General features: G+C 57.9%; 48 protein-coding genes, 2 tRNA genes and 1 riboswitch (2 of these 51 cut by a window edge). Of the genes, 20 read left to right on the plus strand and 30 right to left on the minus strand.

The features are described from left to right. The 8 genes from gspL to gspE all read right to left on the minus strand — a co-directional run. Nucleotides 1-815, minus strand: partial view of a type II secretion system protein GspL gene (gene gspL, locus KEHDKFFH_RS02835; protein WP_104320525.1) — the 5' portion only. Its footprint begins 490 nt before the window's first position; only the first 815 of its 1305 coding nucleotides appear in the window; its start codon is at nt 813-815; its stop codon lies off the left edge, out of view. Between the two features lie 2 nt (nt 816-817). Continuing rightward, the gene (gene gspK, locus KEHDKFFH_RS02840) at nt 818-1822 is read right to left on the minus strand and encodes a type II secretion system minor pseudopilin GspK (protein WP_104320526.1); all 1005 of its coding nucleotides are present in this window, start codon (nt 1820-1822) and stop codon (nt 818-820) included. A gap of 6 nt (nt 1823-1828) precedes the next feature. Beyond that, complete coding sequence (gspJ, locus tag KEHDKFFH_RS02845) at nt 1829-2608, minus strand: type II secretion system minor pseudopilin GspJ (RefSeq protein ID WP_104320527.1); 780 nt, start codon at nt 2606-2608, stop codon at nt 1829-1831. Beyond that, on the minus strand, nt 2605-2979 hold the full coding sequence (gene gspI / locus KEHDKFFH_RS02850; protein ID WP_104320528.1) for a type II secretion system minor pseudopilin GspI: 375 nt from the start codon (nt 2977-2979) through the stop codon (nt 2605-2607). The genes gspJ and gspI overlap by 4 nt, the downstream gene beginning before the upstream one ends. After that, on the minus strand, nt 2976-3506 hold the full coding sequence (gspH, locus tag KEHDKFFH_RS02855) for a type II secretion system minor pseudopilin GspH (RefSeq protein WP_104320529.1): 531 nt from the start codon (nt 3504-3506) through the stop codon (nt 2976-2978). Before gspH ends, gspI begins: the two co-directional genes overlap by 4 nt. A 6-nt stretch (nt 3507-3512) precedes the next feature. Beyond that, a complete protein-coding gene (gspG, locus tag KEHDKFFH_RS02860; protein ID WP_104320530.1) occupies nt 3513-3965 on the minus strand; it encodes a type II secretion system major pseudopilin GspG in 453 nt (150 codons plus the stop codon). 68 nt (nt 3966-4033) lie between these two features. Next, a complete protein-coding gene (gspF, locus tag KEHDKFFH_RS02865) occupies nt 4034-5245 on the minus strand; it encodes a type II secretion system inner membrane protein GspF (RefSeq protein WP_104320531.1) in 1212 nt (403 codons plus the stop codon). 3 nt (nt 5246-5248) lie between these two features. Continuing rightward, the gene (gene gspE, locus KEHDKFFH_RS02870) at nt 5249-6757 is read right to left on the minus strand and encodes a type II secretion system ATPase GspE (protein ID WP_104320532.1); all 1509 of its coding nucleotides are present in this window, start codon (nt 6755-6757) and stop codon (nt 5249-5251) included. 166 nt (nt 6758-6923) lie between these two features. On the opposite strand from gspE, the gene KEHDKFFH_RS02875 reads away from it, so the two are divergent. The 5 genes from KEHDKFFH_RS02875 to KEHDKFFH_RS02895 all read left to right on the plus strand — a co-directional run bounded on the left by KEHDKFFH_RS02875 (nt 6924) and on the right by KEHDKFFH_RS02895 (nt 13145). Continuing rightward, on the plus strand, nt 6924-7574 hold the full coding sequence (locus KEHDKFFH_RS02875; RefSeq protein ID WP_104320533.1) for a type II secretion system protein N: 651 nt from the start codon (nt 6924-6926) through the stop codon (nt 7572-7574). Nucleotides 7575-7582: 8 nt separating this feature from the next. Then, nucleotides 7583-8245: a transglutaminase-like cysteine peptidase gene (locus KEHDKFFH_RS02880; RefSeq protein ID WP_104320534.1), complete on the plus strand. Its 663-nt coding sequence runs from the start codon at nt 7583-7585 to the stop codon at nt 8243-8245. Nucleotides 8246-8366: 121 nt separating this feature from the next. After that, a complete protein-coding gene (locus tag KEHDKFFH_RS02885) occupies nt 8367-9971 on the plus strand; it encodes an FAD-binding oxidoreductase (protein WP_104320535.1) in 1605 nt (534 codons plus the stop codon). A 26-nt stretch (nt 9972-9997) separates the two neighbouring features. Next, a complete protein-coding gene (locus KEHDKFFH_RS02890; protein WP_104320536.1) occupies nt 9998-11596 on the plus strand; it encodes a glycerol-3-phosphate dehydrogenase/oxidase in 1599 nt (532 codons plus the stop codon). Then, nucleotides 11586-13145, plus strand: coding sequence for an FGGY-family carbohydrate kinase (locus KEHDKFFH_RS02895; protein WP_104320537.1), 1560 nt, complete (start codon nt 11586-11588; stop codon nt 13143-13145). Before KEHDKFFH_RS02890 ends, KEHDKFFH_RS02895 begins: the two co-directional genes overlap by 11 nt. Here KEHDKFFH_RS02895 and KEHDKFFH_RS02900 read toward each other — a convergent pair. After that, nucleotides 13126-14346 carry a D-amino acid dehydrogenase gene (locus KEHDKFFH_RS02900; RefSeq protein ID WP_104320538.1) on the minus strand — a complete coding sequence of 407 codons (1221 nt, stop codon included), beginning with the start codon at nt 14344-14346 and terminating at the stop codon, nt 13126-13128. The two genes, KEHDKFFH_RS02895 and KEHDKFFH_RS02900, sit on opposite strands and share 20 nt — an antisense overlap. Nucleotides 14347-14509: 163 nt before the next feature. Continuing rightward, a riboswitch (glycine riboswitch) is annotated at nt 14510-14602 on the minus strand. Between the two features lie 270 nt (nt 14603-14872). Here KEHDKFFH_RS02900 and KEHDKFFH_RS02905 point away from each other — a divergent pair. The 3 genes from KEHDKFFH_RS02905 to KEHDKFFH_RS02915 all read left to right on the plus strand — a co-directional run bounded on the left by KEHDKFFH_RS02905 (nt 14873) and on the right by KEHDKFFH_RS02915 (nt 20381). Beyond that, nucleotides 14873-16993, plus strand: a complete 2121-nt coding sequence (locus KEHDKFFH_RS02905; protein WP_146084189.1) for a hypothetical protein — start codon at nt 14873-14875, stop codon at nt 16991-16993. A gap of 90 nt (nt 16994-17083) precedes the next feature. Further along, nucleotides 17084-18541: a DUF3336 domain-containing protein gene (locus KEHDKFFH_RS02910; RefSeq protein ID WP_104320540.1), complete on the plus strand. Its 1458-nt coding sequence runs from the start codon at nt 17084-17086 to the stop codon at nt 18539-18541. Between the two features lie 133 nt (nt 18542-18674). Continuing rightward, complete coding sequence (locus tag KEHDKFFH_RS02915; protein WP_104320541.1) at nt 18675-20381, plus strand: putative bifunctional diguanylate cyclase/phosphodiesterase; 1707 nt, start codon at nt 18675-18677, stop codon at nt 20379-20381. 11 nt (nt 20382-20392) lie between these two features. On the opposite strand, the gene KEHDKFFH_RS02920 is transcribed toward KEHDKFFH_RS02915, so the two are convergent. The 4 genes from KEHDKFFH_RS02920 to KEHDKFFH_RS02935 are packed head-to-tail and all read right to left on the minus strand — an operon-like array spanning nt 20393 to nt 26164. Then, the gene (locus tag KEHDKFFH_RS02920) at nt 20393-21019 is read right to left on the minus strand and encodes a condensin complex protein MksE (protein WP_241956415.1); all 627 of its coding nucleotides are present in this window, start codon (nt 21017-21019) and stop codon (nt 20393-20395) included. Next, nucleotides 21012-22457, minus strand: a complete 1446-nt coding sequence (locus tag KEHDKFFH_RS02925; RefSeq protein WP_104320542.1) for a hypothetical protein — start codon at nt 22455-22457, stop codon at nt 21012-21014. Before KEHDKFFH_RS02925 ends, KEHDKFFH_RS02920 begins: the two co-directional genes overlap by 8 nt. Further along, nucleotides 22450-25389, minus strand: coding sequence for a coiled-coil domain-containing protein (locus tag KEHDKFFH_RS02930; protein ID WP_104320543.1), 2940 nt, complete (start codon nt 25387-25389; stop codon nt 22450-22452). Before KEHDKFFH_RS02930 ends, KEHDKFFH_RS02925 begins: the two co-directional genes overlap by 8 nt. Beyond that, nucleotides 25382-26164 carry a hypothetical protein gene (locus KEHDKFFH_RS02935; protein ID WP_104320544.1) on the minus strand — a complete coding sequence of 261 codons (783 nt, stop codon included), beginning with the start codon at nt 26162-26164 and terminating at the stop codon, nt 25382-25384. The genes KEHDKFFH_RS02930 and KEHDKFFH_RS02935 overlap by 8 nt, the downstream gene beginning before the upstream one ends. 254 nt (nt 26165-26418) lie before the next feature. On the opposite strand from KEHDKFFH_RS02935, the gene mntA reads away from it, so the two are divergent. The 4 genes from mntA to KEHDKFFH_RS02955 all read left to right on the plus strand — a co-directional run bounded on the left by mntA (nt 26419) and on the right by KEHDKFFH_RS02955 (nt 28584). Then, nucleotides 26419-26832: a type VII toxin-antitoxin system MntA family adenylyltransferase antitoxin gene (mntA, locus tag KEHDKFFH_RS02940; RefSeq protein WP_104320545.1), complete on the plus strand. Its 414-nt coding sequence runs from the start codon at nt 26419-26421 to the stop codon at nt 26830-26832. Then, nucleotides 26814-27230 (plus strand): type VII toxin-antitoxin system HepT family RNase toxin, encoded by a 417-nt coding sequence (gene hepT / locus KEHDKFFH_RS02945; RefSeq protein ID WP_104320821.1) that lies wholly within the window; start codon nt 26814-26816, stop codon nt 27228-27230. The genes mntA and hepT overlap by 19 nt, the downstream gene beginning before the upstream one ends. Nucleotides 27231-27376: 146 nt before the next feature. Then, nucleotides 27377-28195, plus strand: coding sequence for an SDR family NAD(P)-dependent oxidoreductase (locus tag KEHDKFFH_RS02950; protein WP_104320546.1), 819 nt, complete (start codon nt 27377-27379; stop codon nt 28193-28195). 131 nt (nt 28196-28326) lie between these two features. Beyond that, nucleotides 28327-28584, plus strand: coding sequence for an HP1242/YdcH family protein (locus KEHDKFFH_RS02955; protein WP_104320547.1), 258 nt, complete (start codon nt 28327-28329; stop codon nt 28582-28584). 81 nt (nt 28585-28665) lie between these two features. On the opposite strand, the gene KEHDKFFH_RS02960 is transcribed toward KEHDKFFH_RS02955, so the two are convergent. From KEHDKFFH_RS02960 to KEHDKFFH_RS03010, 11 genes are all read right to left on the minus strand, one after another. Then, entirely contained in the window at nt 28666-29763 is a 1098-nt protein-coding gene (locus tag KEHDKFFH_RS02960) for a flavin monoamine oxidase family protein (protein ID WP_104320548.1), read from the minus strand. 46 nt (nt 29764-29809) lie between these two features. Further along, nucleotides 29810-31522 carry a class I SAM-dependent methyltransferase gene (locus tag KEHDKFFH_RS02965; RefSeq protein ID WP_241956416.1) on the minus strand — a complete coding sequence of 571 codons (1713 nt, stop codon included), beginning with the start codon at nt 31520-31522 and terminating at the stop codon, nt 29810-29812. Further along, nucleotides 31489-34617, minus strand: coding sequence for a DEAD/DEAH box helicase (locus KEHDKFFH_RS02970; RefSeq protein ID WP_104320549.1), 3129 nt, complete (start codon nt 34615-34617; stop codon nt 31489-31491). Before KEHDKFFH_RS02970 ends, KEHDKFFH_RS02965 begins: the two co-directional genes overlap by 34 nt. A 312-nt stretch (nt 34618-34929) precedes the next feature. Beyond that, nucleotides 34930-37578 (minus strand): AAA family ATPase, encoded by a 2649-nt coding sequence (locus KEHDKFFH_RS02975; protein WP_104320550.1) that lies wholly within the window; start codon nt 37576-37578, stop codon nt 34930-34932. Then, nucleotides 37575-38696, minus strand: coding sequence for a metallophosphoesterase family protein (locus tag KEHDKFFH_RS02980; RefSeq protein ID WP_104320551.1), 1122 nt, complete (start codon nt 38694-38696; stop codon nt 37575-37577). The genes KEHDKFFH_RS02975 and KEHDKFFH_RS02980 overlap by 4 nt, the downstream gene beginning before the upstream one ends. Nucleotides 38697-38872: 176 nt before the next feature. Next, entirely contained in the window at nt 38873-39583 is a 711-nt protein-coding gene (locus KEHDKFFH_RS02985; protein ID WP_104320552.1) for a hypothetical protein, read from the minus strand. Next, nucleotides 39580-40140, minus strand: coding sequence for a hypothetical protein (locus KEHDKFFH_RS02990; protein WP_104320553.1), 561 nt, complete (start codon nt 40138-40140; stop codon nt 39580-39582). Before KEHDKFFH_RS02990 ends, KEHDKFFH_RS02985 begins: the two co-directional genes overlap by 4 nt. A gap of 83 nt (nt 40141-40223) precedes the next feature. Continuing rightward, nucleotides 40224-43136 carry a formate dehydrogenase subunit alpha gene (gene fdhF / locus KEHDKFFH_RS02995; protein ID WP_241956417.1) on the minus strand — a complete coding sequence of 971 codons (2913 nt, stop codon included), beginning with the start codon at nt 43134-43136 and terminating at the stop codon, nt 40224-40226. 11 nt (nt 43137-43147) lie between these two features. Next, nucleotides 43148-44863 (minus strand): NADH-ubiquinone oxidoreductase-F iron-sulfur binding region domain-containing protein, encoded by a 1716-nt coding sequence (locus KEHDKFFH_RS03000; protein ID WP_104320554.1) that lies wholly within the window; start codon nt 44861-44863, stop codon nt 43148-43150. A 169-nt stretch (nt 44864-45032) separates the two neighbouring features. Continuing rightward, nucleotides 45033-45106, minus strand: a tRNA-Cys gene (locus KEHDKFFH_RS03005). A 60-nt stretch (nt 45107-45166) separates the two neighbouring features. Further along, nucleotides 45167-45242, minus strand: a tRNA-Gly gene (locus KEHDKFFH_RS03010). 225 nt (nt 45243-45467) lie between these two features. Here KEHDKFFH_RS03010 and KEHDKFFH_RS03015 point away from each other — a divergent pair. The 4 genes from KEHDKFFH_RS03015 to KEHDKFFH_RS03030 are packed head-to-tail and all read left to right on the plus strand — an operon-like array spanning nt 45468 to nt 49061. After that, nucleotides 45468-46634 (plus strand): MlaE family ABC transporter permease, encoded by a 1167-nt coding sequence (locus KEHDKFFH_RS03015; RefSeq protein WP_104320555.1) that lies wholly within the window; start codon nt 45468-45470, stop codon nt 46632-46634. Nucleotides 46635-46636: 2 nt separating this feature from the next. Beyond that, a complete protein-coding gene (locus KEHDKFFH_RS03020; protein ID WP_422385681.1) occupies nt 46637-47470 on the plus strand; it encodes an ABC transporter ATP-binding protein in 834 nt (277 codons plus the stop codon). Nucleotides 47471-47472: 2 nt separating this feature from the next. Further along, on the plus strand, nt 47473-48411 hold the full coding sequence (locus KEHDKFFH_RS03025; protein ID WP_104320557.1) for an MlaD family protein: 939 nt from the start codon (nt 47473-47475) through the stop codon (nt 48409-48411). Next, the gene (locus tag KEHDKFFH_RS03030) at nt 48408-49061 is read left to right on the plus strand and encodes an ABC-type transport auxiliary lipoprotein family protein (RefSeq protein WP_104320558.1); all 654 of its coding nucleotides are present in this window, start codon (nt 48408-48410) and stop codon (nt 49059-49061) included. Before KEHDKFFH_RS03025 ends, KEHDKFFH_RS03030 begins: the two co-directional genes overlap by 4 nt. Here the strand turns inward: KEHDKFFH_RS03030 and pgsA are convergent. The 5 genes from pgsA to KEHDKFFH_RS03055 form a co-directional block, all read right to left on the minus strand. After that, a complete protein-coding gene (gene pgsA / locus KEHDKFFH_RS03035) occupies nt 48994-49572 on the minus strand; it encodes a CDP-diacylglycerol--glycerol-3-phosphate 3-phosphatidyltransferase (RefSeq protein ID WP_104320559.1) in 579 nt (192 codons plus the stop codon). The two genes, KEHDKFFH_RS03030 and pgsA, sit on opposite strands and share 68 nt — an antisense overlap. Before the next feature lie 7 nt (nt 49573-49579). Then, nucleotides 49580-51442: an excinuclease ABC subunit UvrC gene (uvrC, locus tag KEHDKFFH_RS03040; protein WP_104320560.1), complete on the minus strand. Its 1863-nt coding sequence runs from the start codon at nt 51440-51442 to the stop codon at nt 49580-49582. Next, a complete protein-coding gene (gene uvrY, locus KEHDKFFH_RS03045) occupies nt 51426-52088 on the minus strand; it encodes a UvrY/SirA/GacA family response regulator transcription factor (protein ID WP_104320561.1) in 663 nt (220 codons plus the stop codon). Before uvrY ends, uvrC begins: the two co-directional genes overlap by 17 nt. 100 nt (nt 52089-52188) lie before the next feature. Continuing rightward, nucleotides 52189-52440, minus strand: coding sequence for a hypothetical protein (locus KEHDKFFH_RS03050; protein ID WP_104320562.1), 252 nt, complete (start codon nt 52438-52440; stop codon nt 52189-52191). Between the two features lie 84 nt (nt 52441-52524). Further along, complete coding sequence (locus tag KEHDKFFH_RS03055; protein WP_104320563.1) at nt 52525-54144, minus strand: methyl-accepting chemotaxis protein; 1620 nt, start codon at nt 54142-54144, stop codon at nt 52525-52527. 168 nt (nt 54145-54312) lie between these two features. On the opposite strand from KEHDKFFH_RS03055, the gene KEHDKFFH_RS03060 reads away from it, so the two are divergent. Together KEHDKFFH_RS03060 and KEHDKFFH_RS03065 are read left to right on the plus strand one after the other, a co-directional pair. Then, nucleotides 54313-55017: an AzlC family ABC transporter permease gene (locus tag KEHDKFFH_RS03060; protein ID WP_104320564.1), complete on the plus strand. Its 705-nt coding sequence runs from the start codon at nt 54313-54315 to the stop codon at nt 55015-55017. Beyond that, entirely contained in the window at nt 55010-55339 is a 330-nt protein-coding gene (locus KEHDKFFH_RS03065; RefSeq protein WP_104320565.1) for a branched-chain amino acid transporter permease, read from the plus strand. The genes KEHDKFFH_RS03060 and KEHDKFFH_RS03065 overlap by 8 nt, the downstream gene beginning before the upstream one ends. A gap of 12 nt (nt 55340-55351) precedes the next feature. Here KEHDKFFH_RS03065 and KEHDKFFH_RS03070 read toward each other — a convergent pair whose 3' ends face one another. Continuing rightward, nucleotides 55352-55756, minus strand: a complete 405-nt coding sequence (locus KEHDKFFH_RS03070) for a DUF1330 domain-containing protein (protein ID WP_069185051.1) — start codon at nt 55754-55756, stop codon at nt 55352-55354. A 161-nt stretch (nt 55757-55917) separates the two neighbouring features. Here KEHDKFFH_RS03070 and KEHDKFFH_RS03075 point away from each other — a divergent pair, with 161 nt between their 5' ends. Together KEHDKFFH_RS03075 and KEHDKFFH_RS03080 are read left to right on the plus strand one after the other, a co-directional pair. Continuing rightward, complete coding sequence (locus KEHDKFFH_RS03075; RefSeq protein ID WP_064228131.1) at nt 55918-56379, plus strand: (2Fe-2S)-binding protein; 462 nt, start codon at nt 55918-55920, stop codon at nt 56377-56379. After that, a protein-coding gene (locus tag KEHDKFFH_RS03080; RefSeq protein WP_104320566.1) for a xanthine dehydrogenase family protein molybdopterin-binding subunit crosses the window boundary here: on the plus strand, nt 56376-57671 show its 5' portion. 1038 nt of this gene lie beyond the right edge of the window; only the first 1296 of its 2334 coding nucleotides appear in the window; the start codon lies at nt 56376-56378; its stop codon lies beyond the right edge, outside the window. The genes KEHDKFFH_RS03075 and KEHDKFFH_RS03080 overlap by 4 nt, the downstream gene beginning before the upstream one ends.

A 57671-nucleotide genomic window follows, 5' to 3' on the forward strand; every position in this document is an offset into this window, starting at 1 on the left:
GACTTGCCAGATTTCGAAGAAAACATGCCCTGGCACAGGTTCACTGGCTCGCAGAGGTGGTGGTGATGGGCGTAGGCGAGCAATTCCAGCGGCATCAGTTCCAGCATCTCCTTGCGAACGGCAAGGCGGCCAGAAGCACTGAGCTCGGTGATCGCTGATTGTTGAATATCAAACTCATCGGCGGTGCCGTAAACCGTGACCGGTATTTCAGCCACAACTTCTTCGGCAGACGGTGCCGCGAGGGTGTGGGCAAACATACCGAGGTTTGCGGACTGCATACTCAGCCACTCGCCCCGCTCGCTTACCATCATTGCCGTCTCGCCATCCAGGCAGACAGACCAACCGCCTTCGGTACGAGGCAGCAAGGAGGCATCCGGGTAAATCGCATCCAGGCGCACATGCTCCCAGCCGCTGAACAGCTGTACCCATTGGCCCATGCGCTCCCTGTCTATGGCAGCCACCCGGTACCCGTGGTCGGTGTGGGACCCCAGGGCCAGGTGAACAGCATCAATGTCCTGGGCGATCTGCTCCTCAACGGCGTAGGGCAAGGCCTGGTTAATGAACCTGCTTTGCTTTGCGGGAATGTCAGCCAGGCAGTAAATCGCCTCCTCACCAGGAATAAGGCCGATTAACAGAACGTTGTCCAGGGCATTCTGCCCCAGGGTGTGCTCGATGGTATCGCGGCTGTCACCGGTGCCACGGGCCTGGGCATCGCCACTGGCGTCGTGCAGCACCCAGTTGAACATCTGGGCACCGGGATCCTGGTCAGCGTCCGCAAACGGCGGTATCGGGCGGACGTAAAGGCGATAAGACATGATTATCCTTCTGAAATGGTAAAAGGCTCTTTGGTAATTCGGTTTTTCTGCCCGGTATCCCTGTTAACCGTCTGGACTTCGCCTTCCGGAGTCCGGAACACGGTACTGACCATATTCACGACACGGTTATCGTAGGTAATCCGCGAAGCAACTTCAAAAAACCGTGTCTGCAACCCCAGGCCAACCGATTTGAGCCCCAGACCGGCGAACTCCGGCAAAGCCAGAAAGTCCTGAAGGTTCTCGAACCGTTCCTCTTCCCGCTTCTCAAGAATAGACGCAGCCTGGGCGTCCGTCAGCTCTTCATGCAGCGAGCGGATCACCATGGCAGTGGCGGTGTTCACATTGATCCCCGCCCCATTGACTGGCAGCGCCGCCACGTGGGGCCGCAGGGCCCGATAAATCTCTTCGGTCATACCCTCGATCAGGCGCAGCTCGGTCACCGTGGCAAAAGGCTGGTTGGCAGCCCGGTAAGCCTGCTCGGCCATTAGATATTGGCCATCCTCGGCACCATAGGCGGTGACTGTCTGGTCGTTGGGGTCGATCCAGTCCACCAGCGAGTCCACGGAAACGGCAGTAATCCCCAGTGCAGCAAACAACTGAACGAAACGATTTCTGACGATGGGGTCCACCTGACCATTGGCACCCACCAGATCATTGAGGTTCAGTCGGCCACCCAGGTCGTCAATCTGAACCTCAGCCACGCCGTTATCATCCAGCGGCAGAACAGCGGCGTTGGCGGCCCAGAACTCGTCGAGGCTGTCGACCATCAGGTTCTCGTCCTTGTCCTCGTCAAAATCCCTGCGCAGGATCTGGCGGGCAAAGGCTTCGGCACCGAGGGCAATACTCTGGCCCTGTTGTTGGGCCAGATAGTGACCTGCCTTGAACACCCGAAGGCTCTGTTGCTGGGTCATGCCTGAAGCAAGCATGACCACCAGGGCCATGGCCAACAGCACCATGATCAAGGCGACGCCGCGCTGACGGTGAGGTAACGCCGGGATCTGCCCCATAGCGGCCTAGCCCCCCTGCCCGGTTGCGCCGGTGTTTTCACCGGGTTGCTCTGTGGTGGTCTCCTCTTCGGCAGGTTCCTCTTCCGCCTCACTGGCAGCCTGGTTGGCCTGATTCAGGGCACCCTGGGCAACCGCCGGATCAAAATCCGGCAGGGCAAAAGTCCGTACCAGCGTTCCGAAACGTTCATGCTCCAGAGTCACTTCCATTCCCAGCGGCAATGGAATATCCGGGCGGCTACCGGGGGTCAATCCGGCCATCACTTCATCAGTTGGCCACTGGGGCTGCCAGCTCCGGTTGGAATCCAGAAACCGCACCTCCAGACGTTTTACACCTTCCAGAAGCAGCACGTCGCGGCTGTCATCTTCCTGGCCCTGGTCCACCATGGGCCAGTACCGGCGCCGCAATTCGCTGCCGGTGTATTCCCAGCCAACGCGCTGCAGGCCACTGCGACGGATGCCAAGGGGATTGCGCCAGCCCTGGCGGGTCAGCAACAGAGAGAAATCATCCTCTCGGCTGGACAGTGCGGGCTGGAAATCGCCGTAAATATCCCTGGCCGGTCGGTTGACCACCTGCATGATATCCCGCTCCAGCAAGAGCATGGCCCGCTGTAGCCCGTCGAACTGTTCAGCCAGTTCGTTTACCCGATCGCGGGAATTCACCACCCCATTGATAACCTGCCACACACCCAGCCCGATAACGGCGGTAATGGTGACCGCGATCAACACCTCCAGCAGGGTGAAACCATTTTGCTGCGGCTGGCAGCGCTGGCTAGGCACGGCGATCATTCTGCACCCACAAAGGCTGACAGGGTATGTATCGGAACCGGCTGCGCGCCTTCCTCGCGGTAACGGGCAACCGTGACCTCCACGCGGCGCATTTTCGCCTCGGCGGTGGCGAGAATGGCTGTGGTCACGCGCCAGCGATACGGCCCGAAATCGGTGTCCTTGGAGTTCTCGGAGATACGCGGGGTGTTTTCCTGGAGGCGGATTTCATTGATTCGATTATCCGCGAGCCAGCTGGCCAGGGTTTTATCCCGTACCCGTTCGTAGCTGGAAATGTACTGGCTGCCAACCTCCGCTGCTGCGGTCGCAATCAAACCGAACACAAGCAGAGCGATGAGCACTTCGATCAGGGTAAACCCTTTGTGCGTTCTCACCCGCTGCTCCCCTCTTCGCCCGGCTTGCGCCACTCCATGGGCGACACACCATCAGAGGCCAGCACGTGCATGGTGTCTGACCCGTTGCCGATGGTGAATTCAAGCTCGAATGGCGTTGTCTCGCCACTGGAGAAGAACACCACGTCCGGGAGCAAGGTGTCTTCGGATGAAGCCAGTCTCGGTGCGTCGCTCTCGATAAACTCGGTAACGGTCAGCCATTCGGGAAGGCTTCGGGCCCGGAACATGCGCTCGCCAGAGGCTTTCCAGTCCCCGGTCTGATCCTGAAAGGCCACAAACTGATAGCCGTCTTCTTCCAGCTTCAGGCCCAGCTCCAGATTATTGAGTACCGCCTGCTCGGAGGCTGTCTGCATGAGCAGATACAACTCCCGCACTTCGTTTTCCAGTTCACGCTGCTGGGAGCTCCCTCCCATCGTAAACACGGCAAGGGAGGCGAGCAGACCCACAACCACCAGGACCACCAGTATTTCAATCAGGGTGAAACCGGTCTGTCGGGATCTGATCTGCACAGTGATTTAGCCCTCGGTATCCCAGACGCTGATATCGGCAGCGTCGCCTTCGCCGCCTTCCTGGCCGTCAGAGCCATAGGAATACAGATCGTAGGGACCTTCGGTGCCCGGACTTACGTACTGGTATTCAGATCCCCAGGGATCTTCCGGCACGCTCTTCAGGTAACCGTCCTGGTTCCAGTTCTTCGGTTCCGGGCTGCCGCTGGGCTTGGAGACCAGGGCTTCAAGACCCTGCTGGGTAGACGGGTAATGACTGTTATCCAGTCGATAGAGGTCCAGCGCATTGGCGATGTTGCTCAACTGGGTTTCCGCCACGGTGACTTTTGCCTGATCACTCCTGCCCATGATGTTGGGTGCCACGATGGCCACCAGCAGGCCCAGGATCACCATCACCACCATGATTTCGATCAGGGTAAAGCCGCGGTTGGAGTTGTGTGTATTGAGGTTCTTGATGGTCATTGTCTCACTCGTTATTGGCATGGATTGCTTTCGGTTCGGATTCGTCTACTGACAATCCGGCGCGGGATTCATCCCACGAGATTACTCATATTCAGTATCGGCAGCATGATGGCCAGGACGATGATCAGCACCACCACGCCCATCACCAGCAGCATCATCGGCTCGAACAGCCCCACAATCGCAGCAATCTTCGATTGCAGGGTGTTCTCCTGCATACGCGCGGTCCGCTCCAGCATGCTGTCCAGCTCGCCACTGGCCTCCCCGCTGGCGATCATGTGCAACATCATCGGCGGGAAATACCCGGTCTGATCGAGGGAACGGTGTAATGAGCCGCCTTCACTGACTTTTCGGGCCGCATCCCGCAATTCCTGTCTCAGGAAATCGTTGGAGAGCACCTCACCGGCAATGCGCATCGCCTCTACCAGCGGCACGCCACTGGTGGTCAAAATGCTCAGGGTGCTGGCATACCGGGCGGTGTTTACCCCACGAACCATCCCGGAAAACAGTGGCAGATGTAACAAACGCTTGTGAAACCGCAGGCGGAACCCGGGCTTGGTCAGGAAAAACCGGAACACCATCAGTGCCCCGACCAGCAGTATAAACAGGTAGACACCGAAATCCGCCAGAAATTCCGACACCGCAAGCATCGCCATGGTCAGCGTTGGTAACTCCTGTCCCTGCTTCAGAAACACATCAATGATGTCCGGCACCACATAGGTGAGCAGGAACACCACGATGGCAATGGCGACGATACTCAGAATGATGGGATAGATCGCCGCCAGCTGAATTTTCTGGCGCGCTTCCTGACGGTTTTCGGTGTAATCCGCCAGCCGGTTGAGTACCAGGTCCAGATGGCCGGCGTGCTCGCCTGCAGCCACGGTAGACCGATACAGTCTCGGAAAGGCTCTTGGAAACTCACCCAGGCTGTCTGCCAGGGTGTAGCCCTCCATGACCTTGGCCCGGATCGCGATCAGCATGCTGCGTATTCTGGATTTCGGCGACTGCTGGGCCGCCGCAGAGAGCGCCTGCTCAATGGGAATGCCTGATTGAATCAGCGTTGCCAGCTGGCGGGTAACCAGTGCCAGGTCGGCAGCAGCCAAAGAACCCCGACTACTCAGGGGATTGCTACGGGCCTGTTTTTCCGCTGCCGGCTCAACCGCCAGTGGCGTCAGGCCGCGGTCCCGGAGTTGCTGGCGGACGGCTCTCGGGGCATCCGCCTCGACCACACCATGCTTCTGCTTGCCCCGGGAATCTAGCGCCTTGTATTCGTAAGCTGGCATGATTTACTGACCCCGGTGCGTAACGCGGAGCACTTCTTCCACCGTGGTCACACCATCCAGTATTTTCTGCACACCATCTGCGTGAATACTCGGGCCATGCTGGCGAGCCACCTTCTCCAGGTCCAGTTCTCCAGCCCGCTTGTGAATCAGAGAGCTGATTTCCTCGGAGATCTCCACCACCTCGTAGATACCGATACGCCCGCGATACCCCAGCTGGTTGCAATGGCTACAACCGGTTGCCCGGTAAATGGTGGGCGGATTGCCGGGGTCCTGCTGCAGGAATTCGCAGTGCTCTTCTGTTGGTGTGTAGGGCTCCCGACATTCCTTGCACAGAACCCGAACCAGCCGCTGGGCGACAATGCCCACCAGGCTCGATGAAATCAGGAAGGGCTCAATGCCCATGTCCATAAGCCGGGTGATGGCGCCAACGGCGGTGTTGGTATGCAGCGTGGACAGCACAAGGTGGCCGGTCAGACTCGCCTGTACTGCGATCTCCGCCGTTTCCAGGTCACGGATTTCACCAATCATTACCACGTCGGGATCCTGGCGCAGAATGGCCCGAAGCCCCCGGGCAAAGGTCATGTCCACTTTGGTGTTGACCTGGGTCTGGCCAATCCCCGGCAGGTTGTATTCGATGGGGTCTTCAACGGTCAGGATGTTGCGGCTGCGATCGTTGATTTCCTGAAGTGAGGCATAAAGTGTTGTGGATTTACCGGAACCGGTCGGGCCGGTCACCAGCAGGATACCGTAGGGCCGGTAAATCAACTTGCGCAGAACCTTCAGGTCCTGCCCCGCCATACCCAGGGATTCCAGACGGATGGCACCTGCCTGCTTATCCAGCAAACGCAGCACCACGCGCTCCCCGCTTGAAGACGGCATGGTCGATACCCGGATATCCACTTCACGCCCTGCCACCCGAAGTGCGATACGGCCATCCTGGGGCACGCGCTTCTCGGCAATATCCAGCTTCGCCATAACCTTGATCCGGGACACCAGCAACGGCGCCAGCGCCCGCTTGGGCTCTACAACTTCCCGCAGCACGCCATCCACCCTGAAACGCACCACCAGCCGCTTTTCATAGGTTTCAATGTGAACGTCCGACGCACTGGTTTTCACGGCTTCGGTCAGGATGGCGTTAATCAGCCGGATGATCGGCGCATCGTCCTCCTGCTCCAGCAAATCCTCGGTTTCCGGCACCGAATCCGCCAGGGAGGCCAGATCCATATCGTCGCCGATTCCCTCAACCATCTGCATGGCTTCGGCGGAATCGTTCTGATACGCCGAATTCAGGGCCTGATCGAACCGGTCCGGATCAATGGTGGCAAAACGGGCCCGACCGCCACTGATTCGGTTGGCTTCCGCCAGGGCGGAATGGGACGCACCGGGGCGAACCAGAATAACTGGCTCTCCGGCCTCCGAACGGGTCAGGATTACTCCGTTGCGCTTGGCAAAAGTAAACGGAAGACGGCCCAGCGGAGCATCCTGCGGCTGAAGTTCAGTGTCTGTGGTCAAGGTCGTCCTCGTTCGTGAAACCCTTTTCGATTCAACTAATTCAGAAAGGCTACCACAGGATATGGACCCGCTGAATAACTCTATACACTATACTGCCAATAAAACGTTGCAGTCTGATAACCTGTGAGCTTTTTCCCGGCCCACAAACTTGCATTCAGGATGATCAATGCTCCTAAACAATGAACGGCTTCCCCTGATTCTCGCGATCGTGGCAGGGGCCGCCATGGTCGCTCTGACAGCCTGGCAGGGTTACCGTTTCTGGCAAATGGAAAGGCAACAAGGCAATTACGGCACTGTGCAGCCAATGGTCTCCGATCCGGCTGCCGGTCGTGAGCCACCCAGCGTGAATCTGTCGTCCCTGGATCTGTTCGGGGCCGCGTCGGGCGAAAGCGCGCCGGCGGAAATGGATACCGAGAACCTGCCGGAAACCAACCTTCGATTGTTTCTTCGCGGCGTTCTGGCCGCCGATGGCGAGTTCCCGGGCAGCGCCCTGATCGAAGATGACAAGAGTAAAACCGAAGCCTACCTCGTCGGTGACGAATTGCCCGGCAACGCCACCCTGCGCTCGGTACACCCGAACCGGGTGATCATCGAGCGCTCCGGCAAACTCGAAAACCTCTATTTCCCGGAGTCTGAAGACCGCAGCGGCATGTCCTTCACTGCTGACCAGCAGGAAGCGCAGGCCGCTGAGGCCCAGCAGGCTGCATCCCCATCGCCCTCAAGAGCGCCCGCCTCCGCTACCAGCGATGAGCAGCGCCGGGAGGAAATCCGCCGGCGCCTTGAGCAGCTCAGGGAACGCCTACGGAACAATAACTGAGGCGCCCCATGGAAACGGCCGCTATCCAGATACGCCGCCGTTCCAGTCTGCTGCCTGCGTTATTGTTCGTGGTTTCCGTTGTAGGAGCCTTCGAACTCGGCTCCCGACTGATGAACTATGTCCAGAAGGAGTTCGGCACCGAGGCCCACCAGCGCCTGGAAAACTGGCAACGCCTCCACGCGCTCGCCGCGAACGCCCCCATCGACCGGCAACTTCGGCTGGTCAACTCCTTCTTCAACCGGGTGACTTTTGTCAGCGATATCCGCCACTGGGGCGAGGAAGACTATTGGGCAACCCCAGTTGAATTGCTCACCACCAACGGCGGGGATTGCGAGGATTTTTCCATCGCCAAATACCTGACCCTCAAGTCCATGGGCGTGCCGGATGACCAGCTGCGGATTGTGTATGTCAAAGCCCTGGAGCTGAACCAGGCCCACATGGTGTTGGCATGGTATCCGGAGCCGGACGCAGACCCGCTGATCCTGGACAACCTTATAAATGACATCAAGCCTGCCTCTCAACGCACTGATATCGAACCTGTTTACAGCTTCAACGGTGAAGGCCTTTGGCTCAATCAATCCGGCGGAGCGCGTACCCGAATCGGCGAAGCGGGGAGGCTTTCCCGTTGGCAGGACCTGAACAGCCGGCTGACCGAATCACTCCGGCCCTGAGCTCCATTTCAACGCATCGACTGGCGGCAAATGACAGCGCGACTGGCGCCAAGCGACATCTGTAGCAGGCGCAGACCCGCTAGAATGCGCCACATTGTTTTTAACCGGGAGAATGAGACACATGCGACGCTGGAACGGCTGGGGTGACGAAGGATTCAATCTGGCAATGCCGGAACAGGGTCAGGACTTTCTGGCTGCGCGGATTGGTAACGGCCGCCCGCTTGCGGATGCGACCCTGGAATCAGTTTGCGCCAAAGTGCCGGAATCCCGCCTGAACCCGCCGGGGGAGCTGGAAGCACTGATCGACACAAGCCCGGAAGCGCGGGTGCGGCATGCCCGCGGCCAGAGCCTTGGGGACTGGCTGGCGATGCGCAGCGGCGAGTTTGGCGTGTTTCCCGATGCTGTTGCCTTCCCCACTACCAGCGACGAAGTTCGAACCCTCCTCCACTGGGCCACAGAGCAAAGTATTCATCTGATCCCCTACGGTGGTGGCACCAGTGTAGCCGGGCATATCAACCCATTGGACAAAGGCAAGCCGGTGCTGACCGTAGATATGGGCAAAATGAATCGCCTGTTGGATCTGGACCCGGAAAGCCAGATCGCGACGTTCGGCGCGGGTACACCCGGCCCTCTGGTGGAATCCCAGCTCCGGGCCCACGGCTATACACTCGGGCATTTTCCCCAGTCTTTCGAGCTGTCCACCGTTGGCGGCTGGGTGGCGTCCCGGTCCAGTGGCCAGCAGTCCCTGCGTTATGGCCGTATTGAACAACTCTTTGCGGGTGGCCGCGTCGAAACCCTGCAAGGCACCCTCAATCTGCCAACCATACCGGCCTCCAGCGCCGGGCCGGATATCCGGGAAATGATTCTTGGCTCAGAAGGCCGTATCGGGCTGATCACCGAGGTGAAGGTTCGGGTCACCCCGCTTCCCGAACACGAGAGTTTCCATGTGGTCTTTTTCCCGGACTGGGAGAGTGCCCGCACTGCGAGCCGCCTGCTGGTGCAGAACCGCACCCAACTGTCGATGCTCAGGCTGAGTAATGCGATGGAAACCGAAACCCAGCTGGCACTGGCTGGCCACCCCAGACTGACCGGCATGCTCGAGAGCTTTCTTTCGCTCCGTGGCGCAGGCACCGGCAAATGCATGATGACCTTCGGCATCACCGGCACCCGACGCCAGACCCGAAATGCCCTGAAAGAGGCCCGCAGCATCTGCAAGGCCCAAAACGGTGTCTATACCGGCACCCGGCTTGGCGATAAGTGGGCGGCCAAGCGTTTTACCATGCCCTATCTGAGGGAGGCCCTCTGGCAGATGGGGTACGCCGTTGATACGTTGGAGACCGCCACCGACTGGGACAACGTCGACAATCTGCTGGGGCTGATCGAGAACAATCTTCGTGATGGGCTAACCGACCAACAGGAGAACACCCACGTATTCACACACCTTTCCCATTTTTACAGCCAGGGCTGCAGCATCTACACCACCTATGTGTTCCGGGTGGGCGACAGCTACGAGGAAACGCTCGCCCGCTGGCAAAAACTCAAAACCAGCACGTCCGAACTCATCGTGAACAACCGTGGCACCATCAGCCACCAGCATGGTGTCGGCAAGGATCACGCCCCTTATCTGCCAATGGAAAAAGGCGAACTGGGAATGTTAGCTATCCGTTCCCTGTGCCATACCTTTGACCCCGACGCCATCCTGAACCCGGAGACCCTGGTGAAATGAGCGCAACGCCAAATGGGAGCCCCAATATGAACCGGACCGAGACCCTCAATACGCTGCGTTCAGGGAGCAACGAATTTGATGTGGTGGTGGTCGGCGGCGGCATCACCGGTGCCGGCGTTGCCAGGGAGGCAGCGGGCAGCGGCCTGCGCACCCTTCTGGTGGAGCAGAAAGACTTTTCCTGGGGCACCTCTAGCCGCTCGTCCAAGATGGTGCATGGTGGCCTTCGATACCTGGGCAGCGGCCATTACGGTCTCACCCGGGACGCAGTGCGCGAACGGGAACGACTGATGGCGGAAGCACCGGGGTTAATCGATCCCCTGCGCTTTATCATGCCCCACTTCAAAGGCCAGTTTCCCGGCCCCCGACTATTCCAGACCCTACTCCGGGTTTACGATTTCATTGCCCGCAACCACAGCCGCCACTTTCTGACCCCGGCCGAATCCATGTTCTGGGTGCCGGGGCTGACCGGGGAAAACCTGGCCGGCGCCAGCGGCTTTACCGACGCGGTCACCGACGACTCAAGGCTGGTCCTTCGGCTGATTGCCGAAGCCCGCAGGGATGGGGCGCTCTGCCTAAATTACACCCGGGCACTCGAAGTAAAACGCAGTGGCGGCCAGGTATCGGGCTTGCTGATTCAGCCCGAGGACAACGAGACGCCCATCGAGATCTCCGCGCCACTGGTGATCAACGCGACCGGCGCCTGGGCCGATCGGCTGCAATCCAGTGACACCTCCGAGGCCGCCATGAACATCCGCCCCCTGCGCGGCAGCCATCTGGTGCTCCCCTGGTCCTGCCTGCCGGTGTCCTGTTCAGTTTCCCTGTTTCATCCTGAAGATGGCCGCCCCGTATTTGCCTTTCCCTGGTTGGGCACGACCGTTCTCGGCACCACCGATCTTGACCATGAAGGCGACCTTGATCAGGAGCCGGTGATTTCTGAAGCCGAGACCGCCTATCTGCTCGAGATCGCCGCACGTTTGTTTCCGGGCAGCCCCATTGGCCGTGGCGATATACTTTCAACCTGGGCCGGGGTGCGGCCCGTGGTAACGGATGGCTCCGGTAAGGCGCCCTCCAAAGAAAACCGGGAACACGAACTCCGGGTCGACCGTGGGCTGCTCAGCATCGCCGGTGGCAAGCTCACCACCTTCCGTGTCATCGCCCGGGAAGCGCTCACCCGGGGACTTGGCGAAGATGCCGGCAAGGTTCTGCGGCCTGCGTCCGAACCGGTATTTCAGGCAGCAAAAGACTCCGTAAGGCCCGCCGCCGTTGGCCACCAGTGCTGGCAGCGACTCCAGGGGTTCTATGGTCCCGAGCTTGATCAACTTCTTGCCTCCGGATCACTGGAGCCTGTCACTCCGAATCAAGCGTCCGACCTGCTCTGGGCGGAGCTTTACTGGGCCTGCGACAAAGAAGATGTGCAGCATCTGGACGATTTGCTTCTGCGCCGAACACGGTTGGGCCTCGTTCTGCCAAATGCCGGCAAAGCCCTTCTTCCGGAGATTCGCAGCCACTGCCAGCCCCTGCTTGGCTGGGATGACCAGCGTTGGGCTGAGGAACAGGCCCGCTACCTGGGGATCTATCACAACGCCTATTCGCTGCCACCCGCGGAGGCCTCCGATGCCAGCTGAGCCACTCATCCTGGCCATCGATAACGGCACCCAGAGCGTTCGGGCGCTGCTGTTCGATACCCGGGGCAACCTGGTGGGCAAAGGCAAGCAGGAAATCGAGCCCTATTTCTCGAGAGAACCCGGCTGGGCCGAACAGCACCCGGAGTATTTTTGGGAGCAGCTCGGGGAAGCCTGCAAGTTGCTCTGGGATACCACAGAAGCAACGCCGGATCAGGTTGCAGGTGTCACAGTGACCACCCAGCGGGGCACCGTCATTAATCTGGATGAAAACGGACACCCCCTGAGGCCAGCGATCATCTGGCTGGACCAGCGCCACGCAAAGGTCGAAGGCCCGGTCAAAGGGCCCTGGGGCTGGCTGTTCAAACTTGCCCGGTTGGAAGACACCATTAACCGGGTCCGGGAAAAGACCCAGGCCAACTGGATTGCCCAGAATGAACCGGAGATCTGGGCAAAAACACGGCACTTCCTCTTGCTGTCTGGCTATCTCAATTACCGACTGACCGGGGATTTTAAAGACTCGACAGGAAGCCAGGTCGGATACCTGCCTTTCGACTACAAGAAACACCGCTGGGCCGGCCGGCGGGATTTCAAATGGCAGACCATGCCCGTCGAGCCGTCCATGCTGCCTGAGCTGGTAGCGCCCGGTGAAACACTGGGCCATTTGACCGATGAAGCCCGCAAGCACCTCGGCCTGACCAAAAGCCTGCCAGTGATCGCCGCTGCTTCCGACAAGGCCTGCGAGATTCTCGGCTCGGGCGGGCTGACACCCGACATCGGCTGCATGAGCTACGGCACCACCGCTACCATCAACACCACCAGCCAACGGTACGTGGAGCCAATCCGATTGATGCCACCCTATCCTACTGCATTGCCCAGTCACTACTCCACCGAGGTCATGATCTACCGCGGTTTCTGGATGGTGAGCTGGTTCAAGCGGGAGTTCGGCCTGCGGGAGCAAAAAATTGCCGAAGAAAGAGGCATCGAGCCCGAAGCACTGTTCGATGAACTGGTCAAGGCGGTGCCGCCCGGGTCCATGGGCCTTATGTTGCAACCCTACTGGTCACCGGGTGTACGCCAGCCCGGGCCGGAAGCAAAAGGTTCGATTATCGGTTTCGGGGACGTTCATACCCGCTCTCATATTTATCGCGCCATTCTGGAAGGTCTTGCCTACGCGCTGCGGGAAGGAAAGGAAAAAATCGAAAAGCGCAGCGGCGTGAAAATCAGAAAGCTGCGGGTTGCCGGCGGTGGCTCCCAGAGTGATGCCGCCATGCAGCTAACCGCCGATGTGTTCGGATTACCGGCCGAAAGGCCTCACACCTATGAGACCTCCGGACTCGGCGCCGCCATAGACGCGGCCGTGGGGTTGGGTCTGCATCCGGATTTCGACACCGCCGTGGCAAACATGACCCGGGTTGGCGACGTTTTCCACCCCAATGAAGAAACCCGGGCCCTTTACCAGCAGCTCTACTCTGAGGTCTATCTGAAGATGTACCCCCAGCTTCAACCTCTGTACCGGAAGATCCGGGAGATTACCGGCTATCCCCGGTAACACTCTCCGCGACCAACTCAGCGGTAATCGCCGAGAGCGTCCAGCCAAGATGCCCGTGGCCGGTGTTGTAGAACACCGTTGGAAGGCGCCCTGGCCCAACCCTTGGCATCATGTTCGGAAGCATCGGGCGTAATCCCGCCCAGGGAACCACCTTGCGTGTACAGACTCCGGGGAAGCACTGCTCAACCCAACGGGTCAGCGGGCGAATCCGGTCATCCTTGATATCGCGGTTGTAACCGCTGAACTCCGCGGTACCGGCAACCCGGAAACGGCCATCGCCCAGGCGACTGGTGACGATCTTGGTGGCATCGTCCAGCAGGCTGACCGTCGGCGCGGCTTTTTGCGAGGCCTCGTCGTCCAGCTCCACGGTAATGGAGTAGCCCTTTACCGGATAGATATTCACCCGGTCACCCAGCTTTTTCGCAAGCCCGCGACTGCCGACACCGGCACAGATCACGACACCATCGAAGGTGTCCCGGGATTGCTCTGTGCCATCGTGAGCAGTAACCCAGGCATTACGCTCGTCGGCGCTCAGCTCTGTAACGGTATGGCCATAGCAGGTTTTAACGCCAAGGCGCTGGATGGCATCGGCCAGGCCATTGGTGAACTTGTGAATGTCACCCGTGGAGTCACTCTCGGTGAAAAACCCGCCGTAATAGGTGCCAGCAAGCGTCGGCTCGATGGCCTTCATCTCCTCCGGCGTCACCGAACGGCGCTCCAGGCCGCCAGCAGACAACAAACGGGACACTTTAGCCGCGTGGTCAAACCCGGCCTTGTCGCGATAGATGTGCAGAATGCCCTGCTTCTTGAGATCGAAATCAATGCCCTCTTCCTGCGCCCAGGCAAACAGGTGATCACGGGCAGCAATGGCCAGGCGAGCGGTTTCCGTGGTGTTTTTCTCGTACTGGGGAATAGCAGCGATGAACTCGGCGAACCAGCTCAGCTTGTGCCAGGAAGGCTTGGGATTAACCAGCAGGGGGGCATCCCGGCGGGACATCCATTTGATGCCCTTCATAACGGTTTGCCAGTTGTTCCAGACTTCGGCGTTCGAGGCCGAGAGCTGGCCACCGTTGGCGAAGGAGGTTTCCATCGCCGCATAGCGGTGTTTCTCGTAAACCGTAACATCAAGCCCGCGCTTGGCAAGGGTATAGGCAGTAGTAATACCGGTGATACCACCGCCAATGACTGCGATTCGCTTCATTCCAATCTCCGTGAGCGCCCAGGGTTTCCTCTCTGCTCGAAATGGCAGAAAGCACCCCTTCCGTCACGGGACCTGAGAGATTCACGGGCCGTTTCAGCGAAACGGGCCGCTTGCTCCTTCGGTGTGCCGACTGACGCGATTGTCGACAGCTCTTCGGAAAGTATTCATGTCAGCGGTCCTTTTGCCTGAGAGTTTCCGGGGCAGTTGCTCCTTCGGCGCTGATCGCAAGGGATTCAGTCTCTCCCGCAGACATGTCTGATTGGTAATAAAACCCAACCCACGGGCGTAAACATAGCAAATAACCAGAGGGCATGGAACTGCTACGTCTGTCCTGGAAATGTGACAAAAAATTGATCAATGTCAGACAATGCAGCACGGGGAATATATTACTCTTGAATATACACAGAACCAGATCGTCTGAGATAGGCGTAGCGACATGGCCGCTCCACCGGTTGTTATCCGACGATTGCATTCTGTCCGGATTTTCCCGTTGCGGTGTCTGGCGCATTCTTTCAGGAGTCTGGTTATGTCTCGCAGAAAACAACTCAAGTACCTTGTAACTCCAACATTAATCGCATCACTGGCAGTTGTCAGCGGGTGCGATCTGAATGGCTCAAGCTCAAGTTCAAGCACAAGCCCCGGTACAACGCCCTCAACAGAGCAACCTGAAATATCAGAAAAGGTACTCGACAGTGCCGCCTCTTTCCTGGGAGCGGCGACTGGCAAAGAGGTACCCTTAACGATCGATTCCGTCGTATTTGTGAACTCCGCACTGGGGCTCAACGACGTTCCTACAGATCCCAAAAACCTGTACGGCGATCTCTGGATGGTGGTACGTGACGAGTACGGTGTTCCGGTACTGGACGGCAACGGCTGTATCCAGCCGCTTGCATCGGAAACCATAACCTGGCCGGATGGCACTGAACACGAAACCGTACCGATGGTCGTCGAAGAGTTCGATGATTCCGAGCTGGACTTTGCCTGTACGGTGGTAGAAGGCTATGAGGCTTATACCATAGAGCTGGAAATCGGGCGCCTGAACATGATCAGGACCGTTACCCAGAATCCAACCGTATTTGCCCGGGCACTGGCCGAGGCGATCGACAACATCAACGCCTCAACCGCGATCAAAACCGACCCCGCCGGGAGACTGGTAATGGTCACGGAAGTTGATGGCGAACTGGTTGAGAAGACCATAGACTCACCACGGGAAAACCTTGCGCTCTACCATGCACTCCTCAAGGAAGGACGCATCGCGGGTTATGGTCCGGAGAGCCGCGAGGGCGGCCAGGTGGTTCCGGCTGAATGGAAGGAAATCCGCGATGACCTGGAGCTGGGCGAACTTTCCTATCTGCGCGACGGGACGCCTGGCCGTACCGGAGGTGTGAGCCTGCATGAAGGATACGCAGATCTTTCGAACATGACCCATAACCGGATGACCGATTACGTCACCCAGTTTGTTTCCTATATCCAGTACATCGATTCAGGCTCAAGCTGCCTGTACGAAGATCAGGTTGCCAATGCCTGGAGCCGTATTTTCAACATGGAAGACTACTACGGCGAAAACATTGCCGCGTTCACGACGCATGCCGACGATGCCAGACGGACCATCGTCTTTACCCATGATGTCATCCAGGACATGCCTGAAACCCCGCTGGAAACCCTACCACCCAACAGCTTTGATCTGATGCATGCTGCCGCGGCATTCCTTGGCGGTGCCTCCAACAAGAGCGTGCCACTGACCATTGATGGGCTGGTCTTCCTGAACACAGTGCTTGGGCTGAACGAAGGCGTTGAATTCACCTATAAAGGCGAGGTGTTCGGCGATCTCTGGCAACTGGAACGGGATGTCAACGGCGTCCCCGTACTCGATGAAAACGGTTGCCCGCAGCCGATCTCGGTGAACGGCGGCTTTGTTCCCATGGAGCTGGACGAAACCGGTGAATGCATCATAGTGGCCGGCTTCGAGGATGATGTCATTGAGCTGGAACTGGGGCGCCTGAACGTGGCACGGGTTGCCCTCAGCAATCCCCGCGTACTGGATAGAACCCTGAACGACGTGATGAACTCCATCAATGCCTCCGTTGGCCTCAAGCTGGACCTGTCTGGTCGGCTAGCCTATGGCGTCGACGACGGCACCGGTAATCTCAGTCACTATCAGACCGTCGACTCGCCTCTGGCCGGCCTGGCTCTGTACTGGGCGCTGATGCGCTGGGGCAAGCTGGAAGGCACTATCGAAGTCATGGACGAAGGCAGCTGGGTTACCAAACAAATCGCCATTGAGTTGCCGGATCAGGTACTGGCCGATGAAGGCCTGCTGTTTCTCAAGCAAGGCACCGCAGCATGCCAGGGAAATGCCGCAGAGTGCGGAGCCAAGCGTCTGGCTGGCAACGGCTACGTTGACTACAGCAACTTCAATCATTCAACCGAATCGATCTACTCGGGAGTCAACGTAAGTTACGTGGAACGCCAGCCTGACAACCTCAGCTGCGCCTACACAGACAAAACAGACGACCTCTGGATCCGGGTGCTTGGCAGTGATGGCTACACCGGCAGCAATATCGAGGCTTTCGTCAAACAGGCGGAAGATACTCGCAGCGTGATTCAGTTTATCCATACGGTTATCCAGGATCCCGTGGCGACCTGACAACCAACTGGCTGAGGCCTCGTTCAGAAAGCGACCCCTGCTCCGGCGGGGGTTTCTTTTTGCCCGTCAGGATGAGTTAAGCTAAAAGGCATGAAGCACGCCTCGAAGACCCGCAAACAGCTCCAGCAGCAACTGGAACAGGCCCAAGACTACGAGCAATGGTGTGAGGCTGCCACCGCGCTCGACGACCTGGACGGACTGCTGGCCTGGCGCGAGCAGGAAGAAACCGGGATGCTGCATGAAAGCCTGATGCGCAAGCACATGGGCCTCATGGCCCATTGCCGTCAGAATGGTGACACACGGCGACTGATCCGGATTCTTCAGGAGAGCCTGTACCGTCATCTCGGTGAGTTATCCAACCCCGATCTGTACACGGTGGCCCGTAGCGGCACCAACCGGTTGGTGGGTGAATTCCTGGATGCCGTCGAAACGTCCATGGAATTCATTTGCGACCACCCTATTCCGGAAGTCTCAACTGCCCGAAAACTGAAAATGTTTCGGGACGCCGAAAGAGTGTATGGCCGGCCAGCCCTTATGCTCAGCGGTGGCGCGGCCTTCGGCATTTACCACATCGGTGTTACCCGGGCGCTCTGGCGCCAGGATCTGCTGCCGGATGTAATGGCCGGCTCCAGCATGGGCGCGATCGTGGCTGGCGCTATCTGCACCCGTAACAAGCAGGAACTGGCGGACTTTTTCAACCATCCCGAGCGCATCCACCTCAATGCCTTCCGCTGGCTTGGCGTCGCGGAAGGCCTGAGGGCCGGCCATGCAATGGATCCGCGTCAACTGCAGGAGCATGTTCAGCACAATCTGGGCAGCGTCAGTTTCAAAGAGGCGTACGAACACAGTGGCCGTAACCTGAACATCTCCGTCTCCCCTACCCGCACCCAGCAAAAACCGAGGCTGCTGAACTGGCTGTCCTCACCGGCCGTATTGGTGGACTCAGCGGTGATGGCATCCTGCGCGGTTCCGGGCATATTCCCGCCGGTGACACTTCGGGCCCGTGATTCAGACGGCGGCATAGACAGTAGCGTGCCCTACATGCCCACCGAGAGCTGGATTGATGGCAGCGTGCATGGCGACCTGCCACTGATGAGAATGGCCCGACTGCACAACGTGAACAAAACCATTGTCAGCCAGGCCAACCCCCATGTGGTGCCGTTCATCAGCCATCACGACCAGAGCGGCCTATCCGCCTGGGCCAAACGGGCGGCAGTGTCCCTGGCCCACGGCCAGATCGCCACAGCGCTTAAACTGACCAAACAGAGCCCCCACCCCGGCATCATCCGGCCGCTCATCGAACAGGCCCACGCCATGACCAGCCAGCAGTACCTGGGGGACATCAATATCCACTTTTCCCCCAGGGCGTCCCTTTATCGAAAAGTCCTCTCCAACCCGAGCCCTGAAGATCTCGAGATGTTTATCAATCTCGGGGAACAGGCCACCTGGCCTCGGCTGGCCATGATCAAGAATCAGACCAGGATCAGCCGGGCTTTTGACCGGTGTATTGCGACACTGGAAGAAGAGGCTGTGCAGCACAAATCCTGACCAGGGGGTAGAGACATCGAAAGGCCGGCCCGCACATCAACTAGATAACCCGGTACTCCCGAACTATGCTCAGTGCTATTGCATCATCGCTTTGCGGTGCGTTAATCGCTAACCAAAAGGATGCTGACTCGCAATGGAAAATAGACAAGGAATTCAATCAGCTACAGAAGAAAGTGAAAACAGGTTTTACGAGCTGATAGAAAGTCTGCCAATGGTGGCTGTCCAGGGTTACGACAGACACCGCCGGGTAATTTATTGGAACGAAGCAAGCGCGCGCATTTATGGCTATTCCCGCGAAGAAGCGCTCGGGCAGTTATTGGAAGACCTGATCATTCCGGATCACATGCGCACCGGTGTGATCGAAGCGCATCGCAATTGGCTTGAGAACAACATCAGCATTCCCTCAGATGAACTTGAACTGCAACACAAAGACGGACACCTGGTTCCCGTTTACTCAAGCCACGTGATGATCAAGCAGGACAGCGGTGCCTGTGAGATGTTCTGCATCGACATCAGTCTGGAGGAGCAAAAACAAGCCAGGAATGAGCTTTATCGGAGAGCGAGTTTTGACGACCTCACTGGATTACCCAACCGGCATTTCATGGAAGTCGAGTTGTCGAGTCGGCTGGATGAGGCTGATCGCCTGCAACAGGAAGTGGCGGTCGTATTTATCGATCTGGACAATTTCAAAATCATCAACGATACGCGTGGCCACCATCATGGTGACAATCTCCTGAAAGCTGTGGCCGAAACCTTGAGGGCCGAACTCCGAGGCGGCGACCTGCTGAGTCGTTTTGGCGGAGACGAGTTTGTCTTGCTGATCTTCGATTTCGATGGCCCCGAAGGGATACATGAACTTGTTTGTCGGTTGATACACTCACTGGAACACAGAGTTCATCTGGAAGGCGATTGTTACCAGGTTACCGCCAGCTTCGGTGTAAGCCTTTTTCCGCACAACGGCACCACCGTGGCTGAGCTTATGGGCAATGCAGATGCGGCCATGTATCAGGCCAAAGAAACCGGCAAGAACGGTCTCTGTTTCTATACCCCTGACATAAATGATCGACTGGTTCACTATCAGGAAATCACCAACCTGCTGAGAGAGGCCCTGACTAACGATGGCCTGGAACTGGCTTTTCAACCCCAGATCAGCCTGACTGAACGAAAAAGCGATTCCTGCGAGGCACTTCTTAGGTGTTTTAACGGTCAATCACGAGCCGTTTCGCCGGCCGTTTTTATTCCGGTGGCTGAAAAGTCTGGCCTCATTAACCGGATTGGCGAATGGGTAATCGAAGCAGCCTGCAAACAGCTCAGCGCATGGAAGAAAACGCCTCTGAGTAATCTGCGTGTTGATATCAACCTTTCGGGACGACAGCTCACCAATCCACACCTTGCGAGCCATATTCTCGAAACAGTGAGTCGTTACAATCTTGAACCTCACCAGCTTGGCGTGGAGTTGACTGAGAACGAGGTTTTCGGCAGCGATGAAAGCCAGACAAAACAATTGGAGAAACTGAAACAGGCAGGCGTGCACATTTCGATTGATGACTTCGGTACCGGACACTCCTCTCTTGTCTATCTCAGAAAACTCCCGGTTTGTGGAATAAAAATCGACAGGAGCTTTCTGAAACATGCGATGCAGAATAGCGCCGATATGGCCATCATGAAGGCAATGGTTACCGTTGGCCACAGCCTGGGCCTAAGCGTGCTGGTCGAAGGTGTTGAAACGGACGAACAGGCCCAACTGGTAACGGACCTTGGGTGTGACTTCGCTCAGGGTTTCCTCTATGCCAAGCCCATGCCGGCAAATAAGGTTGCAGAATTCCTGGCCAGCTTCTGACCAGGAAACCACTATCCCTGCTCATACTCCCGAACCAACTCCTGCAGGAAATAGAGACCGGCGGAACTCAGAAAACAGCGACCGGCACCCGCGCGGAACAGCAGATGGCGTTTATCCAGGTAGTCCAGGGCTTCCGGGACGCCTTTTTCGAAGCGGGCCGCTCTGAGAATCTCCTGGTATTCCTCATCGCTCTCCAATGCCGACAGGTCTTGCTCGTTCAGCCCGGCATCCGCACGGCCAAGGTATTCCAGGTCTCGCCCGCTGCGTGCGAAATAACGTCCGATCAACAGAAGAATTACCTGCACCCGGAAGGCGTTTTCGTCGTGTTCCTCGTTTTCGTCGTCGCTGCTTTCCTTGAGAAAGAAAAACGCGCCGGTTTCGTTAAAGACCAACTCGCTGCCCAGATGCTCGTAGAAGGTCCGGAAATGGGACAGATGGTTGTATAGCAGGTTGTAGAGCGGGTTGGCGCGCAGCTCGGAGCGGTTGCTGTCCCAGATATCACGCACAATCACCCGGCCGGCCTGGAATTCCCGGTAGATCGCGGCGCTGTGGGCCGGCAGGATCTGCTCGAAGCTGCTCGAAGTTTGTGAATGATCGGCGGATTCGGTGGAATCCATCGCGTCAGAGAATTCAGGCATGCTGTTGCTCTTCTTGATTGACCGGGTCGTTGCTTTCAGTAGTTTCGAGATTTTCCAGACGGCGCTTGCGGTAGACGAACTGCTCGCTGTCCGATGACTGGTCCAGAATTCGGAAACGGTTGGTCGTGACTACCTGCAGCCCTTCTGGCGGCGAGTTTACCAGCCGGTTCAACGCCGCCAGCAGGTCCGGGAAGCGATACCCGGGGATAAAGCCGTCCAGGCGACCGTGCAGCTCCCGCACCAGATCGGAGGTGGGCCGAAGCTCCAGGGTTTCGAGCCATTGATAAAGCTGGTTGATACGCTGGACATCAATCCGGGTATGGCGACCGCTGCCGTCGACCTGCTGCAGAACCGGCACCTCCGCCTTGCGGCGGCGGTCGTTCAGGCGCAGCTCCAGTTCGCTGAACAGCAGCTGGTAGTAGCTGGACGATTCACCGAAGGCGTAATGCTTCGGGCGCTGCTGGGCCCGCAAGCCCACCAGGAAGCCAGTGCTGCGGGCAAAGTCGCCGCCCTCCAGCCATTTTCTCTTGAGGCTTAGGGTCTCGGTTTCGCTCTTGAGTTCCTGCAGCTTGCCGTAAAAGTGCTCCATGGCGTTGTACTGGACCATGCCCTGCCGGGTCTTGCGCAGGAAGTGCTCCACCTCCTGGGCAACCGCCTGAATGGGTTTGTACAGGGCGTTCAGGCTGATGGAGGAACGGAACAACTGGTCCGCCAGGTTATGGTCGCCGTGGCTCTCCAACAACCGCACCATCGCTTCCAGGGTTTCGAACAGGTTGCTGCCATCAGGAAGCCGGGTGTCCGGGTTGAGAAATACCAGGGTCGGCTTGATGTGGCGTTCGTAGAGGGTAACGATCTGCTCAAACAGGTTCTGGCGGAACTCCAGGAATTTCTCGGGCGCCCGGCTGGCATCGCCGGACAGGTCCGCGAGCTGGGCACTGATGGTCTGCATGCGCAGGACGTTCTGGCGCAGCAGCCCGATAAGCTGACTGACCCGCTCGTTCAGGTCATCCCGCAGCTCAGTGTAGTCCGCGTCCGCGTCGCTGAAGCTGCTGGTTTCCAGCCGATTGCGCACGTCCCTCAGGGTCACCAGATGGCCGCGCAGACGGGCATCGGTCAGTTCCTGGTACAGCGAGGCGTTACAGGCACGCATCAGGTTGATCAGGGCATCCTGGAACACCAGCCGCCGCTCGCCTTCGGCCTTGATGATGTCGATCACCAGGCCGCTGCGGAACAGGTTGTCGGTGTTCAAAGCCAGCCGCACCCGGCCCCGGTCGGCATTCCCAAGGGTGCGGGTATAGTCCATCACCTCGGCCACCAGATCACTTTCGCGAATGTATCGCGCTTCGTTACGGTCCATCCGCTCGATCATCCGGAACAGAATCTTCGGGTGCTCGAACAGCAGCCGGGTGGTGTCCAGGGTGCTGAAGCGTTTACTCATCCGCTGGCTCCAGCAGGCTGTTCTGGGTCTGATCGGCCCATTGGCTCACGGATTCGCCATTGGTGAAACCCTCGGCGCCGCCCCAGAACACCAGGGTGCGTTGCGGGCTGTAGGGGCGCGCGGTACGCATCTGCCCTACTTCCAGATGCCGGCCGATCAGGTAAATCACTTCCGCGCTGGCACTATGGGTGGCCGCGGAGAACAGGTTGAAGCCCTGCTTGCGAAGACGCTCCAGTAGCGACGGCATCTGGCTGATATCCACGCTGGCCAGCTCGTCCAGCACCATGGGGAACGACAGCTGCACGCCGGGATACAGCACCCGTTTCAGCAGCCGGTATACCAGTTCCAGATTGATCAGTGCCGTGGTAGACGTGGACTGGCCCTTCTTGTCCAGGTTCGTGGCGTTTTCCTTGCGTGTGCGGTAGGAAATGCCGGTGATCACCTTGTCCATGGTCAGGCGCTTGCTACCGCCCTCCCCGAAAAAGTCCGCCACGAACACCCGCAAACGGTCATAGAACGCGTCCGACTGCAGCTGATTGCCATAGGGATCGATGTTGTTGGCTTCTTCCACCAGATTGCGGAATTTCGGATCGGTATGGATATCCACGCGGATTTCCACCAGATCGTTGATCTGCACGCCTTCCAGCTCGCGGTTCAGTTGCGCTTCGAAACGGGCAATGTGTTCGTGGTTGGATTTCAGGGCCTGCCGGTAGCTCGCCACGGTTTCATTGTGAATGCCCACCTGCTGCTCCAGCACATTCCAGCGCTCGGCCATGCCGGCAAACAGATCCGACAGGCTTTTGAACGTTTCGCGGATAACGGAGGACGCCGGGCTGTCTTTTTGCAACTCACCCTCGGGATCGTCATGAATGCCCAGATAAACGAACTGTCGAAGGTGATCGAGAATACTGCGCCGACGCTCTTCCAGGTCGTCCAGCTGGGTTTGCAGGTCGTCGAACGCGGCGACGGACACCTGCTCAATGGCCAACGGCTGCTCGGCTTCCACCGCTTTCAGATGCGGGAATCGGTGCTCCACAGTTCCGACGCTTCGGCTGAGGCCCGCCAGTTCCCGTTCCCGCTCCTCGATACGCTCTTTTTCGGCTCTGGCTTTGGCGGCCTTCTGCTGAACCGCATCCTGCTTCTCCTGCTCCAGCCGGGCCTGTTCTTCCAGCTTGGCCAGCTGTTCCTCCGCCGCCTGCTTTTCCTCTGTGGCGTCCCGCAGTGTGGTATCCGCGGCCGGGAAACGGCTCAGGGTATCCAGATCCTTTTCGATGGCGCGGATTTCTTTTTCGGTGCGCTCAATCAGCCGGGGCCGGTCGTGTTCCTGATTGGCGGTGTCTGCCAGCTCCGCCCGCTCCTTTTCCAGGCCATGAAGCTCACCTTCAATGTGCCGGCGCTGCTCTGCAAAATCAGTCTGCCGGGCCGGCTGGGCCGGGTATTCGGCGTCAAACCAGTCAAAGCCTTTGTCATTGGGCACAAACAGCCGGCCAAACGCTTCGATGGCCGCCTTGCTGTCGGCGTCCAGATCCTGACCGGGGCTGGCCATCACCAATCGGGGGTCCACGGCCCGCAGCGGTGCCGCGGTGGCTTCATCCAGTTGGTTCTGCAGTTGCCAATGTTGCTTGCTTTCCCGATCCTTCAAGGATGCCAGCTTGCGCTCCAGTTCCTGCTTCTTTTTCTGGATCTGCTCCAGCCGGATTTCCGCCTGGGCGGCACTCTTGAGGGCAGCCAGGTGCCCTTTCTTGCTATCGAGTTCCTCTTTCTGGATCTCCTCGATTTCCTGAAGGGTCATTTCCCCGTACTGGGACACCAGCAGATCGCCATCTTTCTGGTTCTGCTCGGCCTGCTTGATGCGACGGTCAGCGGAACGGATCTCGCCCTTCAGGCCGCTGGCGTCCTGCTCCAGTTTTTTCAGAGCCTGGAGCACATGGCGCAGCGTCTCGTTCTGTTCATTGAACGCATCTACTGCGGCTTTACGCCTGGTGCCAATATCCTGCAAGGCATGGCTGACGCCATCCCGGAAAGCGGCAAAATCGTGCTGGCTGCGAAGCAGGGTTTGGTAGGACTGATAATCCCTTTGCAGCTTCTCGAACCGTGAACGCTCTTTTTCAATCTGATTCAGCTGGATTTGCTGTTGCTTCAGTTGATCGTGCCGGTTTAGAAACTCATCGATGTTGAAATCGAAGGCGTCATCGGCAAACTTCTTGTCCGCCTCGATAATGCTGGCCACCGCGTTGGACATGGCCTGATCGTCTGCCTTCATTTCAAACAGCAGCAGGATCAGCGTGCGCAGGGACCGCACCCGGCGCTCGTCGGACTCACCCAACGGCAACACCGAATAACGCACGGCATCGGCGTTCATCAGCTCGCTGTTGTACAGCATCTGTTTGAGTTTGGCCGGGTCATTGACCAGCCGGGTCTCTTTGGAGAACTTTTTCAGCGCCTCGGACAAACGGCTGAACGACAGCTCCGGTACCGCCTGGCCAATGCCGTCCTCATCATCCCCATTCCAGAACAGCGGCCGCAGCTGGTCGTAGCCCACCGGCACGAAAGCGCGGCCATAGCTGAGCTGACTGGCGCTGTCCCGGTACAGAATCTGGCAATGCACCCCCGCCGGGTTCTCCGCTTCCATGATCAGGAAGCTGAACTGACTGGGGAAATAATGCTGGTAGCTTTCCTCGTTGGAGTAGAAGCTGCCGGCACTGGCATTGCGGAACGCGAATTTCTTGCGACTGTTCTTGAAGTTGTTTTCCGGCAGCAGGAACAGTCGCAGGCTGTTCAAAAGGCTGGACTTGCCAAGATTGCCCGGGCCCAGGATCAGGCCATGGTTATCCACCGGAATTTCCACGTAACAGAAGCCGGCGGAATCCACCAACACCAGACGGCGAATACCAAAATTGAAATTGCCTGGGCTCCCCTGGGAGTCACTCATCCAGAATCATCTCCTGTTCCATGAATTTGCTGGTGGCCCGGAAGGCCTCTGCCAGGGCCACAAAACCAAGCCCCTCTGCCAACGAAATCGCCCTTGTGAATCGTTCGGTGGTGTCCGGTAGTTTGCGAAACCGGGCCAGCCATGGCTGCCAGTCGGGCGGCTGAACAAAGGTGGCTTTGTCACCAAGAGAGACTGCGATCGTCGAGAACATTTGCAGACCACCCGCATCATAATCGAATGCGCAGAATACTTCTTCATAGCCCTGCAACCAGTCAAGAATCGCGCCCCGGGTAACCCGGTTGCCACCGCCTAACACCACGTCACAGTATGCCAGTTGCAAACGCCTGCCCAACGCCTCACCGGCAAAGTGCAGCATCTGCGGATACTGGTAGAAGTTATGCTCGTTCTCTACGATAAGCACGGAACCCGCGCGCTCAAAACCGATATCCACACCATCACTCTCGATGACCACCACATCCGGACGGCTGGATGCCAGCCCCCGATGGTAAACCAGAAGAAAACTGACCTCAGTACCATGGCGATGGGAGTCACCCTTTTTCGCGGCGTCTACCCTGCTTACCGGCGTTTGCGCCACAGCCTGCAGCTCCGCGAAAGCGGTTTCATCCAGGATCGTGACAAGCCAACGGTTGGCTTTTACCTTCTCCGTCGCAAACAACTCCCTATGCCGGCGCCGAAACGCCTCCGGCAGTTTCTTCAGGAACGCTTCGTAGTTAATGGGCTGGCCACGGAGGATTTTCTCGAGGTAGTCGTTCAAGGGTGCACCATGGCTTCTCTGAGATTGGTTTTTCAATAGTGTGCCATCACCACATCCAGACTGTAATGCTTTCACTTACATTTGACCTCTCGACCGCTCTCCCACTGAACTTGTAAGAAATCTTTACAAGTTCCCCCCCCATTAATTCACTCTCTGATCAGACCGAAATCAGTCGGGCCTTTGAAAGTGGAAAGGAAAAATAAGCGCTGAACTCTGGTAAGCTCTTTTTATAGCCGTAAAGCAGAACCGTAGATATGCAAACAAAAACACCAGAGCGCACTGAAATAGCAGAGCTTCGCGACCAGTTGGGGCGGTTTCCTGATATCCGCTTCGCCGTTCTGTTCGGCTCCATGGCACACGCTGCAGAACGCCCGGACAGCGATATCGACGTGGCCGTGCAGGCCAATAAGCGGCTAACCGCTGATGAACGCATTGCCATAACCGAGGCGCTTGCACTAGCCTTTAATCGGCCCGTCGACCTGATAGACCTGCGCACTGCCGGCCAACCGCTCCTGGACCAGATTGTCTCCAACGGCATTCAAGTGCTGGGCCCCAGACGTTACTGGGGCGAACTTATATTTCGTAACATTATGGAAAACGAAGATTTTGTACCCTACCAGAAACGCATACTCGAAGGGCGACGCCGGGCATGGATGAACAACTCGTAGCACAGAAACTGGAATCTCTCAGGCGCTGTATCCAGCGAGTGGAGTCCAGGTTACCAAAGAATCTTTCAGCGCTTCTGGACGATGTGGATGCGCAGGATATCATCTCACTGAACCTGACACGGGCCGTGCAGATGTGCGTCGATATCGCCTCTCATTGGCTCGCCGAACATGCCGGGGCAACTTCACCGAAAACCATGGGGCAAACGTTCGAAGCATTGGCAACGTCCGGCGTAATCGATCATGGTCTCGCTGAGCGTATGAGAAAATCCGTCGGCTTCCGGAACGTGATGGTTCATAACTATGACGAGGTGAATTGGGAAATTGTTTTCTCCATCTGCAAGTTCCATTTGAATGACTTCAAGGAATTTGCGCGGGTTTTTTCTGACATGTTTGAGTGAAGTGGGTCGGCAGGCTTCAAGATTGAACTGTTGCATTTTTTGCAACAACTGCCTCGCAATCCGGTTACCTGACCGTTCAGGACTGAGGGCGTCACTGCCACCCTCCTCTTTCAGCAGGTCTGGTCTCAAACCAAAGGACATCCACTATGGCAAAACTAGCCCTGGTAACCGGTGCCAGCGCCGGCATTGGCCATGAGGCCTGTGCCCTCTTTGCCCGTGAAGGCTACCGGGTGATCGCCCTGTCCCGACAGCCGACCGGCGTCGAGTCTGCCGACCTGGAACTGTCGCTGGATCTGGAGTCCTTTGACCAGATCGAAGGGCTTGCGGGCGCTCTGGACACGGAAATTGCAGCAGCCGAGCGGGTGATTCTGGTCAACAACTCCGGTTACGGGCAATTCGGCGCGCTTCGCGACCTGTCCGAATCCATGTGGCAAAAGCAGTTCAGCACCCACGTCTTCGGGCCCATCAAGCTAGCTGCCCTTTGCCTGAGGCTCTGCGAACAACACGGCATACCCTTGCGCGTCATCGCGGTTAGCTCCGTTCTCTCAATCGCGCCCCAGAAAATGAAAGGCGCGTACTGTGCCGCCAAATCCGCGATGAACACGGCCCATGAAAGCTTCTGGTTTGATGAACAGGGCAGCAAAAGCCTGGAAAGTGTCTCACTGGTGCTCCCGGGCCCCGTGGTGACCCGGTTCAGAGAACATGCCCTGGCCGCTTTACAGCCCGTCCTTGGGCGAGCAAGCGCCGTGCACCAGGAAAAGTACGAAGCAATGGAAGCTGCGCTCGCGCCGGGCGCCAAGATCAAGCCCTTTACCGCCAGTGCGTCGGATGTTGCCGAAAAGATCTACAGAGCTGCAGAAGCGAAAAGGCCAAAGTCTCGATATCTGGTGACACCCCAGACCTACGCTGCCGAATTTATCACCCGGTTTATTCCCCGGTCGATCCAGAGAATCATCTTGAGATAAGCCGGGCCTCAAGCCAATCATGAGCGAAAATGCCTACGCCTGGCGGCTTGTCACTGGTCATCACCTTGCCGTACGGTTTGCCACTCACAGCGCAAATTTGAACACACTCCGCAATCAAAGGGATTGTCTTTATGTCACTGGAAAAACACGATCTGATTCATGAATTCCCCGAATCAAAAGAAGCTATTCATCACCTGAAAACCAGCAACAATCATTTCGCGAAACTGTTTGAAGAGTACCATGAGGTAGATCATGCAGTTCACCATTTCGAAGGTGGTGCAGAGAACACCTCTGACGAACACTTGGAGGACCTCAAGAAACAGCGCCTCAATCTGAAAGACCAGCTTTCTGGCATGATTCGAGAGTACGAATCCGCGCCTGAGAAATAGAAGTAACCCGGCAACGTTTCCCCGGGCTCGGGCGGAAGCTCTCAGCTCGCGCCGGGGCTCTGCCCCTTTCCGCGAACCTTGCTAAAAAGATTCCAAACCGCGATCGACCGCACCAATAGCGCCGGCCAGATACCCCGTAAACTCACGTGACCACTCACTGCCAATGCCGGTTACCCGGTTAGCCCATGCCCCTAAGCTCGGCGACAAGGCAGGCATAGGGTGATCGCCGGAGGATCGTTGATCCGTGTCGGTGGCGGTGTAAATCTCTTTAGCCCAGTCCTTGATAAATTCTGCCTCTGGATTCTCCGCTCGCGAACCAAACAGTCGCACGAACTGTGTGCGGCAAGCAGTAATAAGCTCTTCTTCAGAAACACGACTGCGCACGTCAGCAGGTACACCGAGGAAACCAAACAATGCCGCCTGCCCGCCCGGAGTAGAGGCATCATGGATCTCAACCATTGGCCCAACGGCACTTCGAGCCTCCCCGGATAACCCTTGATCTCGCCAAAAAGGCCGATCGAACACGGCAATATATTTTGCATGAGGGGCCATCCAGGTATCTGTCTCTCTCCACTGTCTTGCAATCTCGTTCGGCAAAGCAGGCGAAAACGTAAGCTGAGACTCAACTAATCGGGGCGGCATGGCCAACAGCACATGTTCTGCAAAGTGGCTAAAGGTCTCTCCATTCGCATTTTCGCTCACTAACTCGACATTCGGTTCTGACATGCGCAGGTGACGGACTGCCTGGCCTCTCACTACACGCGCTGAATCAATCCGCCGGTATAACGCATCAATCATCGAATACATGCCACCGGCGATTCGCATAGATGGCGGAGAATTGACGTACCCACGGGTTCTCTCAGGCGGCTGACTCGATGAACGCTCCAGAAGCATGTCGCCGGTTTCAAATTGTTGGAAGGTCTCTAGTTCGAGTTCATCTACCAGTCGCGCCATATCGGTCTGGAATGCGGGCCAGAACCAGGAGGGCCCGAGATCGAAGCCCCCAACGCCTGACACATCCGGTTTACCATCAGAGTGGATCGTGGAAGCAATCCGCCCACCAAGAATCTCCCGGGCCTCGAGAATGACGTAGTCCTTGATGCCCTTCTTCTCAAGTGAATAAGCGGCGTATAAACCCGCCAGGCCGGCGCCAACAATGGCGATGCGAGCGTTTTGCATGAATAGACTTCCCGTGATGATCGTGTTGTCTCGGTGATATACGGTTCTAAACGCCTAACCATTCTGCCAGCTGAAGATTGGTTTTCAGCCTCAATCGCTGCTGAAGCATCCCCTCAAAGACGCCTTCCACGGTTCGTTCCTGCCCCAGCAATGGCAGCGAGGCCTCAGCCTCTGAGAAAAACTGCTCCTCACGAGACGTGCCCACAATGGCTTGCTCCCACCAATTTACTACTCGAGGGTGCGCCTCCTTGAGCAGCAAGTCCCCCGGCAGCTTTTCGGACTTGGACGCGTTCGCCGTATGAGTCGCTGGCATCAGATTCCAGAGATCGTTGTTGTTCCATCGTGACCATGGGAAACAGTGGTCGACGTCAAACCGCTTCGCTTTGAGATTTTGGGCTGTCCATACGCATTCGACCCGACCAGTCTCGAGCTGCTGGTTAATCATGTGACGGACAGCTGACGTATCGCGCCGACCTTCTACCCACTGTAAACCACGATGATAGTCATCCATGCGGTAACGCAGATCCCAGCTACCCATCAGATCTATCCATTCATTAACAATCGCAGGCTCAATCCAGCACGCATAGCGACTGAACGCGTCCCAAAGAAATGAAGGAACACGGAAGGTACCGAACCTGGAAAGCGTTGCTTTGTCCAAACGCACGGGTGCCTTTTTAATGGTCATCCTGGCAGAACCGCCCTCGAAGATCGGACGGTTACTGCCGGGCCAGGTCGTAAAATGTGCGGGATTTTTGAGAATGGTCGAGCACGCATCCCGGATAGCGCGCAGGACTACCGGTGAAACATCAGCCGACAGCGACATACCCACTCTGAAATCCAGAGGCGTGAAATTCTGCAGCTTGAAGAAATCGTCCGTGGCGAAGCCGTAGCCACGGTTACCTGGCGCTTGCCTTAACTGGTGACGGAGAACCAGAGGATGATAAAGCATAATCCAGAACAACCCGACCGCCCCAAGCGGAATGTCCACCCAGTCATCAGTACGCTTAAGCGCCAGGCCGGGCGCACCGTCAGCGATCCGGACGAGGGTTCGCAGCAAACCCAATTTGTAAGTCGAAGACTTATTATCATTAACGATGATGTGACGGACTGTCGGCAATGCGCCTGTGCCATCGTCCGCCAAACGAAAAGCCAGAGTCTCCCAGGAAACTTCGTCCCTCTGGAGCTCATCCTTATTGCGCCCGACCGGCAACGGAAGCGGGATCAGTGCCCGGCGTTTGGCAAAAACCTCCAACTCTTCCCTACTGACATCGTAAAAAAGCCGTTCGCCATCACCGGGCCCATGCCGAAGCGTAATCACCACCATTCCACCGGGTGCCAGAAGCTCAGTGAGGATTCGAAAGGCACGATCACGATCGGAGGGCGGGATATGCATCCAGACAGCGGAAACAAGAATCAGATCGAAACGATAGCTCAGCTTCCGGATCTTACCGAGATCGGGTAATTGATCGTCTACCCAGTGAATGCTCTGACTGCGAGTGGCGTCCTGCCCCAACTCTCGTAAGCCAGATGCAGGCTCTACCGCAACAACATCCCAGCCCTGCGTTGCAAGGGCACTGGAATCGCGACCACTGCCTGCGCCTACATCCAGAGCAAGGCCGGATTTATCGCCAAGGAAGGAGAGCCAGTCTTGGTGAACCTGTTCGAAGGTCAGGGACTGGTATTGGTTGAAAAAGTTTTGGGCGTTTTTGTTGTAGGGACCGTAACTCATGCCGCCGCCAGCTTCGCTGCCTGCTGCCACATAAAGTTCGGCATCGGCGTTCGGAGTTTCCAGGTAATACTCATCGGCTGGGAACCGGTGTGAGACACGTAATCCACCTCACCATAATTCACAAACCCCATCGTGCGACCATATTCGTCTTTCGCCTGCTCTCTTACAAACAAGAACAACCGCTTGTTGATGGCTTGGTGTTGAATATAGTCCTTCCCTTTACCACGGTCAGGCCGGGAACTGTTTTGCGACTGCCAGTGGAATAACTGCTCATTGATGGCGTAGTCGTGGTACATGGTGGTCGGGGAGAACTGCTTTTCGTTTTTGTCCAAGGTGACAAACAGCAGCTCAATATTTTGATCCTGAATGACATATACACCTTCCCTCGATGGTGGCTGATGCTCGAACGTCATCGCACCAAAACCAACCAGAATCTGCTCTCGAGAATAGCGGGCGTGCAATCGTAGCGGGACTTCCCGCAACTCAGGCATCGCCGGCTGCTCGTGTTTGGTTTTCGCCAATTTCCAGTCGAGCACGTCCACCAGCTCCTGTTCCAGCCCCAGCTTGCTGAGTTCTGCCAAGCTTTGTGTCAGCGAATCAAATTCCAGCTCTGGCCCTGCTTTCTGCCAGAAGTCGTAATGGCACATAAGTGCCTGGCGACCTTTCGGGTCGTCACAGCTAAACCCTGCCTGGCATAGTTTCTTAAGAAATAGCAGGTACTGGTGATCGTCGCAGATCAAAATCCGATTGTGGATGGCCTTCTTCGCCAGTTTAAACGAGTCATCGGCTCTGTCTTCGTCTTTTGCCTTGCTCACCAACTCGGCCCAACTGCCCCGTCTGTAGAGTTCGTTCAGGTCGATGTGGGGATGATGGGTTATGAAGTTCTTCAGCGTCAGTGGCTGAGTGGAATGCTGTGGGAACTGCCGAACAAGAGACACCAGCCGCTTCATGGTCAGCGTGGCTTGCCGGATGTTGCTCAGCACCATTTCCTGGGTTTTCTTGGTGAGCTCAATTCGGCAACCCAGTGGTGCATGGGGAAAGCCCTGCTTCAGTTCTTCCGAAATTGAGCGTTCTGACTTACCCACCAGTGCCCGGAATTTATTGGCGAAATCATATTCAGGCCGAGAATTACCAACAAAGTCCAAGACTGTGCAGCAATCTTTGTCGTCAGCAAGGCGTAAACCCCGACCCAGTTGCTGAAGGAAGATGGTCAGGCTTTCGGTTGGGCGCAGGAATAACAGGGTGTCGACTTCCGGAATATCGACGCCTTCGTTGAATATGTCGACCACACACAGCACGTTGATTTGCCCGGAGCGAATGGCTTGCTGCTTTTGTTGGCGTTCGTGGCTGTTGTCACTGGTGAGCACATCGGCCTTGATGCCGTGCAACAGGAGCTGCTCCACCATGAAGGTCGCGTGTTCACGGCTCACACAGAAAGCGAGAGCTTTCATGCTGGATATATCGGTGACGATTTCCCGCAAGCTTCGCAGAGCCTTTTTTACGCGATTATGGTTGTGCGTATACAAATTCGTCAACTGAGCAATATCGTAACGCCCACGACTCCAAGGAATGGTGCGCAGGTCGGTGTCATCATCTATTCCAAAGTATTGGAAGGGGCAAAGGTGGCGGCGGTTGATGGCCTCCGGTAACCGGAGTTCGGCGGCAATCACGCCACCAAAGTCGCTGAGAATATCGCCGCCATCGTGTCGCTCCGGAGTCGCTGTCAGTCCCAGCAGTATTTCGGGCGAGAAGTGTTCCAATACCGCCCGATAACTCGATGCGGCGATGTGGTGCACTTCATCGATTACGATGTAGTCGTAATAGCCTTCAGTGAGCTTTAGCTGATCCAGCTGGTTATTCAGAGTCTGAATCGAAACGAACAACTGCCGGTAGTGTTCCGGCAACTGGCCGCCTACCCAGAGTTCACCGAAAGCATGATTACGCAGTACGCCACGGTAAGCTTCCCGGGCTTGGCGCAGAATTTCCTCCCGGTGCGCCACAAACAGAAAGTGGGCGTTTGGTTTTGCTTTCAGGAAGCGCCGGAAATCAAACGCCGAGATCAGGGTCTTGCCGGTACCAGTGGCGGCCACCACGAGGTTTCGGAAACGCTGGTGCACGTCCCGCTCAACAGAGAGTTGCTCTAGAATGTCTTTCTGATGCGGAAACGGCGTAATTTCGAAATAGTGGGAGGAGCCGGGAGCGTCCAACCCTTTTTGTTGTTTTAGTGCGCGGTTGAGCTTTTCGGTACTCTCAGCCCGGCCATCGAACCATTCAAAGTCTTCCGAAGCCCAATAGGTTTCAAAGGTGCTGAGCGATTTGTTGATGATGTGAGGGATTTCCTGAGCGGTGATCTTAAGATTCCACTCAAGCCCATTGGTCAGCGCCGATCGAGATAGGTTTGATGAACCGATGTAACCGGTGTGAAAACCCGTGTTCCGGAGGAACAAATAGCTCTTGGCGTGCAACCTTTCACGCTCGGTGTTGTAGCTCAACTTCACTTCGGTGTTCGGCAGGCTAGCCAGATACTCAACGGCTTTGGCATCCGTGGCTCCCATGTAGGAGGTGGTGATGATTTTCAGCTCTCGGCCACTCGCGGTGAAGGCTTCCAGTTCTTTCCGGAATATCCGAATTCCGGCCCATTTGATAAACGAGACCAACCAGTAAATCCGGTCCGCTGACAAAATCTCGCGCTTTAGCTCTGACTCCAGTGACAAGCCAGCATTACTGCCTGAAAATAACTCACTCTGTGTGAGTCCTGTGAGCGGGAAAACGTCTTCAACATACTGCTTCAGGTTCGCAGCAACCGGGTTTTCCAGCTCATAAAGCGCGGTGAGGATCTTTCCTTGGCTATCGAGGAGGTTCTCATCCAGGAACCCATCATCCTGCACCTGCCCCTTGAGCCACATCAGCAACTGATTCGATAACTCGATTTGCTCCTGAAGTCGGTTATCGCCCGAAGGCACCGACCCAATAGCGAACTCCAGTATGTTAGTAAGGAATCGTGACAACCATACAGATGCTTCCACACTGCTAAGCTGGCGCTCACCTACGTAAAATTGTTTCCTGTCCAATCTGTTTTCTACGAGCCGGGTAATAAGCTGCTCGTAGATTCCGGTCTGCTGCATCGTGTACGTCCCACATTGATGACTTCCAGAAGAACGGCGCTGTGGCCACCGGCATTCCTTATATCTCGCAATCTAACTAAATCCGGTGGAATGACGTTAACCCCTAAAATGTCGGATTTCCATGAAATCCGCGATCCTCCCGACAGGCTTTTTTTGGCCATCGAGCGATTGCTATCAATTACAGTGTAGCCATACATGACACCAGATAGATCCAGCGCTTCCACATCGTGGACGCACCGGACAGCCACAACCGAATATCCAGCTTGCCGGTCAGCCGGCCGTAACTTGCAAAGCACTGCTTGGCGTCGCTAGTTATGCCTGTGAAACTGCATGAACCTTCAAGCTCTGGAGGTCAATAGGTGGTACACCAAGGTCGCTCCAGTTCCCTGGATGGCAGGTAAACAGCAATATCTGATGCCGGCTGGCCGCATCGAACAGAATGCGTTTCATGTCTTCCAGGCGGTCGCTGTCACTGTGCACCAGGGTGTCGTCCAGGATCACCAGCGTTGGCCTTCCGGCTTCCCGCAGCAGATCGGCATAGGCCAGGCGGCTGATCAGGCCCATCTGTTCCCGGGCGCCAAAACTCAGTTCGGTGATTTGCCCAAGCTCGGTGCCACGGCTGAAGGTGCCCGGGCGTAGCTGTTCGTCCACTTCCAGCGACGCTTCCGGAAACAGCACTGAAAGGTAGTGGTTCAGGTGTTTCTGCAGCGGTGCCTGCAGGCGGCGCGTCAGGGCCTGGCGCTTTTCGGTGAGCAGGTTCAGCAGCAGATCCAGCGCCTGAGCGCGGCGGTGCAATTCCTGATAGCGGCGGTTGCACTGGTCGTACTCCGCCTCTTTCTCGTTGAGCTGTTCTTCCAGCCCTTCTGCGCCCCAGGCTTCCAGTCTGACTTTGATATCGCGGAGTTCGCGGCCCCGGTTCTCCTGGGTCTGGCGCAGTTGATTGACCGCATTCTGGTAGCGTTCGATATCCTGCCGGAGAAACTCCGGGCGGGCATCGCGAATTTCCCGTTCGCGGCGCTCGAGGCTGGCTTCCAGTTCGGCCTGCTGTTTTTCGATGTTCGCCAGGTCGGTGGTTATCTGCTGAAGTTGCTGTTGCCGTTCCGAGCTCTTTTCTTCATCCGCCAGCCGCTGCCATTCGGTTTTGGCGTTGTCGCGGGCCTGTTTCAGGGCAGACAGGCTGGACTGATGCGCGCGCTCATCGGATTCGGCTTTGTCCAGGGCGGTGCCAGCCCGGGCGAACGCCGCCTCCGCTTCTTCCAGCGCCGGAACATTCTCTTGCGGATCCGGTTTGGGAGTGGCTTCCAGTTGTGTTTTGGCTTTCTCCAGCTCGCCTTCTGCCTCCTTCTGGTCGGAGGCAAGTTGCTCAAGGCCAGCGGGCGCCAGAGATTTGAACAGCTCGTCGGCATGCTTCACGGCTCTTCCGGCACTTTCAAAGGCGGAAAGACGATCCTCCGCCTGTTCCACCGATTCCACGCCAAGGGCCTCCAGCTGTTCTTCAAGGTCTTCCTCAAGGGCCTTTAGCTTCCTCCGGGTGCTGGCCAGCTCTTCCCCGCCAGGCGTTATGCCCAAGGTGCCAACGCCTGGAATAACCAGGGTCGACTCTTCCAGAAGCTGCTGTTCGCCTTGTCCGTTCAGCGATTCATCGTTCAGTGTCAGTGATGCGCCAGCATCCAGCTGCCAGCTCAATCTGGTGGCGATGGTCCGTGAGCGAATGGTCTCTTCGTTCAGCTGGTTGCCGGTTGCTCGCAGTTTTTTGACCAGCTCTGCATCGATGCGGTTTTCCCTGGCCTGCTGCCTCGCTTGCTCCAACTGCTGATGGTATTCCTTTGCTTTGGCAAGGTTCTGGGTCAGCACTTGTTTTTGCTGTTCAAGCCGGCGGACGTCCTGCTCCAGCCGCTCCCGGGTTTGGAGCAAACCCGCCAGTTTGCGTTGCTTTTCCACTTGCTCATAGGCGCTTCTGGCTTCGCTCAAACGGCCTGCAATCATCGGAGTTTGGGCTTCTGCGGTAGCGAGGTCTCGCTCTGCCCGGTCCAGTTCGGCTTTTCGGCCTTCAAGCTGGCGACTGAGCCCTTCCAAATGTTCTTTGTTCTGCTGCAACAGCCGATGGTTTTGCTGTAGCTGGCTGAGCGTGGCTTTCTCCTGGTTCTGTTGTTGCTCCAGGCGCTCAACCTGCTGATAGCGCACCCGGGCCTCCTCCAGCTGGCGCTGGGCGTCTTCCCATGGGCGCTCAGCCTCGGCCTGATCATAGTCCTGGGTCAGTTTGCCAAGCCGGTCGACCTGCTCCTGGTATTTATGCACCCGCTCCTTCAGCTCTTCAATTTCAAGTTCATAGTGGGCGCGGTCTTTTTCCAGTTTCAGGTAATCGCCCCGGGGCTTTCCGGTGCCGGTCAGCAGGATGTCCCGTTGGCTGCGGACCGTCTCGATCAGGTCGTCGCCCCCGGAACTGGCCACCTCGCCCACCATGGAATTCAGGGCAGACTTCAGATGATCACCGGCATGCTCGATGGCCTGTTCGATGTCCTGCCCGGTGCCCTGCTCCACCCAGAGCAGTCCCGGTATGCCCCAGTGTTCGGCTTTGCTGGCGCCCCGTTTCGGGTACTGGTAGTCCAGTAATTCGGCCAGTTTTTCTTCGGCGTCGTCTTCACTGTAGGTCTCGGTGCCGACAACCAGATCGCACCGTTTGCGCTGGAGAAAGCTTTTGGTGAGGCGCCAAACACGGTTGTCGTGCTCGAAATCCAGCTCAATGGTGGGCGCCGCGGCGGAGTCGCCCCACGGGCGCAGGTCGTCCACGGCCGTTGAACGATAGCGTTCGAAAAACGCGGCGCGGATGGCTCGCACCAGCGTGCTTTTGCCGGACTCATTGGGGCCGTGAATCAGGTTGAGCCCGGGTTGCAGGTTGTCCAGAACGAAGGGTTTGCGGAACTGGCGCAGCTGTTCAATGCGCATTCGCTGCAGCTTCATTGCCCCACCTCCTGTTCCCGCTCCCGGAGCAGACCCGCCAGAATGGCCAGGGCATCGCGGGCGACATCGTCCTGCGCCCCTTCCTGCCGCTCTCGCAGGCTTTCAACCACCTCGTCCACGTAGCCATCCGCTTTCAGAGCCGCGATGTCTTCATCGGTAGGTGCAAGCTGAAGGCCGCTTCGCTCGCAGCGAAGGCTGCGGAATCGCGCTTCGGCCACCGACAAGGCCTTCAACAGGGTTTCCTCGCCGGCCAGGGTCACCGAGCCCTCAAAGCGCAGATCAACAACGGCGGATTCGGGCAAGATGTCCAAACGCTCCAGCAGCTGTTCGAGATCGGAATGAACCGCCAGGGTTTCCCGCCACTGGTGCCACTGATACCGCCCCGTTGGCAGTGAGGTTACTTTCGGGGTTGCTCCGGGCTCGGACACTTCAACGATCAGGGCATTCCCCGCCTCGTTGTTCCGGAACCGTTCCGGCTCGGGGGTTCCGCTGTACCAGGTACGCTCATCGATCTGTTTGGTGCCGTGCCAGTCGCCCAGGGCGAGGTAATCGAGCCTGCTGGCTTTCGCACGGTCTGGCGCGATGGGGTTGGTGGAATCAATCTCGTCTGGCAACAGGCCCTGGACGCTGCCGTGGGCCAGGCCGATTCTGAGAAAACCTTCAGGGGTTTCGTAGCCGCTGAATGGCTCGGTCAGATCGCCGTAAGTATGTCGCTGAGTCAGGGGCGCGCAGAGGATGCTGAGGCCCTGGGGTTCCAGATCAATCACGCCAGGCTGAAGCGCCAGATGGACGTTCTCCGGCACCGCACCCAGGCGCTGGGCTCGCGTCCAGACGCTCTCTGCCAGGGCGGCATCGTGGTTGCCCGGCAGCATTACCCAGGGGCCAGCAAACCCCTTTGTGGCGTTGAATACTCGCCGGATGGTGCGATCAGAGACCGTTTGCGCATCAAAGACGTCCCCGGCCACCAATACCGCATCGCACTGATGTTCGTTGGCCAGCCGTGCAAGGGTTTCAATGGCCTCGAACCGGGCCTCCACCAGGGCTGCACCGTCTTCGGTCTCGAAACGGGTAAAGGCCCGACCCATCTGCCAGTCTGCCGTATGCAAAAACTTTGGCATTTTATCTACCTGAAAGATCTCAGAATTTTGGCGTTATTCTAGACTACACACGGCTACATTACAGACTTGATGCGACACTGGAGGACGTTCTATAAGAAATGGTTTGCTTCAGACGCTTAACGGAGCTCAACCTGCACGCCGCATACTTGAACTTCGGAAAACACTATCGCTTCGCATCAATGCCCAAAATGGGTCAGAGTTTCAATCCGTTCAAACAAAATTTGCTCTCGCTCTGCATTTCCACGCGCCTGGCTGTTAACGGCGTACTCAAAGTTGGGGTCTTGCAACAATTGGCTGAATTCTTCTGCCAGGTAGCCTCGTAATTCTTCGGGCGCAGCCTTGACCTCATTGATCAATGACTCACGACCATCAATCAACGTGAGCAAATCTTCGATGTCGTGGCTGGAGAGTGTATCGCCCTTACCTCGGCCCTTGTATGCCTCCAGCTTGGTTGCAAGAAAATACGACGGATTTACCAGTCTGATGGAGAGATAGTCAGACAACTTGTAAGGCATGGCAGTCTTCAGCGCATCGCCATACCATCGGTTGCTGAACCCCAGGACCTGTGGATCGTCCGGCATGAAATCCACTCGTAAATCGCCCAGCTTCATAGCACATACGGGGGCGCTTTCCTCCAGGTCTGGCGGCATGTCTTTAAAGCCTTTTGCTCTCAATGCCTGTTGCAGCGCATGAAATCCCTGATAGCCCATTACATGGACGATCAGATCCACATCCTCGGTGTGGCGAACTTGCTCAAGTACGAACTCATCGGTTAATAAAAAGCTTGTGGTGCAACCACCTACGAAGGCCACCTGTTCTCGCAGGTCGGGACCAAGCGCCTCAGCAACTTTGCCTACCATCCACTTTTGTAACGCCGGTATGCTCATTCACTCACTTCCATGTGTTTTTTCAACAGGTCTTTTGCCAGATTTGCCTCACGCGGGCCGCCTATGCGTATTGCATCTACCAGGGCTAGCAAGGCGTAAAGCTCCGGATCGCGGTGAACCGCATGGCCCACAGTTTTAAATAGAGGGACAACCTCCAAGCCTTTGTTTTTACCTCGCGCATCTGGCCACACTGGAAAAAGTTCACCTGCGCTGAACACGCGATTTTCCAGCACGGGCGCAGCGAATGCGGTGCTTATACCCCGCGCTAACTGGCCTGGCTTGGCAGGGAACACATATTTGGCACCGTAAACTATGAATTCAAACAGGCTCTTTGTGTTGACACGCGGTACACCGGAATTGCGATCCTTTTTAGCCAAGCCAACCTCAAAACAGCGGCGCAGTGAGTTGCTGACCTGGGATTTCCCAATGCCGGTTTCCAACTCGAGATTGCGCACTGTGTAGGCTGATCTGTCTACACCACCTCCGGTCGCTTCTTGCTGCCGCAGCGAAACCAACTTGAGCAACAGGCCGAGATCTTGACTCTTGATTCCATCCATAGGCTGGATGTCCCTAGTTTTTGGACACGGGACAAGCGTTGCTTAGATTTCAATTAATTGCAAGCTCTCACCAACAGATTCCTTCACGCCGGACTCAGACTACACGCCGCATACTTGAACTCCGGGATCTTTCCGAATGGGTCCAGGGCCGGGTTGGTGAGCACGTTCGCGGCCGCCTCCACAAAGGCGAAGGGTACGAACACCATGCCCTCCGGCATGGTCTGATCGGCCCGTGCCGTCAGGGTGATGGTGCCGCGCCGGGTGGCAATTTGAATGTCATTGCCCGGTGCTACGCCCAAACGATCCAGCTCCGCGGGAGCCAGATAGGCTGCTGCTTCCGGCTCCCGCTCATCCAGCACCCGGCTGCGACGGGTCATGGCGCCGGTGTGCCAGTGCTCAAGCAATCGCCCGGTTGTTAGCACGATGGGATAGGCCTCATCCACCGGCTCATCCGGTGGCAGCGGGCTGGCGGGTGAGAACCTGGCACGGCCTCCTGCGCGCGGGAAGGCATCGGAGAAGACAACGTCCTGGCCCGGGGCGTCATCCGCGGGGCATGGATAGGTTACGGACCCCTCGCGCTCCAGGCGAGACCAGGAGATATGATCCAGTGAGTGCATGCCCTGCTTCATTTCTTCAAACACCTGCTCGGGGCCGGCGTAGTTCCAGGCCAGCCCGAAACGCCGGGCGATTTCCTGAACAACCCACCAGTCTGGCTTTGCCTCTCCCGGGGGCGCCAGTGCGGCACGGCCCATTTGCACCTGGCGGTTGGTGTTGGTGACGGTGCCGGACTTTTCCGACCAGGCGGCTGCCGGCAGGATCACGTCGGCAAACTGAGCGGTCTCGGTGACGAACAGGTCCTGTACCACCAGGTGCTCAAGAGCAGCGAGCGCGGCCCGGGCGTGGGTCAGGTCCGGGTCCGACATCGCGGGGTTTTCGCCGAGGATGTACATGGCCTTGATGGTGCCGGCCTTGATGGCGTCCATAATCTCTACCACGGTGAGCCCTGGTTCCGGGTCCAGTTCGGTGTTCCAGAGCTCTTCGAAGGCGGCGCGCAACTGGGCATCCCCGACCGGTTGGTAATCGGGCAGCACCATGGGGATCAAGCCCGCATCGGAGGCGCCCTGCACGTTGTTCTGTCCCCGCAACGGGTGCAGGCCGGTGCCGGGTCTGCCTGTGTGCCCGCATGTGAGGGCCAGGGAAATCAGGCAGCGGGCGTTGTCGGTGCCGTGCACGTGTTGGGAGATGCCCATGCCCCAGAAAATCATCGCTCTATCAGCCTCGGCGTAGGCTCGGGCCACTTCACGAATGGCCTCGGGCTGAAGGCCGCAGACCGGGCTCATCACCTCCGGGGTCATACGTTCAACGCTGGCTGCCAGCGCCTCGAAGCCTTCGGTGTGGGCGTCAATGTAGGCCTGGTCAAAGAGTCCTTCGCTGATAATCACATTGAGCATGGCGTTGAACAGCGACACGTCGCCACCCGGCGAAAAACGCAGGCTGCGCCAGGCATAGGCATCCAGCGCCTGGCCCCGGGGGTCGATGATGATCAGCTTGGTGCCGTTTCGAGCCGCCTGCTTGAAGTAGGTGGCGGCCACAGGATGGTTCACGGCCGGGTTGCAGCCGGTGAGGATCACCACATCCGCCTCAAGGGCCTGCATGAAGGAGGCAGTCACGGCGCCGGAGCCCAGGCACTCCATCAACGCGGCGACGGAGCTGGCGTGGCAAAGCCGCGTGCAATGGTCAACGTGGTTGGAACCGAAACCGGTGCGCACCAGCTTCTGGAACAGCCAGGCTTCTTCGTTGGAGCACTTGGCACTGCCGAAGCCGGCAAGCGCATCCGGTCCGTGTTGTGTTTTAAGTTGTGTCAGTCCGCCTGCGGCAAGGTCCAGTGCCTCTTCCCAACTAGCCTCTCGAAAGTGCGTTAACGGATGGGCCGGATCAAAGTCCGGGTCGAGGCCCTTGGGGACGCCCTCCCGGCGAATCAGCGGCCGGGTAAGCCTTGCCGGGTGTGAGGGGTAATCAAAGCCAAAACGGCCTTTCACGCAAAGCCGGCCCTGGTTTGAGGGGCCGTCTTTGCCTTCCACAAACAGGATGCGTCCTCGCTGCTCGCCTGTTTCTGATTCGGCAGAAGCGGGCTCGTCTTTCACGTGATAGGTAAGTTGGCAGCCCACGCCACAATAGGGGCAGACGGAGTCCACGGTTCGGTCGGCCGTGGCCGAGTCTCCGCGGCCCTGGGCATCAATCAGGGTGGCAGGCATAAGCGCGCCGGTCGGGCAGGCCTGCACACACTCGCCGCAGGCAACGCAGGTGCTGTCGCCCATGGGATCATCGAAATCGAACACCACCTTGGATGCCGCGCCCCGATGGGCCAGTCCGATCACGTCATTGCCCTGCACTTCCCGACAGGCGCGCTCGCACAACCCGCAGGTGATGCAGGCGTCCAGATTCACGTTCATGGCAGAGTGAGTGGCATCATGGCCCCGGGCATGGGCGAGCGAATCCGACCGCGGCGCAACATGGTGAACCGTTGGCTCGTCACGCTCTGAATGGGCCGGGAGACGTTGGCGCACGGCAGCTGCATCAATCGCCAGTTGATCCGCCGTTTCCCACAGATGGCTTGAGCGATCGGGGCTGCTCTCTCGCGCAGGTTGATCGGCCAGCAGCAATTCCAGCACGCTTTTCCTGGCTTCCTGGGCTCTGGTGGAACCGGCACTTCGCACCACCATGCCCGGCGCGGCCTCGCGAATACAGCTTGCGGCGAGCACCCGCTCACCCTCCACTTCCACCATGCAGGCGCGGCAATTGCCGTCCGCGCGGTAGCCCGGGGCGTCTTTGAAGCACAGGTGCTGGATGGTCTCGCCGGCGCGCTTGGCCACCTGCCACAGGGTTTCGCCAGGGTAGGCCTGTACTTCCACGTCGTCCAGTGTCAGGGTGAAGCTTGTGGTCGCATCGCTCATGGCTTTTTTCGATTCGCTCATGGCTGCTTTCGAATGGCTCATGGCTGTCTCCCCTAACCTTTCGCGATCAGGTTGCTGCTGGCGAGTTCGCTACGGAAGTCCCGCAGCAGGCTCAGCACCGGATTGGGTGCGGCCTGGCCCAGACCGCAGATGGACGCATCCGCCATCACGCCGGCCAGCTGCTGGAGCGTCGGCTCATCCCAGGTATCCCGCTCCAGTAAGGTGAGCATTTTCTCGGTGCCCACACGGCAGGGCGTGCACTGGCCGCAGGATTCATCCGCGAAGAAGCTCAACAGGTTGGCAGCCGCAGCCTGCAAATCGTCCTGATCCGACAGAACGATCACGGCAGCAGAACCGATGAAGCAGCCGTGTTCCTGCAGGGTGTCGAAATCCAGCGGAATGTCGGCTTTGCTGGCCGGCAGTATGCCGCCGGACGCCCCGCCGGGCAGATAAGCCAATAGTCGGTGCCCTTCGGCCATGCCGCCGCAGTATTCCTCAATCAATTCATTGAGGGTGATGCCAGCGGGTGCGACGTGCACACCCGGCCGCGCAACCCGACCGGACACCGAAAAGCTCCGAAGCCCCTTGCGACCATGCCGACCCTGGCTGGCGAACCAGTCGGCGCCCTGGGCGTGGATGCGAGGAATCCAGTAAACGGTCTCGACGTTATTAACCAGCGTGGGCAGGTTAAAGAGTCCCTTCTGGGCCACGAACGGCGGGCGATGCCGTGGCTTGCCGGGTTTGCCTTCCAGGGACTCGATCAAGGCGGATTCCTCGCCGCAGATGTACGCGCCCGCGCCCCGGCGCAGGATCACGAAACCGGGTTCTATGATGCCGGCAGCTTCCAGCTCGGCAACGGCGTCTTTCAGCACACTGAGGAGGCCGGGATATTCATCCCGCAGGTATATGTAGAGGGCCTTCGCCTCGACCGCCCAGGCACTCACCAGCGCGCCTTCTATGAAAACGTGGGGTTCTCGCTCCAGGTAATAGCGATCTTTGAAGGTGCCCGGCTCTCCTTCATCCGCGTTAATCACCGCATAACGGGGCCCGGCTTCGGCCCGCACGGCCTGCCATTTGCGGTACGTAGGGAACCCGGCGCCGCCCAGGCCGCGCAAGCCAGCCTGCTCAAGTTCCTCCGCAAGGGACTCGACGGTAACCCTTCCCTCGCGGCAATCCTTCAGCAACTGATAACCACCTACCGAGCGGTAATCCGCCAGCTTCTGCCAATGGATTTTGTCGGGTTGAACCTGCTTTTGTTCGACTGCCGCGCCAACCGTCTGGACAGTGGCGTTGCATACATGATGGTGTCCCACGGCCACCACGGGTGCGGTATCGCAGCGCCCCATGCAAGGAGCGTGGACTACACGCACCTGGCTCGGGTCATGCCCATCAGCCAGTGCCTCTTGCAGTGCCCCTGCGCCCGCCAATTGGCACGAAAGCGAGTCACAGACCCGTAGAGTTATCTCAGGCGGCGGGGCTTGTTCATCGTGAATAACGTCGAAATGGGCGTAGAACGTGGCCGTTTCATAGATGGCGGCCATGGGCAGATTCATGAAAGCGGCAAGTGCCCGAAGGCGGGCCATGGAGAGGTAACCGTCCGCGTCCTGCAATACATGCAGGTGCTCGATAAGGCACTCGCGGTCGCGCAATGACGAATCAACACGTTCGTCACCGATCAGGTCCCGCAGCTCCGACAGTACCGCCGGTTCCAGTTGACGGCCACGTAGAGCAGAGCGCCGGCGTTTGACCATCTTATCGTCTGTGCTCATTGTTGTTGACCAGGCGCCGAGGTATCAAAGACAGCCTTGCCGACTGACTTGACGAGTTACTGATCATTGAAGCATATCAGGCCGGGATTACGCCAGACGATGGAAAGCGGGATGAACAGAACGCAAACCCTGGCTTGAGTCTGAAAGGTACTGGAGTATCGGGAAATAATGGAGGCGCGGGTCGGAATCGAACCGGCGTACACGGAGTTGCAGTCCGCTGCATAACCACTCTGCCACCGCGCCGGAAAAGATCGAAGAGATCGGATCTTTGTGCTCTCAGGTGGGCATTGAGAGACTTGAAATTGGAGCGGGAAACGAGATTCGAACTCGCGACCCCAACCTTGGCAAGGTTGTGCTCTACCAACTGAGCTATTCCCGCTCTTTGTTTCCGGGGCATTGCCTCGTCAACGGCTGCGTATTCTACGGATTACCGTTCGGGCGTCAATAGTTTTTTATCAAGTTTTTGTTTTACTGGAGATTGTGGGTAAAGTTTGGCCAATCGCGATTCCGCGATGAAATCATGCGACTTGCATACTGGCAGAGAACCTTTGCACTCTCTAAGCTAGTGTCTGGCAGGCAACATCACTCAGGGATTCGACAGAACGTGCCCAGTCCTGATTCTTCCGAGCAGACCGATCCACAACAACCGTCTTCCAAACCCGGATCCGTAACCATTGAAGCCGGCACCCTGAAGGTGACGGATGACTGGCTGTTGAGCCATTACCGGTCGCTGGCTTCCCTGGCGTCGTCAATGTCTTCCCGAGATACGAGAGGGTTATCAATCGACCTCTCGGGGCTGGACCGGATTGACACTGCCGGCGCATCGCAACTGGCCTCCCTGATCGGCCCCGAGCGTTTGCTCCAAGCCGCCTCGGCCGCTGGCGACTTACCCCGTGAAAAATCCGCGCTGATTGCTGCCGTATGCGAGGCCATGAAGAACCAGCCCGAGCCTGATGGGCGCGCGCCTTCCCTGCTCTGGAGCTTTGTGACCGGAACAGGCCAGAAGGTGGAGAGCATCTTCCGGTTACTGTGGATTCTTGTGGGCTTCATCGGCCAGACTCTGGGCACCCTGGCCTGGAACCTTCCCCGGCCCTGGCGCTGGCGTATGACGCCCTTCGTTGCAGCCGTTCATGACACCGGTCTGAATGCCCTGCCCATTGTGGCATTGCTTACCTTTCTGGTGGGCGCCGTGGTGGCGTTTCTGGGGGCGACCGTGCTGGATGATTTTGGCGCCACCATTTACACCGTCAACCTGGTGGCCTTCTCCTTCCTTCGGGAGTTCGGGGTGCTTTTGGCCGCAATCCTGCTCGCCGGCCGAACCGCCAGCGCGTTTACCGCCCACATTGGCGCCATGAAGGTCAACGAGGAGCTGGATGCCATCCGCACCCTGGGCCTGAACCCCATCGAACTACTGGTGCTACCCAGGGTAATGGCGATGATGGTGACCCTCCCCATCCTCACGTTTGTGGGCATAATATCGGGCATGGTTGGCGGAGCCATGGTCTGCGCCCTGGTGCTGGATATCTCTCCGACGCAGTTCATGGCCATCGTTGAGCGGGACATTGCCCTGCAGCATTTCGTTGTGGGCATTGTGAAGGCGCCGATCTTTGCGTTCCTGATTGCCGTGATTGGCTGCCTGGAAGGGTTCAAGGTGGCTGGCAGTGCCCAATCGGTGGGCGAACACACCACCTCCAGCGTGGTTCAGTCCATCTTTATGGTGATTCTGCTGGACTCCATTGCTGCACTATTCTTTATGGAAATGGGCTGGTGATCATGGCGGTAATGGCGGCATCTTCGAGCACTGAAGCCAGAAACAAACCGGTGATAGCGGTGCGGGACCTGTGCAACAGCTTCGGCGAGCACGTGGTGCACGAGAACCTCGATCTCGATCTGCTGCGGGGCGAAATACTGGGCGTGGTTGGCGGGTCGGGAACCGGCAAGACTGTGCTATTGCGCAGTATCGTTGGGCTGAATACGCCCGCCTCGGGCCATATCCGGGTGTTTGGTGAGGATCTTATCCAGCTTTCGGCACGGGCACGTTCCCGCATAGAGCAACGCTTCGGTGTTCTGTTCCAGGGGGGCGCCCTGTTTACTTCGCTGAACCTGCAGGAGAATATCGCCGTTCCGCTGATTGAACATGCAGGACTGAAACGGCCCGAAGCGGAGCAGCTGGCTCGCATGAAGCTGGCGCTGACCGGCTTGCCCCCCGATGCAGCGGTACGCTATCCGTCTGAGCTTTCCGGAGGCATGGTAAAGCGGGCGAGCCTGGCCCGGGCACTGGCACTCGATCCGGAGATCCTGTTCCTGGATGAGCCCACGGCGGGCCTGGACCCCATTGGGGCAGCTGCATTTGACCGGCTGATTGTGACGCTACGGGATGCCCTGGGGCTGACTGTGTTTCTGGTCACCCATGACCTGGACACCCTCTACTCAACCTGCGACCGGGTTGCGGTACTGTCACAGCGCAAAGTGCTGGTAGCTGATACGCTGGAGGCTGTTGCCACCACTGAAGATGAGTGGATTCAGGACTACTTTAACGGCCCCCGTGGCCGGGCAGCGAGCTACGCATTCAGGGACCATTTGAACAAACGGAATCAGGAGCAGTAACCATGGAGCCAAGGGCCCACCACCTGATCATTGGCCTGTTTACCATCCTGGCCTTTGCGGCCGCGCTGATCTTTTCCCTGTGGCTGGCGAAATCCTCCGCCGATCGGGAATGGGGTTACTACGAAATTGTCTTCGACCATGCCGTTGGCGGCCTGTCCGAGGGTAACCCTGTGCTTTACAGCGGCGTTCAGATTGGTGATGTGGTGGAGCTGAACCTGGACCCGGACAACCCCGGCCACGTGCGGGTGCTGGTTCGGGTTGATCAGTCGGTTCCCATTCGTGAGAACACCAAGGCCGGCCTGGTGCTCGCCAACATCACCGGCAGCATGAGTGTGCAGTTCAGCGGCGGAAGCCCGGACCAGCCGGTGCTGAAGGGCGATCGCGATAACCCACCGGTCATTGTTGCGGAGCCTTCGGCGTTCAATAGCCTGCTCGCCAATGGCGAACAACTCCTGGCCAAGGCGGACCAGCTGCTTACCAGCACTACGGAGCTGCTATCCAGTGACAACATCGAGAATGCATCCGCTATTCTGAAAAACACACGGGAAGCCACGGATGCCCTGCTCGACCGCCGGGAACAGCTCATCGCCCTGCTCGAACAATTCGACGCTGCCGCCGTTCGCGCCGAGGAAGCAGCCATCAAGGTATCCAGGGTTTCGGATAACGCCAACGAGCTGCTGCAGAACGATGGTCAACAGGTCCTGCAATCCATGGACAAGGCCCTTGCGGTTATCACCACCACCATGACTCGGATTGATGAACTGACCCGTAACAACCAGGGGGCAATGGATGCCGGGCTTCAGGGTATGGGGGAGTTGGCGCCCGCACTGCGGGAGCTGAGGGCCACCCTGCGCAGCCTGAACCAGTTTACCCGCCGCCTGGAGCAGGATCCCACGGGCACCCTGTTCGGTAATGAAACCATGAAGGAGATGGCACAGTGACATTGAGGTCATTCAGAAACCTGACGCTTCTGCTCGGTGCCGCCGTTGCCAGTGGCTGCACGGTGTTTCCGAACCCGGAGCCACCGAGGGTCATGGACCTGGCTTTGGTCCAGGCGGTTCCAGCGGCGGAGCAACCGGTTCAGGCATCCCTTCGCGTTGATACACCCTACGCCTCAGAACCTTTCAATGGGTCGCTGATTCTGGCAAAACCCTCGGCTCAGGAGTTCCGGGCCTACGAGGGGACACGCTGGCGAGACACGGCACCGGTGGTGGTCCGGGATACGCTGGTCAGCAGCCTTCGCCAGAGTGGCGCCTACACGAACGTGATTACTGATACCAATCCGGCGCAGGCTGAGTTGACCCTTGTCACCGAACTCTCGGCGTTTCATTCGGAAACCCCGGAATCCGGAGCCCAGGTGGTTATCGAGCTGCACCTGCAGATGATTCACAACCGTTCGAGGGCCAGCCTGTGCACTCGCTCTGTGCGGGTTGTGGAGCAGGCCTCAGGCACATCGGTTGACCAGATTGTTGAGGCCTTCGGAACCGCTGGCGGCAATCTGGCCGCCAGGGTGATTGAATGGGCTACGACGTGTGACTATCCGCCTCGCCTGAGGCCTTCTGGGGAAACAGATCCGTCCAGGCAGCCTTGAGGTAGAGGCCCATGGACCACAACGTCAGAGTCGCAGCGATATAGAGCAGCACCAGAGCGACATTGGCCCAGAGGACACCGGGAGGAAATGCCAGAAGACCAACAATTGCGCACATCTGCGCTGTGGTCTTGATCTTGCCGATGTAGGAAACCGCCACACTGTTGCGGCTGCCAATTTCCGCCATCCACTCCCGCAAGGCGGAAATGACAATCTCACGGCCAATAATAACGGTGGCAGGAATCGTCAGCAGAATCGCAGAGTGCTCCTCGATCAGCACAGCCAGCGCAACGGCTACCATGAGCTTGTCCGCGACCGGATCCAGGAAGGCGCCAAACGGGGTGCTCTGGTCGAGTTTACGGGCCAGATAACCGTCCAGCCAGTCGGTGGCCGCCGCCAATCCGAAAATCGCCGCGCTCACGAGGTAGCTCCACCCCACCGGAAGATAGAAAATCACCACGAACACCGGAATCATGATGATGCGGGAGAGGGTGAGGATGTTTGGTAAATTCATGCTGTCCTTACTCATCGTGCAATGCTGCGTATATGGTTTCGGCCAGTGATTTGCTGATGCCCTGCACTTTGGTCATCTCATCAATCCCGGCCTTGCGGAGTTCCTGTATTCCGCCAAAGTAACGAATCAGGTCGCGGCGCTTCTTCGGCCCCACGCCCTCAATGCCTTCCAGTGTAGACTGCCGGCGCTTTTTGTCCCTCCGGGCCCGGTGCCCGGTAATCGCAAAACGGTGGGACTCGTCCCGGATATGCTGGATCAGGTGCAGCGCTGGCGAATCTGCCGGCACCCGGAACACATCCCCGGTGATGGCATCAATAAGCTGCTCCATGCCTGCACGACGGGTCACGCCCTTGGCGACACCGATCAGCGGGATATCGGAAATCTCAAGCTCATCAAAGACTTCCCGGGCAATGTTCAACTGCCCCTTACCACCGTCTATGAAGACCAGATCGGGGCGTTTGCCCTCGCCGGCCACCATCCGCTTGTAGCGACGGGAAAGCACCTGACGCATGGCGGCGTAATCATCGCCACCGGTCACGCCCTCGATATTGTACAGGCGGTAATCGCTCTTCAGGGGGCCATTCTCATCGAAAACCACACAGGATGCGACGGTATTTTCCCCGTGGCTGTGGCTGATATCGAAACATTCCATGCGTGACGGCGTCTCCGACAGCTCCAGAAGATCCCTCAGGGCCAGCAGGCGCCGGTACACGGTCTCCTTGCTCGCCAGGTGGGTGAGGAGGGTCTGGCGGGCGTTGGTCATGGCCAGCTCCAGCCACCGGCGCCGTTCACCCCGGACGTTGCCGCGAATCCGGGTTTCCCGGTTCGCCAGTTCAGTCAGGGCCTGGGCCAATAACTCCTGGCCCTCTACCTCAACCGGCACCAGGATATCCCGCGGAATCTCCCGGCGGGTGTTGCCACCAAAGTAATACTGGCCCAGGAAGGCGCTGAGCAGTTCGCCCTCGGTCTGCTCAATGGAATAGCGGGGGAAATAGTCCTTAGTGCCGAGCACACGGCCACCCCGCACGATGATCACCACAATGCAGACCACACCGGCATCCTGGGCAATGGCAATGACATCGGCGTCGCCGCCCTCGCCTTCGATTGATTGCTGCTCCTGCACGTGGCGCAGGTGGTTGATCTGGTCGCGGTAGGCGGCGGCTTTCTCGAACTCCAGGTTTTTCGAGGCGGCTTCCATGGCGTTCATCAGGTCGTGGAGGATCGCCGGGTTCTTGCCTTCCAGAAACATGGTGGCGTGGCGGATGTCCTGCTGATACTCCTCGGGTGTGATATAGCCCACACAAGGTGCGGTACAGCGGTTGATCTGGTATTGCAGGCAAGGCCTGGTTCGATTCCTGAAAAAGCTTTCACTACAGTTTCTTATGCGGAAAATCTTCTGTAATACATTAAGACTTTCCTTGACTGCACCGGAGCTGGGAAACGGCCCGAACCAGGTGCCGCCACCCTTTTTGGTGCGCCCACGACGAAACGTCAGTGAGGGGTAATCGCTGTGGGAAGACAGATAGATATAGGGATAGGATTTATCGTCACGGAGCAGAATGTTATAGGGCGGCCGTAACGATTTGATCAGGTTCTGTTCGAGCAGCAGAGCTTCGGTTTCACTGCCGGTAATCGTCACCTCGATAGAGGCGATCTTGCCGACCAGGGCTTCGGTTTTCGGTGCCAGGCCGGTCTTGCGGAAGTAGCTGCCAACCCGTTTTTTCAGGTTGCGGGCCTTACCCACGTATAGAACCGAGCCGCCCTCGTCGTACATTCGGTAGACGCCGGGCCGCTCGGTTAACTGTTTCAGGAAGCTCTTGCTGTCAAACTCCCCGATGTGGGTGCTTTCAGGGTCAGACCTTGTCGGCATCAAGCAACCCGAGCCGCACTGCCATCAGGGCCAATTCAACATCACTGGAGATTTCCAGTTTCTCGAAGATCCGATAACGGTAGCTGTTCACCGTCTTCGGACTCAGGCACAGCTTGTCCGAGATATCCTGCACCTTCTGGCAGTCCACCACCATCATGGCAATCTGCATTTCCCGCTCGGAAAGCCGGTCGAACATCGAAAGTTCGCCGTCTTCATCGCGATCACCGCCGCCCAGCTGCTTCAGGGCCATCTTCTGGGCAATTTCCGGGCTGATGTAACGCTGGCCGGTGTGGGCCATACGGATAGCGCGGACCATCTCTTTGATATCAGCGCCTTTGGTGATGTAGGCGGTGGCACCGCTTTGCATGACACGGGTGGGATAGGGATCGTCCGCGCAGGCGGTTACCACGATCACCCGGATGGAATCATCAATGCGGAGTATACGACGGGTTGCCTCAAGGCCCCCGATGCCCGGCATGCGGATATCCATGAGTACAATGTCCGGCCGCTCCTGGCGGACGAAATCAATGGCATCCTCTCCGGATGACGCCTGCCCGATGACTTCAATGTCCGGGTTGTCAGCCAGCATCCGGGTAATACCGGACCTCACCAGCTCATGGTCATCTACAACCAGTACCCTGATCAAAATTCACCTCGCACACGGCTTTCGGGAAATCAGCGCGATTGTAACGTTTAGTTCCGGCCCCGGGTAGGTGCAAACACAAATACCGTGACACACCTGACGCCTAACCCGGCACACCCAGACCGGCTGTGTTCTCCACCGGGTCGAACCACACCACCAGATCGCCCCGACGCACCGCAGACATCACCCTGCTCTGCTCACTCATGGGGTTTTCGGTATCGTTCAGCCCGTGGTAGCGGGTGCAGTATTCTTCCACCAGGCCCTGAAGCTGGTCTTCGCTCAGCAACTCGGTGTCTACGATGAACTTTTCCTGTCTGGGGTCTTGCTCTGGCTGGTTTTCGGTACTGTCGGTCATACTACCTCCTGCGGAAACTCCATGGTAAGAGTAATGGCGGCGAGGTAGAAGCCCAGAGAGGGATTCCGGGCAAACAATCGTTGATCAGGCAGGTTCTGCGGCGGTTCGGAAACGTGCGATCAATTGTCGCATGGAGACCGACTCCTGCCTGAGCGCCTCGCTGATGGTCCGGGTTTGCTCGACGGTCTCGATGAGGAAATCAGCGCTTTCGTCCAGCGCCGTTGAACGGCGGCCTACCCGGCCGATCTCGTCCCGTTGCAGTGCAACGGCCGAGCTGATTTCGGCACTGTGATTCTCAAGGTCAACAAACTGGCCCTGCAGGGATTGAAGATGACCCTTCAGCGCAGCCAGATGCTCGCGGTTGCTGCTGCCGGCCACGCGCATTTCCTCCAGCAGTGCATCAACGCTACTTACGCCGGATACCAGGTCCTGCACCCACTGGGATATATCCCGGGTAGAGTCGAAGGTGCGCCGGGACAGAGTCCGTACCTCATCGGCCACCACCGCAAAACCACGACCGTGTTCCCCTGCGCGGGCCGCTTCAATCGCAGCGTTCAGAGCCAGCAAGTTGGTCTGCTCGGCAATATCGGCAATCACTCCAATGACCTGCTCAATCTTGCCCGTGGATTCGTTAAGGGCGTGAATGGAGCCTGAAACGCGGGAAATGACATCCACCGTATGTTCCGCAGCGCCCTCGCTTGTGGTGAGTCGATGCTGGACTTCTTCGTTGGCCGCCACCGCCGATTTCACGGTGTTGGCAGACTCATCTGTGGCTCGCTCAATGGCCGACGCCTGATCGGCAATGGCGGCCATGGACTGGCTGACATCATGGATCTGCTTCCGGGTTTTCTCGGATGCTGCCTGGAGGGATTCGGCGCCATTATCCAGGGCGCCGGAACGCTCATCCAGACCACCGGCAGCCGAACGGATGTCGGCGATAAAGTGTTCGAATCGGGAGACCAATCCACCCAATGCGCTTGCGACACCAGCCACTTCGTCACGCCCTTTCAGGACCGGTACCCGCGTGAGGTCTGCGTTTTTCTCCATGGCGACCAGATCGCTCTCCATGCCCTGCAAACGCAGAATCACCGACTGTCTCAGCCACCAGGTCATGGCGATGACGATGAGCAGGAAGGACACTGAGCCGGCAATCAGATAGGTTTGCTGGCCAGAAAGGAATGACAACAACTCATCTGCACCCACTGACACAGACTCCCGGCTCTGGAGCTGGCGTTCGGTTATCGCGCCGAGCATCGGCTCCATGGCCGGGAAAAGATCGAAATCCACCACCTGACCAACCCGATAATAGCTTTTCTCGGCAATCCCCTCTTTCATCCGGGCCATAAGCGCCAGTACCCGCTCGAAATCCTTGCGATGTTCGTCTGCCCACTCCCGGAGCCCCGGGTCCGTTTCAAGGTTCTGCCAATGGTCGGGCAACGCGGCTTCCAGGCGGCTGAACTCGGTCTCGATTTCATCCCATAGCAGAAGCTGGGCCTTGATCTTATAGGCGAGGTCCTGAAGGTGCCGGTGATCCTGTTCCAGATCCGCCAGCAGCCAGGCTTCGTTGAGCTTGGTCTGGATCAGGGTTTTGGAGGCGTCTTCGGCTTTCAGGATTATGCTCCAGGACAGTGCGGAGAGCCCCGCGACGGCAAAGACCGAGAGAAAGGCGAAAAAAAGGATGCGGGTTCTGACTGTGCCGAACATGACAACTCCAACAGCGGGATATGCCGCGGATGGTATGCCGATTTTGTGACACTTTTATTGCACCTGATGCGTCAGCTTTTTACCGCCTACAGTCGAGAATGATGTTAACCACTTCAAAAAAATCCACCGATTCTCTATGATCGCCGCTTTCTGACCGTTTGGATGCTAATGAACCAGTCCGTTTTCAGACTCACTTTACCCATTCTGTTCGGCTATCTACCGCTGGGCATGGCTTTCGGCGTGCTGTTCACAACGCAGCTCGACTATGCCTGGTGGGCAGCGCCGTTGATGGGCATCGTGATCTACGCCGGCGCCGGCCAGATACTGGCCGTGAGCCTTCTGGCCGTTAATGCCGGCCTGCTGGAAGTATTCATCGCAATGTTTGTTCTGAACGCCCGACATCTGTTCTACGGGCTTTCACTCCTTGGCCAGTTCAAGGGGGCGGGCTGGCGCAAGCTCTACCTGATTTTCGGTTTAACGGATGAAACCTATTCCCTGCTCACCAGTCGCCCTCGGGGCACTGATCGGGGCCATGAACAGGAGGTGGATTTCCGGATTACCGGCTTCAACCAGTGTTACTGGGTGCTGGGCTGTGCGATCGGCGCACTTCTTGGCAACAACGTTGCCTTTGACAGCACGGGCATTGAATTCGCGCTGGTGGCCTTGTTCATTGTTCTGACGCTGGAACAGTTCAAGGCCCTGGGCGAGGGCTTCCCGATCTGGCTTGGAGCCGCGGCAGCGGGTGTTGCCATGCTGCTGTTGCCGCCGGCCCACCAGTTGATTGGGGCCATTGCGCTGGTCACCGCTGTGCTCTTGCTGGAATACCGGAAGAGTCGCGGGCAGACACCACGTGAGGAGAGCAGCCATGGGTGAATCCGGCTACCTGGCAGCATTCATAGCGGTGGCGGCAGTCGCAACCTTTGCCACACGGGTGATTCCGTTCCTGTTTTTCGAGAGGCATACGGAACACCCGCTGGTCCGTCATCTCGGGCGCTACTTGCCTGCGGCGGTTATGGCCTTGCTGGCGACGGTGTTTCTGCAGCGTTCGGCAGACTGGTCCGGTACTTGGATGGGGTTCGATGCCCTGCTACCAGGCGCCCTGGTGATCATTATTCACCTGTGGCGCCGTAATGCCCTGCTTTCGATTGCTGCGGGAACAATCAGTTACATGGCCATCCAGCAAGCCGGGCTCTGACCCGGCCCTGCTTCACACCCTGTTTTCGAGATTGGCGACCAGCCGGGAGTCCTGCAGGGCGGCGGTCCGATGTTTGACCACGCCTTTGTATTCCGGGCTTTCGATCATGGCCATGAAGGCGTCGATTGAGGGGTAGCGGACCAGCAGCACCTGATCCCAGGATTCATCCGGGGGCGCGATCAGCGATCCAACGCTACGGCCAGACCAGATCACTTCCGCGCCTACCGATCTTACGCAGGCAGCGGCCTCTTCCATATACAGCGTGTAGGCTTCACGGCCGGTTCGCTCCGGCGCCTCTTCCTTGTAATTGGCCCGATCGCGGAAGCGCAGCAGATTCAACATGACCACAGGCTGGTCTTTGGGGGTATCCGCCAGGACTTTCTGAAGCTGTTCGGGAGTGGGATTAACGGCGTCCATCCTTATCCTCTTCTTCTCTTGGTTCCGGGGCCTACTATAGCCCAGCCCCGAGGCCTGAGCGCAAGCGATTTCATTACCTTTCATTCAGTTTGCTCTTTTTGCCTTCTCTCTTCGTAAGGCTACAGTGAAGGAGACGCAAAACTCATAAATGAGAGGACAATATGGCCACCCTCACGATTAACGGCGAGCGTTATGAGCTCGACGTTCCCGACAACATGCCCCTGCTCTGGGTGATCCGGGATGTTGTCGGCCTCAAAGGAACCAAGTTTGGATGCGGTATGTCCCAGTGCGGCGCCTGCACGGTTCACCTCAACGGAACGGCAATTCGCTCCTGCGTAACGCCGGTCTCTGCCGCCAGCGGCGAGATCACTACCATTGAAGCCATGGCTGACGACCCGGTTGGCAGCAAGGTCCAGCAGGCCTGGCTCGATCTCGGTGTCGCCCAGTGTGGTTATTGCCAGGGTGGTCAGATCATGAACGCCACCGCCCTGCTTAAAAAGACACCGAACCCCGAAACCGGGGAGATTGTTGACGCCATGGCTGGGAACCTCTGTCGTTGTGGCACCTACAACCGCATTCTGGCGGCGATTGAGCGGGCTTCGGGCCAGGAGGGTGAAGCATGAGCGCCGATGACAACTTGATGATTGCCAACGTCAGCCGTCGCCGATTCCTGATGGGCCTGGCCGGTGGCTCTGCCCTGGTGCTTGCGGCCCGTTGGGATGTGGCCCTGGGCGGCAATGAGAAGGCTCAATTTGGCGCCGGAGCAATGCCCGGCGGCTGGGTGGACGACCCCAACGTATTCATCCACATCGATGCGGATGGCCTTGTCACCATCGTGAACAACCGGTCTGAAATGGGCCAAGGTATACGGACCAGCCTGGTAATGGTCGGTGCCGACGAGCTTGGCGCAGACTGGGATCAGGTGAGAGTCGAGCAGGCCGAAGGCGACCACAGCAAATACGGCAACCAGAATACCGACGGTTCCCGCAGTATGCGCCACTGGTACCAACCCATGCGCCGCGCAGCAGCGGCTGCCAGGCAGATGCTGGAGCAGGCGGCCGCCAACGAATGGGGCGTGCCGGTTAGCGAGGTTCAGGCTGGCGTACACACCATTGTTCACAGGTCTTCAGGCAAGGAACTCGGCTTTGGCGAGCTTGCAGCTAAAGCACGGGAACTTGACGTTCCGGGACGCCATGCGCTGGTATTGAAGCGTGATGATGAGCTCCGTTTTGTCGGCAAGGAAACCGGGCTGATCAACGGTGAGCTGAAATCGGCTTACCCGAAAGCCATCGACGGTGAGGATATTGTTACCGGCAAAGCAATATACGGTGCAGATGTTCCCTTCGATAACCTGCTTTACGCCGTAATCGCGCGTCCTCCCGTTTACGGTGCTACCGTTTCCAGCTTCGATGATACCGAAGCTCTCAAAGTGCCCGGTGTAGAGAAGGTCCTGAAGATTGAGGGTACCGGCCAGCCCGCCGGCTTCAGCCCACTCGGTGGCATTGCCGTGGTGGCTTCCAATACCTGGGCTGCCATGGAGGGACGCAAGGCACTGAAGATTGACTGGGACCTGGAGGCTGCCGGAGACAACGCCAGTTATACCTCTTCCGCCTACCGGGAGTCGCTGGAAAAAGCGGCGCAGCAACCCGGCAAGGTCGTCCGCCAGCATGGCGATCTGGATGCGAGCCTGGAAAGCGCCGCCCAGCGGGTGTCCGCAACCTACTACATGCCCCACATGGCCCAGGCACCGATGGAGCCTCCGGTCGCGACCGTGCGCATCAAAGACGGCAAGGCCGAAGTCTGGGCACCGGTCCAGAACCCGCAGGCCACCAGAGATACCGTGGCCGGACGGCTGGGCCTGGATACGGAGAATGTCACCGTTCACGTTACCCTGCTCGGTGGTGGCTTCGGGCGT

The organism is Marinobacter maroccanus (assembly GCF_002933275.1).
Taxonomy (GTDB): domain Bacteria; phylum Pseudomonadota; class Gammaproteobacteria; order Pseudomonadales; family Oleiphilaceae; genus Marinobacter; species Marinobacter maroccanus.

Bases quoted from the DNA above. Each gene is read 5' to 3' on its own strand.
- gspK (WP_104320526.1), bottom strand. From the start codon at position 1,822: ATGGGGCAGATCCCGGCGTTACCTCACCGTCAGCGCGGCGTCGCCTTG.
- gspJ (WP_104320527.1), bottom strand. From the start codon at position 2,608: ATGATCGCCGTGCCTAGCCAGCGCTGCCAGCCGCAGCAAAATGGTTTC.
- gspG (WP_104320530.1), bottom strand. From the start codon at position 3,965: ATGACCATCAAGAACCTCAATACACACAACTCCAACCGCGGCTTTACC.
- gspF (WP_104320531.1), bottom strand. From the start codon at position 5,245: ATGCCAGCTTACGAATACAAGGCGCTAGATTCCCGGGGCAAGCAGAAG.
- KEHDKFFH_RS02875 (WP_104320533.1), top strand. From the start codon at position 6,924: ATGCTCCTAAACAATGAACGGCTTCCCCTGATTCTCGCGATCGTGGCA.
- KEHDKFFH_RS02880 (WP_104320534.1), top strand. From the start codon at position 7,583: ATGGAAACGGCCGCTATCCAGATACGCCGCCGTTCCAGTCTGCTGCCT.
- KEHDKFFH_RS02885 (WP_104320535.1), top strand. From the start codon at position 8,367: ATGCGACGCTGGAACGGCTGGGGTGACGAAGGATTCAATCTGGCAATG.
- KEHDKFFH_RS02890 (WP_104320536.1), top strand. From the start codon at position 9,998: ATGAACCGGACCGAGACCCTCAATACGCTGCGTTCAGGGAGCAACGAA.
- KEHDKFFH_RS02895 (WP_104320537.1), top strand. From the start codon at position 11,586: ATGCCAGCTGAGCCACTCATCCTGGCCATCGATAACGGCACCCAGAGC.
- KEHDKFFH_RS02900 (WP_104320538.1), bottom strand. From the start codon at position 14,346: ATGAAGCGAATCGCAGTCATTGGCGGTGGTATCACCGGTATTACTACT.
- KEHDKFFH_RS02905 (WP_146084189.1), top strand. From the start codon at position 14,873: ATGTCTCGCAGAAAACAACTCAAGTACCTTGTAACTCCAACATTAATC.
- KEHDKFFH_RS02910 (WP_104320540.1), top strand. From the start codon at position 17,084: ATGAAGCACGCCTCGAAGACCCGCAAACAGCTCCAGCAGCAACTGGAA.
- KEHDKFFH_RS02915 (WP_104320541.1), top strand. From the start codon at position 18,675: ATGGAAAATAGACAAGGAATTCAATCAGCTACAGAAGAAAGTGAAAAC.
- KEHDKFFH_RS02920 (WP_241956415.1), bottom strand. From the start codon at position 21,019: ATGCCTGAATTCTCTGACGCGATGGATTCCACCGAATCCGCCGATCAT.
- KEHDKFFH_RS02925 (WP_104320542.1), bottom strand. From the start codon at position 22,457: ATGAGTAAACGCTTCAGCACCCTGGACACCACCCGGCTGCTGTTCGAG.
- KEHDKFFH_RS02930 (WP_104320543.1), bottom strand. From the start codon at position 25,389: ATGAGTGACTCCCAGGGGAGCCCAGGCAATTTCAATTTTGGTATTCGC.
- mntA (WP_104320545.1), top strand. From the start codon at position 26,419: ATGCAAACAAAAACACCAGAGCGCACTGAAATAGCAGAGCTTCGCGAC.
- hepT (WP_104320821.1), top strand. From the start codon at position 26,814: ATGGATGAACAACTCGTAGCACAGAAACTGGAATCTCTCAGGCGCTGT.
- KEHDKFFH_RS02950 (WP_104320546.1), top strand. From the start codon at position 27,377: ATGGCAAAACTAGCCCTGGTAACCGGTGCCAGCGCCGGCATTGGCCAT.
- KEHDKFFH_RS02955 (WP_104320547.1), top strand. From the start codon at position 28,327: ATGTCACTGGAAAAACACGATCTGATTCATGAATTCCCCGAATCAAAA.
- KEHDKFFH_RS02960 (WP_104320548.1), bottom strand. From the start codon at position 29,763: ATGCAAAACGCTCGCATCGCCATTGTTGGCGCCGGCCTGGCGGGTTTA.
- KEHDKFFH_RS02970 (WP_104320549.1), bottom strand. From the start codon at position 34,617: ATGCAGCAGACCGGAATCTACGAGCAGCTTATTACCCGGCTCGTAGAA.
- KEHDKFFH_RS02975 (WP_104320550.1), bottom strand. From the start codon at position 37,578: ATGAAGCTGCAGCGAATGCGCATTGAACAGCTGCGCCAGTTCCGCAAA.
- KEHDKFFH_RS02980 (WP_104320551.1), bottom strand. From the start codon at position 38,696: ATGCCAAAGTTTTTGCATACGGCAGACTGGCAGATGGGTCGGGCCTTT.
- KEHDKFFH_RS02985 (WP_104320552.1), bottom strand. From the start codon at position 39,583: ATGAGCATACCGGCGTTACAAAAGTGGATGGTAGGCAAAGTTGCTGAG.
- KEHDKFFH_RS02990 (WP_104320553.1), bottom strand. From the start codon at position 40,140: ATGGATGGAATCAAGAGTCAAGATCTCGGCCTGTTGCTCAAGTTGGTT.
- fdhF (WP_241956417.1), bottom strand. From the start codon at position 43,136: ATGAGCCATTCGAAAGCAGCCATGAGCGAATCGAAAAAAGCCATGAGC.
- KEHDKFFH_RS03000 (WP_104320554.1), bottom strand. From the start codon at position 44,863: ATGAGCACAGACGATAAGATGGTCAAACGCCGGCGCTCTGCTCTACGT.
- KEHDKFFH_RS03020 (WP_422385681.1), top strand. From the start codon at position 46,637: ATGGCGGTAATGGCGGCATCTTCGAGCACTGAAGCCAGAAACAAACCG.
- KEHDKFFH_RS03025 (WP_104320557.1), top strand. From the start codon at position 47,473: ATGGAGCCAAGGGCCCACCACCTGATCATTGGCCTGTTTACCATCCTG.
- pgsA (WP_104320559.1), bottom strand. From the start codon at position 49,572: ATGAATTTACCAAACATCCTCACCCTCTCCCGCATCATCATGATTCCG.
- uvrC (WP_104320560.1), bottom strand. From the start codon at position 51,442: ATGCCGACAAGGTCTGACCCTGAAAGCACCCACATCGGGGAGTTTGAC.
- KEHDKFFH_RS03050 (WP_104320562.1), bottom strand. From the start codon at position 52,440: ATGACCGACAGTACCGAAAACCAGCCAGAGCAAGACCCCAGACAGGAA.
- KEHDKFFH_RS03055 (WP_104320563.1), bottom strand. From the start codon at position 54,144: ATGTTCGGCACAGTCAGAACCCGCATCCTTTTTTTCGCCTTTCTCTCG.
- KEHDKFFH_RS03060 (WP_104320564.1), top strand. From the start codon at position 54,313: ATGAACCAGTCCGTTTTCAGACTCACTTTACCCATTCTGTTCGGCTAT.
- KEHDKFFH_RS03065 (WP_104320565.1), top strand. From the start codon at position 55,010: ATGGGTGAATCCGGCTACCTGGCAGCATTCATAGCGGTGGCGGCAGTC.
- KEHDKFFH_RS03070 (WP_069185051.1), bottom strand. From the start codon at position 55,756: ATGGACGCCGTTAATCCCACTCCCGAACAGCTTCAGAAAGTCCTGGCG.
- KEHDKFFH_RS03075 (WP_064228131.1), top strand. From the start codon at position 55,918: ATGGCCACCCTCACGATTAACGGCGAGCGTTATGAGCTCGACGTTCCC.